General features: G+C 47.1%; 56 protein-coding genes and 1 tRNA gene (1 of these 57 cut by a window edge). 17 read left to right on the top strand and 40 right to left on the bottom strand.

The annotated features are described in order from the left end of the window. Window positions 1–166 precede the first annotated feature (166 nt). From ACQY33_RS00365 to ACQY33_RS00475, 23 genes are all read right to left on the bottom strand, one after another. A complete protein-coding gene (locus tag ACQY33_RS00365; RefSeq protein WP_428073137.1) occupies window positions 167–868 on the bottom strand; it encodes a hypothetical protein in 702 nt (233 codons plus the stop codon). Beyond that, window positions 858–2,096 (bottom strand): DUF262 domain-containing protein, encoded by a 1,239-nt coding sequence (locus ACQY33_RS00370; protein WP_428073139.1) that lies wholly within the window; start codon window positions 2,094–2,096, stop codon window positions 858–860. The genes ACQY33_RS00365 and ACQY33_RS00370 overlap by 11 nt, the downstream gene beginning before the upstream one ends. 789 nt (window positions 2,097–2,885) lie before the next feature. Then, entirely contained in the window at window positions 2,886–3,533 is a 648-nt protein-coding gene (locus ACQY33_RS00375) for a hypothetical protein (protein WP_428073141.1), read from the bottom strand. A 375-nt stretch (window positions 3,534–3,908) separates the two neighbouring features. Beyond that, window positions 3,909–3,999, bottom strand: a tRNA-Ser gene (locus tag ACQY33_RS00380). 59 nt (window positions 4,000–4,058) lie between these two features. Next, on the bottom strand, window positions 4,059–5,015 hold the full coding sequence (locus ACQY33_RS00385; RefSeq protein WP_428073143.1) for an NAD-dependent epimerase/dehydratase family protein: 957 nt from the start codon (window positions 5,013–5,015) through the stop codon (window positions 4,059–4,061). Window positions 5,016–5,020: 5 nt separating this feature from the next. Next, on the bottom strand, window positions 5,021–5,536 hold the full coding sequence (locus ACQY33_RS00390) for a hypothetical protein (protein ID WP_428073145.1): 516 nt from the start codon (window positions 5,534–5,536) through the stop codon (window positions 5,021–5,023). Between the two features lie 3 nt (window positions 5,537–5,539). Next, a complete protein-coding gene (locus ACQY33_RS00395) occupies window positions 5,540–6,259 on the bottom strand; it encodes a TonB family protein (protein WP_428073147.1) in 720 nt (239 codons plus the stop codon). Next, the gene (locus tag ACQY33_RS00400) at window positions 6,259–6,660 is read right to left on the bottom strand and encodes an ExbD/TolR family protein (RefSeq protein WP_428073149.1); all 402 of its coding nucleotides are present in this window, start codon (window positions 6,658–6,660) and stop codon (window positions 6,259–6,261) included. Before ACQY33_RS00400 ends, ACQY33_RS00395 begins: the two co-directional genes overlap by 1 nt. Next, the gene (locus ACQY33_RS00405) at window positions 6,660–7,301 is read right to left on the bottom strand and encodes a MotA/TolQ/ExbB proton channel family protein (RefSeq protein WP_428073151.1); all 642 of its coding nucleotides are present in this window, start codon (window positions 7,299–7,301) and stop codon (window positions 6,660–6,662) included. Before ACQY33_RS00405 ends, ACQY33_RS00400 begins: the two co-directional genes overlap by 1 nt. A gap of 19 nt (window positions 7,302–7,320) precedes the next feature. Further along, a complete protein-coding gene (locus tag ACQY33_RS00410) occupies window positions 7,321–7,803 on the bottom strand; it encodes a phosphatidylglycerophosphatase A family protein (RefSeq protein WP_428073153.1) in 483 nt (160 codons plus the stop codon). Continuing rightward, window positions 7,791–8,414 carry a CDP-diacylglycerol--glycerol-3-phosphate 3-phosphatidyltransferase gene (gene pgsA / locus ACQY33_RS00415; RefSeq protein WP_428073155.1) on the bottom strand — a complete coding sequence of 208 codons (624 nt, stop codon included), beginning with the start codon at window positions 8,412–8,414 and terminating at the stop codon, window positions 7,791–7,793. The genes ACQY33_RS00410 and pgsA overlap by 13 nt, the downstream gene beginning before the upstream one ends. Beyond that, window positions 8,411–9,103, bottom strand: a complete 693-nt coding sequence (locus ACQY33_RS00420) for a LolA family protein (protein ID WP_428073157.1) — start codon at window positions 9,101–9,103, stop codon at window positions 8,411–8,413. The genes pgsA and ACQY33_RS00420 overlap by 4 nt, the downstream gene beginning before the upstream one ends. Further along, complete coding sequence (locus ACQY33_RS00425; protein ID WP_428073159.1) at window positions 9,084–11,405, bottom strand: DNA translocase FtsK 4TM domain-containing protein; 2,322 nt, start codon at window positions 11,403–11,405, stop codon at window positions 9,084–9,086. The genes ACQY33_RS00420 and ACQY33_RS00425 overlap by 20 nt, the downstream gene beginning before the upstream one ends. Window positions 11,406–11,540: 135 nt before the next feature. After that, entirely contained in the window at window positions 11,541–11,789 is a 249-nt protein-coding gene (locus tag ACQY33_RS00430; RefSeq protein WP_428073161.1) for a winged helix-turn-helix domain-containing protein, read from the bottom strand. Window positions 11,790–11,791: 2 nt separating this feature from the next. Next, a complete protein-coding gene (locus ACQY33_RS00435) occupies window positions 11,792–12,292 on the bottom strand; it encodes an acetyl-CoA carboxylase biotin carboxyl carrier protein (protein WP_428073163.1) in 501 nt (166 codons plus the stop codon). 45 nt (window positions 12,293–12,337) lie between these two features. Then, window positions 12,338–13,660: a S1 family peptidase gene (locus ACQY33_RS00440; protein WP_428073165.1), complete on the bottom strand. Its 1,323-nt coding sequence runs from the start codon at window positions 13,658–13,660 to the stop codon at window positions 12,338–12,340. A 61-nt stretch (window positions 13,661–13,721) separates the two neighbouring features. Continuing rightward, the gene (locus ACQY33_RS00445) at window positions 13,722–15,248 is read right to left on the bottom strand and encodes a hypothetical protein (protein WP_428073167.1); all 1,527 of its coding nucleotides are present in this window, start codon (window positions 15,246–15,248) and stop codon (window positions 13,722–13,724) included. A 97-nt stretch (window positions 15,249–15,345) separates the two neighbouring features. Further along, a complete protein-coding gene (locus tag ACQY33_RS00450; protein ID WP_428073168.1) occupies window positions 15,346–16,071 on the bottom strand; it encodes a hypothetical protein in 726 nt (241 codons plus the stop codon). Window positions 16,072–16,165: 94 nt separating this feature from the next. Continuing rightward, a complete protein-coding gene (locus tag ACQY33_RS00455) occupies window positions 16,166–16,831 on the bottom strand; it encodes a nucleotidyltransferase family protein (RefSeq protein WP_428073170.1) in 666 nt (221 codons plus the stop codon). A 66-nt stretch (window positions 16,832–16,897) separates the two neighbouring features. Next, window positions 16,898–19,009 (bottom strand): polyribonucleotide nucleotidyltransferase, encoded by a 2,112-nt coding sequence (pnp, locus tag ACQY33_RS00460; RefSeq protein ID WP_428073172.1) that lies wholly within the window; start codon window positions 19,007–19,009, stop codon window positions 16,898–16,900. A 6-nt stretch (window positions 19,010–19,015) separates the two neighbouring features. Beyond that, window positions 19,016–19,285: a 30S ribosomal protein S15 gene (gene rpsO, locus ACQY33_RS00465; RefSeq protein WP_428073174.1), complete on the bottom strand. Its 270-nt coding sequence runs from the start codon at window positions 19,283–19,285 to the stop codon at window positions 19,016–19,018. Window positions 19,286–19,485: 200 nt separating this feature from the next. Beyond that, entirely contained in the window at window positions 19,486–20,184 is a 699-nt protein-coding gene (locus tag ACQY33_RS00470; RefSeq protein ID WP_428073176.1) for a hypothetical protein, read from the bottom strand. A 177-nt stretch (window positions 20,185–20,361) separates the two neighbouring features. Beyond that, on the bottom strand, window positions 20,362–20,532 hold the full coding sequence (locus tag ACQY33_RS00475) for a hypothetical protein (protein WP_428073178.1): 171 nt from the start codon (window positions 20,530–20,532) through the stop codon (window positions 20,362–20,364). Window positions 20,533–20,729: 197 nt separating this feature from the next. Between ACQY33_RS00475 and ACQY33_RS00480 the strand changes: the two genes are divergently transcribed. Continuing rightward, window positions 20,730–21,293: a flavoprotein gene (locus tag ACQY33_RS00480; RefSeq protein WP_428073180.1), complete on the top strand. Its 564-nt coding sequence runs from the start codon at window positions 20,730–20,732 to the stop codon at window positions 21,291–21,293. A gap of 12 nt (window positions 21,294–21,305) precedes the next feature. Further along, window positions 21,306–22,352, top strand: coding sequence for a [FeFe] hydrogenase H-cluster radical SAM maturase HydE (gene hydE, locus ACQY33_RS00485; RefSeq protein WP_428073182.1), 1,047 nt, complete (start codon window positions 21,306–21,308; stop codon window positions 22,350–22,352). A 42-nt stretch (window positions 22,353–22,394) separates the two neighbouring features. On the opposite strand, the gene ACQY33_RS00490 is transcribed toward hydE, so the two are convergent. Both ACQY33_RS00490 and ACQY33_RS00495 read right to left on the bottom strand, forming a co-directional pair. Next, window positions 22,395–22,910 carry a hypothetical protein gene (locus ACQY33_RS00490; protein ID WP_428073184.1) on the bottom strand — a complete coding sequence of 172 codons (516 nt, stop codon included), beginning with the start codon at window positions 22,908–22,910 and terminating at the stop codon, window positions 22,395–22,397. 2 nt (window positions 22,911–22,912) lie between these two features. Further along, window positions 22,913–23,509: a hypothetical protein gene (locus ACQY33_RS00495; protein ID WP_428073186.1), complete on the bottom strand. Its 597-nt coding sequence runs from the start codon at window positions 23,507–23,509 to the stop codon at window positions 22,913–22,915. Between the two features lie 160 nt (window positions 23,510–23,669). On the opposite strand from ACQY33_RS00495, the gene ppdK reads away from it, so the two are divergent. Continuing rightward, complete coding sequence (gene ppdK, locus ACQY33_RS00500) at window positions 23,670–26,468, top strand: pyruvate, phosphate dikinase (protein WP_428073188.1); 2,799 nt, start codon at window positions 23,670–23,672, stop codon at window positions 26,466–26,468. Between the two features lie 1,080 nt (window positions 26,469–27,548). On the opposite strand, the gene ACQY33_RS00505 is transcribed toward ppdK, so the two are convergent. Then, window positions 27,549–28,247 (bottom strand): hypothetical protein, encoded by a 699-nt coding sequence (locus ACQY33_RS00505; RefSeq protein ID WP_428073190.1) that lies wholly within the window; start codon window positions 28,245–28,247, stop codon window positions 27,549–27,551. 266 nt (window positions 28,248–28,513) lie between these two features. Here ACQY33_RS00505 and ACQY33_RS00510 point away from each other — a divergent pair, with 266 nt between their 5' ends. From ACQY33_RS00510 to ACQY33_RS00560, 11 genes are all read left to right on the top strand, one after another. Next, the gene (locus ACQY33_RS00510; RefSeq protein ID WP_428073192.1) at window positions 28,514–29,092 is read left to right on the top strand and encodes a hypothetical protein; all 579 of its coding nucleotides are present in this window, start codon (window positions 28,514–28,516) and stop codon (window positions 29,090–29,092) included. Window positions 29,093–29,210: 118 nt separating this feature from the next. After that, complete coding sequence (locus ACQY33_RS00515; protein ID WP_428073194.1) at window positions 29,211–29,864, top strand: hypothetical protein; 654 nt, start codon at window positions 29,211–29,213, stop codon at window positions 29,862–29,864. A 9-nt stretch (window positions 29,865–29,873) separates the two neighbouring features. Next, window positions 29,874–30,467 carry a guanylate kinase gene (gene gmk, locus ACQY33_RS00520; RefSeq protein ID WP_428073195.1) on the top strand — a complete coding sequence of 198 codons (594 nt, stop codon included), beginning with the start codon at window positions 29,874–29,876 and terminating at the stop codon, window positions 30,465–30,467. An 18-nt stretch (window positions 30,468–30,485) separates the two neighbouring features. Then, the gene (locus ACQY33_RS00525; protein ID WP_428073197.1) at window positions 30,486–30,782 is read left to right on the top strand and encodes a hypothetical protein; all 297 of its coding nucleotides are present in this window, start codon (window positions 30,486–30,488) and stop codon (window positions 30,780–30,782) included. Between the two features lie 8 nt (window positions 30,783–30,790). Next, window positions 30,791–31,801 carry a uracil-DNA glycosylase family protein gene (locus tag ACQY33_RS00530; RefSeq protein ID WP_428073199.1) on the top strand — a complete coding sequence of 337 codons (1,011 nt, stop codon included), beginning with the start codon at window positions 30,791–30,793 and terminating at the stop codon, window positions 31,799–31,801. 9 nt (window positions 31,802–31,810) lie between these two features. After that, window positions 31,811–33,781, top strand: a complete 1,971-nt coding sequence (gene priA, locus ACQY33_RS00535) for a replication restart helicase PriA (RefSeq protein ID WP_428073201.1) — start codon at window positions 31,811–31,813, stop codon at window positions 33,779–33,781. Window positions 33,782–33,830: 49 nt separating this feature from the next. Next, the gene (locus tag ACQY33_RS00540; RefSeq protein ID WP_428073202.1) at window positions 33,831–34,160 is read left to right on the top strand and encodes a DUF805 domain-containing protein; all 330 of its coding nucleotides are present in this window, start codon (window positions 33,831–33,833) and stop codon (window positions 34,158–34,160) included. A gap of 83 nt (window positions 34,161–34,243) precedes the next feature. After that, window positions 34,244–35,404 carry a tyrosine--tRNA ligase gene (gene tyrS / locus ACQY33_RS00545; protein WP_428073203.1) on the top strand — a complete coding sequence of 387 codons (1,161 nt, stop codon included), beginning with the start codon at window positions 34,244–34,246 and terminating at the stop codon, window positions 35,402–35,404. A 4-nt stretch (window positions 35,405–35,408) separates the two neighbouring features. After that, complete coding sequence (mltG, locus tag ACQY33_RS00550; RefSeq protein WP_428073204.1) at window positions 35,409–36,377, top strand: endolytic transglycosylase MltG; 969 nt, start codon at window positions 35,409–35,411, stop codon at window positions 36,375–36,377. 163 nt (window positions 36,378–36,540) lie between these two features. Continuing rightward, window positions 36,541–37,095, top strand: coding sequence for a hypothetical protein (locus ACQY33_RS00555; protein ID WP_428073205.1), 555 nt, complete (start codon window positions 36,541–36,543; stop codon window positions 37,093–37,095). A gap of 162 nt (window positions 37,096–37,257) precedes the next feature. Continuing rightward, window positions 37,258–38,196, top strand: a complete 939-nt coding sequence (locus ACQY33_RS00560) for a hypothetical protein (RefSeq protein ID WP_428073206.1) — start codon at window positions 37,258–37,260, stop codon at window positions 38,194–38,196. Window positions 38,197–38,230: 34 nt separating this feature from the next. Here the strand turns inward: ACQY33_RS00560 and ACQY33_RS00565 are convergent, their stop codons facing one another. Together ACQY33_RS00565 and ACQY33_RS00570 are read right to left on the bottom strand one after the other, a co-directional pair. Continuing rightward, the gene (locus ACQY33_RS00565) at window positions 38,231–40,153 is read right to left on the bottom strand and encodes a heavy metal translocating P-type ATPase (protein ID WP_428073207.1); all 1,923 of its coding nucleotides are present in this window, start codon (window positions 40,151–40,153) and stop codon (window positions 38,231–38,233) included. Then, a complete protein-coding gene (locus tag ACQY33_RS00570; RefSeq protein WP_428073208.1) occupies window positions 40,150–40,524 on the bottom strand; it encodes an ArsR/SmtB family transcription factor in 375 nt (124 codons plus the stop codon). The genes ACQY33_RS00565 and ACQY33_RS00570 overlap by 4 nt, the downstream gene beginning before the upstream one ends. A 153-nt stretch (window positions 40,525–40,677) precedes the next feature. Here ACQY33_RS00570 and ACQY33_RS00575 point away from each other — a divergent pair, with 153 nt between their 5' ends. After that, entirely contained in the window at window positions 40,678–41,148 is a 471-nt protein-coding gene (locus tag ACQY33_RS00575; RefSeq protein WP_428073209.1) for a type IV pilin protein, read from the top strand. Between the two features lie 170 nt (window positions 41,149–41,318). On the opposite strand, the gene ACQY33_RS00580 is transcribed toward ACQY33_RS00575, so the two are convergent. The 11 genes from ACQY33_RS00580 to mnmE all read right to left on the bottom strand — a co-directional run bounded on the left by ACQY33_RS00580 (window position 41,319) and on the right by mnmE (window position 53,897). Next, the gene (locus tag ACQY33_RS00580; RefSeq protein ID WP_428073210.1) at window positions 41,319–42,413 is read right to left on the bottom strand and encodes a UDP-N-acetylglucosamine--N-acetylmuramyl-(pentapeptide) pyrophosphoryl-undecaprenol N-acetylglucosamine transferase; all 1,095 of its coding nucleotides are present in this window, start codon (window positions 42,411–42,413) and stop codon (window positions 41,319–41,321) included. Next, the gene (locus ACQY33_RS00585; RefSeq protein WP_428073211.1) at window positions 42,414–43,523 is read right to left on the bottom strand and encodes an FtsW/RodA/SpoVE family cell cycle protein; all 1,110 of its coding nucleotides are present in this window, start codon (window positions 43,521–43,523) and stop codon (window positions 42,414–42,416) included. It abuts the gene before it with no gap. A 129-nt stretch (window positions 43,524–43,652) separates the two neighbouring features. Then, window positions 43,653–44,738, bottom strand: a complete 1,086-nt coding sequence (gene mraY, locus ACQY33_RS00590; RefSeq protein ID WP_428073212.1) for a phospho-N-acetylmuramoyl-pentapeptide-transferase — start codon at window positions 44,736–44,738, stop codon at window positions 43,653–43,655. Then, window positions 44,739–46,091 carry a UDP-N-acetylmuramoyl-tripeptide--D-alanyl-D-alanine ligase gene (locus tag ACQY33_RS00595; RefSeq protein WP_428073213.1) on the bottom strand — a complete coding sequence of 451 codons (1,353 nt, stop codon included), beginning with the start codon at window positions 46,089–46,091 and terminating at the stop codon, window positions 44,739–44,741. A 9-nt stretch (window positions 46,092–46,100) separates the two neighbouring features. Then, window positions 46,101–47,795 (bottom strand): peptidoglycan D,D-transpeptidase FtsI family protein, encoded by a 1,695-nt coding sequence (locus ACQY33_RS00600; protein ID WP_428073214.1) that lies wholly within the window; start codon window positions 47,793–47,795, stop codon window positions 46,101–46,103. A 2-nt stretch (window positions 47,796–47,797) separates the two neighbouring features. Continuing rightward, the gene (ftsL, locus tag ACQY33_RS00605) at window positions 47,798–48,052 is read right to left on the bottom strand and encodes a cell division protein FtsL (protein ID WP_428073215.1); all 255 of its coding nucleotides are present in this window, start codon (window positions 48,050–48,052) and stop codon (window positions 47,798–47,800) included. Continuing rightward, window positions 48,049–48,927 carry a 16S rRNA (cytosine(1402)-N(4))-methyltransferase RsmH gene (rsmH, locus tag ACQY33_RS00610; RefSeq protein WP_428073216.1) on the bottom strand — a complete coding sequence of 293 codons (879 nt, stop codon included), beginning with the start codon at window positions 48,925–48,927 and terminating at the stop codon, window positions 48,049–48,051. Before rsmH ends, ftsL begins: the two co-directional genes overlap by 4 nt. Before the next feature lie 14 nt (window positions 48,928–48,941). Beyond that, the gene (locus tag ACQY33_RS00615) at window positions 48,942–50,138 is read right to left on the bottom strand and encodes a peptidase MA family metallohydrolase (protein ID WP_428073217.1); all 1,197 of its coding nucleotides are present in this window, start codon (window positions 50,136–50,138) and stop codon (window positions 48,942–48,944) included. After that, window positions 50,135–50,776: a 16S rRNA (guanine(527)-N(7))-methyltransferase RsmG gene (rsmG, locus tag ACQY33_RS00620; RefSeq protein WP_428073218.1), complete on the bottom strand. Its 642-nt coding sequence runs from the start codon at window positions 50,774–50,776 to the stop codon at window positions 50,135–50,137. The genes ACQY33_RS00615 and rsmG overlap by 4 nt, the downstream gene beginning before the upstream one ends. Further along, complete coding sequence (mnmG, locus tag ACQY33_RS00625; RefSeq protein WP_428073219.1) at window positions 50,760–52,541, bottom strand: tRNA uridine-5-carboxymethylaminomethyl(34) synthesis enzyme MnmG; 1,782 nt, start codon at window positions 52,539–52,541, stop codon at window positions 50,760–50,762. Before mnmG ends, rsmG begins: the two co-directional genes overlap by 17 nt. Continuing rightward, on the bottom strand, window positions 52,542–53,897 hold the full coding sequence (gene mnmE / locus ACQY33_RS00630) for a tRNA uridine-5-carboxymethylaminomethyl(34) synthesis GTPase MnmE (protein WP_428073220.1): 1,356 nt from the start codon (window positions 53,895–53,897) through the stop codon (window positions 52,542–52,544). It lies immediately after the preceding gene. Window positions 53,898–53,977: 80 nt separating this feature from the next. On the opposite strand from mnmE, the gene ACQY33_RS00635 reads away from it, so the two are divergent. Next, window positions 53,978–54,514 (top strand): TlpA family protein disulfide reductase, encoded by a 537-nt coding sequence (locus tag ACQY33_RS00635; protein WP_428073221.1) that lies wholly within the window; start codon window positions 53,978–53,980, stop codon window positions 54,512–54,514. Beyond that, entirely contained in the window at window positions 54,511–55,062 is a 552-nt protein-coding gene (locus tag ACQY33_RS00640; RefSeq protein WP_428073222.1) for a flavodoxin family protein, read from the top strand. The genes ACQY33_RS00635 and ACQY33_RS00640 overlap by 4 nt, the downstream gene beginning before the upstream one ends. A gap of 340 nt (window positions 55,063–55,402) precedes the next feature. Here the strand turns inward: ACQY33_RS00640 and jag are convergent, their stop codons facing one another. Continuing rightward, on the bottom strand, window positions 55,403–56,410 hold the 3' portion of the coding sequence (gene jag, locus ACQY33_RS00645; protein WP_428073223.1) for an RNA-binding cell elongation regulator Jag/EloR. 336 nt of this gene lie beyond the right edge of the window; only the last 1,008 of its 1,344 coding nucleotides appear in the window; its start codon lies off the right edge, out of view; its stop codon occupies window positions 55,403–55,405.

A 56,410-nucleotide genomic window follows, 5' to 3' on the forward strand; every position in this document is an offset into this window, starting at 1 on the left:
ACTTTGTATCCACGGTAGGGATAAACGAAGAACAAATACGAAAATATATAGATATGCAGGGAAAAGAAGATTTGGGGCGAACAATGAAATTGTTCGTATAGAAAGAAACCCCGGGCGTAAGCCCGGGGAGTTTCATTGTTTGATGTTTATGTAAGCAAAATAAAAATTATTCTTCGTAGTATTCCAAATATTGCTTAAACAGCTCTATAAATATTTTATCCACTAATATGATGACAGAAAAACGAACGAAGTAATTCTCGTATTTATACTCTTTTTCTTGTAAACTTTTCAGTTCCGCCGTAATTACAAGCGGCGCCTTTGTATTATGGGCGATGGTATGCCTAAACCTAATGGTGCGTTCGTAAATATTTTGAACATGATTGGGTAAGAAGTTACTATTAGAAGGAATATATTCTTTTTTGCTCAGCTCTGTTATAAATTCTTGCCAAAAGAAGAAATCCCTTGCCGAAAAATCTTTTATTAGAGACTCTTCAAATAGTTGGGATATTAATTCTTTTGTGTCTTTAACATGCTGAGGGTAATTGAGCGTTATTTGATTTTCCCCCATTTTTCTTTTTACTTCTTGATATAGAGAGGTAAAAACCAGGTTTTTATTTTTGTAAGAGGAAAATTCGGTATGTTTATTCTTAAATAATTCCCAGCGTATTTCCGGGGAATTGGTTGCCATTTCCCAAAATATCAGTTTCATTTTTTGTTCCATAAACCCCGTCATCTTTAACAACACCGCTTGCAAAATATAATTATACACGGGCAAAGTGTTAAAATCGGCTGACAGGCGGGCCGTGGATAACTGCATTTCCTCCAATATGCTTTCAACAGGCTGTAGAATAAAATTTTTATTTTTCATATGCGGATTCTATTGCCTCTTGGTAGATTGTTAAAGAAGCATTTAGCCTTTTGTTAATATATTTTAAGGCGGAGGGGCGTTTCTTTTCTTTTTCATCCTGTTTGGAAATTTCAATTTCGTGTTTTATTTTATCGGCCAGGGCGGTTTTATCTATGCGTTTAAGATTTTCCGGCTTAAACAGCGTATAATAAATAAGCCCAAATAACCAGTAATCCGCGTCAATAATAGAGGGAAATGGGGAGGGAATATTTAATTCTTCTGTCAAACTGTTCACTGTATTAAGCCTGGAAAATATTTTTGTTGTTTCTCCCATTTCTTTGAGGGAAAGAAAACGCCCATTTTCTTCATTAACGATATGGTATATGTAGGATTCTAAATAAGCCTCCATAGATTTAGGGCCGGTTTTACTCCCAAAGCCTTGTGCCACCGGTTTTGTTTCGTGATGTAAGTTCAATTTGGCGCGCTCAGAAAGTAAAGCTAAGTAGCGCACCATATCCACTTGCCCCTTTGAAATAAGCAAATTTTTGTTCCACTCCGGCTCAAAATAAGCAGCCAAGTCTTCTTTTAACCAATACAAAGCGCGGCGGCTTTCTTGGTTGTTTAGTACCCGGCCGGAAGTATTAATGGAGCGGAATAATTTGGCAAAATATTTGGTTTGTTCTTTCCGCATACTCTCAGCAAGTTTGTTTGGCGTAATAAACGAGAAACCTAAAAAAGTATGCTCAAAAAAGGCTGTGTTTGGTCTTGCGTCTTTAAACAGAATGGAATAAGAAGTTTCTTCCCCGTTGGGAAATAATATGGTTTTTAACTCTTCGGAAGGGCGCAATTTACCAATCTTATTTTTTAACAGCGTGTTTATATTCCACTCCAAAAAGGTGTTTTCCTCCTCTTCCGGAGCATCATCATTGTCATCTGCCAGCTTGGGAATGGAGATTGGCGGGAAATTGTCTTTTTTAGGGAAAATATTTAGGTAGCACAATAAAATAGAAGTTAAGCGCTGTTGTCCGTCTAAAATATAGTTATGCCAAACACCTTCGTATTGGTATGCGCCAATTATCACGGGAGGGACAAACACTTCTTCTTGAAATGATTTGATAAGGCTTTTGGTATTCTCTTCCGACCATACAAAGCTTCTTTGGTAGTTAGGAAGTTCTATTTCTTTGTTTAATAATAATTTTATCCAATGATTTAAAGTGTATTCACCATGGTATACTGTGTATTTGTTCATATTTTAACTTCCTTAATAAATATAAATAATTATAAATAATATAGCTATATTGTATTATTAAATAAAACTGAAAGCAATCTGTTAAAAAAGGGTAAACAGTGGGAAAAAATTTATGTTCTGCCAACAGCTAAAAAGCAGACTGAATGAAAAGAAATATAAAAAACGGCTGGCCTCAACTGGGTTATAAAAAATTTTGTTTATTCCCCTATCCGCAGGCCTGATTCTTGGAAACGGCGAAAATGGGGAAATGTTATTAGCGCCTAAAGTATATTGGGGCCATTTTTTGCGCTCATTTCAATAGCGTATAACAAGCGTAAACATCTAAGTGCTGGAACATATAGGCGTATTGTGTCATATTTACGTTTGGTATTTCATCAAAATTCAACCCCTCCGCCTTGGGGTTTGGTTTTAAGAAGCAAGCTATTCCCCTCTGGTTTACGGCCCATTCGGACAGATTTTATTTGTCTATTTTGTGAATAGACTTTGCACACAACGCGTAGAAAATAATAAAAACCGCGTTAGAAGAGCTCTAAGCGTGGTATGGAGCAACACAAGAAGTAAGATAAACACAAAGAAGGCAACCATGAATACCGAAGCTATTTGTGCGGAAAAGATTTCCTGTTTTGTTTGCAGGTATTTATTAGCCTTCCTTGTATAAGGGAATAGACTGTAAACGGGTTTTGTAATTTTGGGGCATATATAAAATATCTCCGGATTTTTAGGCCGGAGATATTTTACATGCCGTGAAATTGTAGATACAGGCAGTCAGATTCGTATGAATAACTGTGTTTATTTAGCTACGGGATAATCATTCGTAAATTTCATAAGCATATCCAACATCTGTTTATCATGTTGGGATACTTCAACCGCGCTCAAAAGTATCTGTTGAGTCTTATCCGGGAAGCGCCCCTCTTTCTTCAAGTAAGGAGTAAAAGAGGAATAGAAGGCTGTTAAGGCGCTTTTAATGCCAAATACTTTGATGGTAGAAGAAGAATAAACAACAGTTGCTGCATTTTTTTGGAACAGTAAAGGCTCCGTATTGATTGTTCTGCCAAGATTCATCAGCGCATTTAAATTTTTGCTATAAGGTAAATAATTGGCTTTAGTTAAGTTTTGTTCCGCTTCATATTTATATGCTGAAGCCGTATTTGCGCTTTGTGGAAAAGAATCAATATTATTGACAAGCAGTTTGATTTCGGCTTGAGAGAGCGGTTCTCCAGTAGATAAGCGGGGAACCAGCGCCAATACTAATAAATCCATAACCCCTAAGTTAGAGGATTCTGGATATTTTTCATATATAGTTCCTTCAAAAATTTTTTTGATTAAAGAGGCATTTACATGAGGAATACTATATGTCGCCACTTTTTTACTTATTTTTTGCTCTAAAGATTTGGTTTGGCTGTTTTGTGGAAAAATTTCGGCAAAACTTGAAGACACCAATACAGTTAATAGCAACAAGCCTACTAGTGTTTTTTCATATATTTCTCTCCTTTTATAATGCTTGGGTACTACACTTCAATTCTAACAGATTATAAAATTCGTTTTAGTGATATTTGGTCCTATCTGGATTGTGGAACAAAAGGCCTATTGTACCCTTAATTTATAAATTTTATATATCCCCCCAATAGTACTGATATTTTGTTAACTCCCCAACTTTTATTTAAGTTTATGTCCCCCATTTTTGCCCCCCACTTTTAACAGGAAATAACTTGAAACACCTTGAAAACCCTTGAAACAAATTTATGCATTTCCCTTCGTAAAAAAGGCAAAAAAGAACCCGTTTCGTCTAAGAAACGGGTTCTCGTCTAAATACGGAGAGGGAGGGATTCGAACCCTCGATACGGGAATTAACCCGTATAACGGTTTAGCAAACCGCCGCTTTCGGCCTCTCAGCCACCTCTCCAAAATTCATTTATTTTGTTACTGTCTCTTCAGCAACAACATAAATATTATAACAAAATTTTAGAAACTTTTCTTAAGGCCTTCATCTAAGCTGGTGAAAGTTTGCCCGGTCAGTTCCGTCCATTTTTTATTGCTGCAAATCCAATGGCCGGGGATGATAGCTTCTGTTACTTTGTCATAATTTAAAGCGGGCTCTATACCGCTCACGCGGGCAACGCTTTCATACAAAAAAGCGGCCGCGCGCATAAGCCATACGGGGGCTTTGGGCATAAAAGGTTTATGCACGCGCATGGCCGCCGCCATACGGCTTATAAAATCCGGCCAGCTGTATACGGCGCTCTCGCACACGAAATAGGTTTGGTGTGCCGTATCCGGGCGTTTATAGGCCGTAACCAAGGCCGAGACCAAATCGTCCACATGTACAAAGCTGAAATATCCGTTTCCGGAGGTATTCACCATTAACCCCCTTTTTACCCACGCGGCAATTTTAGATACTCCGGAATCATTTTTCCCGTATACGATGGGCGGGCGGACGACAGTCCACTTAATGCCGTTTTTTAAGGTGTGTACGGCCAGTTCCCCCCCCAGTTTGGTGCGTCCGTAATCGGAAACGGGGGCCGGGGCGTCTTCTTCCGTGCGCGGGTGTTCCAAATCCGCCGCGTAGCCGCTGGCCGCCAGGCTGGATACATGCACAAAAGTTTCCAACCCCGGGGTTTGGTTTGCCGCGGCTACTACGTTTTGGGTGGCGGTTACGTTGGCGCGCTCAAAATCGGACCGGTTGAAGCCAAAAATGGCGGCCGCCAAGTGAAACACCCCCTGACATCCTTCCATGGCTTGTTTTAAACTGTCCACATTATCATAATCTACCCGCACTATTTTTACGGCAGGGTTAGCCGGTTGGTGTTTGGGCGCGCGGCGGGAAGTAACCCGCACGTTAAACCCTTCCAAGAGCAGCAAGTCCGTCAATTTGCGGCCTATAAAGCCGTTTCCGCCGGTAATAAGCACGGTAGGTTTCATGGTGTTTACTCTACCTCAATTTCCAACGTTTGCTCTATTTTTTTGGCGGCTTGTTTTTTGGCTTTTTCAGCCGCTTCTTTAATGGCTTGGTTGGTTTCATTAATCTTTTCTTTATTGTCTTCCAACTCTTGGTTAATAAAGTTTTCCGGGCGGGTGGCGCGGCGGCGGACGAAATCAAAATTAAAGGTAAAACGGTTTACGCCGCGTTTAATATCCTGCATGGTGGGAAACTCTCCGTATTTTAACTTATTGATAGGGGTTACGTTATCTTTTTGCGGGAAATACCACAATAAGGAAAATAACACCGCCGCAATAAAAACAAGCGTGATAAACCGGCAAAAATTAGGGAAGTTATACAACCCCAATATATTGTTTATGACGGCTAAAACCAAAATAACCCCCGTCCACATCATTAGGGTGATGCCGGCAAAATAAAACCCGGCTGCATCATAATCGGGGAACAATACCATTACCCCAAAATAACATAACAACATAAGGCCGAAACGTTGCCAACCTGTCATAAGCTATTTCTCCTGTTTGAACTCTACCACCACGGTCAGTTCATCTTTTTCATAATACATGGGCAGGGGCGCGAAGGGCCCTGCGTTAATTACTGCGGAAGTAGCCGCAAAATCAAAGGTATCATCGCCGGAAGAACGCTGTACTTCCACGTCTTTTAATTTTCCGTCCCGCACGATGGAAAATGATACCAACGCGGAAAGTACGTTTCCGGCGGGGCGGCGTTTTTCCCATTCAATCCACATGGCGTTGCGTACTTGGGTAATATACCAAGGGTAAGGAAAATTTGCAAAATCCGTTTGAATGTTTCCGCCTTGGAATTCCCCCTCTTTGCTGGCTTGCAGGGCATCGTCTTTTTGGGTGTTTTCCCCTTCGTCTAACACGCTGGGCGCCGCCAGCGGGGCTTGGGCTTGCTTCTTGGCGGTTTGTTTTTTTGTGGTAATCTCACTTTTAGCCGTGTAAGCTTTTTTAGCGGGTTTGGCCGCTGGTTTTGGCTCCGCTTCTGGCTTGGCAACGGGCTGGGCTTTTACTTCCGGCGCTTTAGGGGCCTGGGTTTTCACCGGGGACTGCGCCTCCTGCCCGGTAGTGGCTACTACTTTGCCGCTGCCTATAAAATCAATCGTATACGTGGCGGAAATCTGCTTCCCGGCGGGTAACATTACCAGGAAAAGCAGTAGAAACAATAAGGCGTGCACTCCGCCGGAATACGCAAGATAGCGGTTCATTAGCTTTTAGATAAAACCCCAATCCCCAATTTGGCCGCGCCTAATTTTTTAGCCACGTCAAACACGTCCACCACGTTTTGTATGGGAACTTCTTTATCCGCCTGTACCAAAATGGTTTTTTTGTTGGCTTTGCCCATACGCAAAATGAGTTCTTTTTCCAGCGCGGCGGCGGAAATTTTCTTTTCAGCCACAATAATGGCCCCGTTTTTGAGCACTTCCACGCGGATGACATCGTCCTCCGCCGTGGTATTAATGGCTTTGGCGCGGGGCAAATCCACGCTAAGCTGCATTTGCACCAAAAGCGGGCTCATAACCATAAAAATGATTAGCAATATCAGCGTGATATCAATAAACGGCACCATATTAATATCCGCCATGACGGTTCTTTGTTTATGAGCCATTATTCTTGTACCTGGTTAAAGATAATTTCGTCGGCGATATTTTCCAACTCTTTGGCAAAATAATTGGTTTTGCTTAGGAAATAGTTATACGCGATAACCGCCGGAATAGCCACAAACAGCCCGGCGGCCGTATTAATAAGGGCTTCGGCAATACCCGCCGCCACTACCGAGGCTCCCGCCGCGGCCGCGGAAGAGGACGCCAAATCTTTAAACGCGTGCATAACCCCAATTACGGTACCAAAAAGCCCGATAAACGGAGTGATGCTTCCCAGCGTGCCCAGTACGGTTAAGCGGCTTTGCAGGCGGGTGACTTCCCAGTCAATCACGGAAGCGGCAATTTCTTTTTGTTCCGCTTTTGAGCGGGTTTTTTCCTGCAGTAAACGCAAAATTAGGTTGGAGGCAGGGGTGTCGTGGGTAATATCCTTGCGGCAGGCGTCTTCTACTTTAGGAAAGTTATACGAGCGTAAAGGATGGCGGCAATAGGCAATTAACTTGCGGGATATGCCTATGGAACGGCGGAATTTGACCCACCGCTCAAAAATGACGGACAAAGAGTAAATGGACAGCAAAATCAGCAAAATAAGTACCGGCCCGCCGGCGGAAAAAATCTCTCGCAGATTGGTCATATTGGAAAGTTCCATGTAATTTAATCTCCTTCAATTAGGCTTTAACAACAAATATAATAAAAAGCTGTATTAAAATATTGGCCATCAGCCCGGCGGCCACGTCGTCAAACACCACCCCAAAAGCGTTTTCCATGCGGTCAAATGTTTTTACGGCCCAGGGTTTTAACGAGTCAAACGTTCTAAACAATACAAACGCCGCCAACAAATACGGCCATTGGCGGGGTAAAAAAAGCACCGCCGTAAAGTAACCGGCCATTTCATCTATTACTATTTTTGGGTTATCATGCCCGGTGTATCCCTTAAATTGTACTTTTTTACAGATATATACCGCAAATGCCCAAAAAGCCAGCAGAAAGATAAGATACAGCATATAATCCGCCGGCAGGATAAAAACAAACGGAACAGCCACTAACGTGCCTAAAAAACCGGCGCCAGTGTTTTTCTTAAACTTAAAAACCAAAGGCGGCAGGTAGCTTATAAAAAAGCCGGTAGCCAGCATACGTATTAGCGTTTGCATGCGTCCATACCCCAAGATTTTTCCAGCAGTTCCCAGTTATTTTTTAAGTAGGAAATGGCGCTTATCCACGTAATAACGGCCGCAATGGCGGTAATGCCGTAAGGAATGGTTTTTAACGTGTAAAACGTAATTTCAAACACGTAGCGTGTGGCGCCGCGGGTCATTAACATCAGGTGGTATACGTCCAGCACAAAAAAGATGGTTCCCACCGCCGTCATTTGAATAACGGTTTTGAACTTTCCCCAGCGTTCCGCCGCCATTACTTTTCCTTCCAGCGCGGCAATTACGCGCAGGGTGGAAATCATCAACTCCCTAAGCATAATAAAAAATACCGCCCAAATAGGCACATCCAATTCTTTAATGCCTACAAAAGCAAACAAGGCCGCGCACACTAAAATTTTGTCTACAAACGGGTCCACAATGGCCCCAAACGGGGTAATGGTATTGGTCTGCCGGGCGATTTTGCCGTCCACCCAGTCCGTAGAGGCGGCTACTATAAAAATAAGGGTGGCGATAAAGCGGGCCCAATAGAAAGGCATTAAAATAAACAAAAACATCAGTATGGATAAGCCCGCTCGGCTTAACGTAATTTTATTGGCAAGGGTCATCATTTGGCTAGAACCTCTTTAAATAAATTTTGAGAAACGGATTTGTTTTTTACCGTGTTTTTTAAATCCGCTTTGGTTTGCATCAAATCGGCCTCAATAATAATGGTTTGAGGGAAATATTCCTTTGGGTCTAACAATAAATATAATTTATAATCGCTCCCGTCTTTAGGGGTGAGAAGCAAAATAACGCGCTGTGCGCTGGAGGAAAACACCGTGGCGCGGTGCGCGTCTAACAAGGCGGAGTAATTGCCAAAATCAAACAAAGCTTTGTTGGGCTGTCCGTTCACCCAGTCCGCCCACGCGCCGGAGGTAATCACTTTGCCTTTAGCGTCCAATACTTTTAATACTTTTTTGTCTGTCACGGCGGACTGGTCCGTCTTTTGTTCATCATCCAACGTGTCCAGCCGCAGCAGATTGCCTGCTTTTTTATAATACAGCTTGCCGTGGGAACGGCTGATAACCACTCCATCATAGGAGGAGGTCTGCTCAAAAGCCGTTTCCAAGGTGTTTAATTTGGCGTCCCAGTCACGCAGCCGCTGTACGGGGTCTTTGGCTGTGGTCGTTTGGGCCTGGGTTTCTTTTTTGGGTGGCTGGACGGCGGGCTCGGCCGTCTTTTCTTTGGCCTGTACGCTGCAGGCCGCACATAAAACGCATATGGCCAACAGGCAGGCTTTATTTATAAACGGTTTCATAGGTTTCTTCCTGGTAGTTATGGTCATAAGGCGGGTTTTTAAGCTCTTCTATACCCGCGTCTATCATTTCATAGTGTATTTCCCAGCGGTTGGAACCTTCCGGTTTGGAAATATAGCCTTTCATTTCCAACACGCTTAAAATGTTGGTGGCGCGCGCGCTGGAGCCAAAGTTGGCTTTCAGCAAATCCTGCGATACGCGGCGGCGTTCTTTAATCAGCTCCAGCGCCTGCAAAATTTCTTCCCCGCTGGCGCCTAAACCGTCCGCTGGGCGGCCGCCGGGCTGTTGTTCCGCCACAATTTGCACCGGGTAATCCGGCGCGCCTTGGGCGCGTAAAAAGTCCGCCACGGCGTTGATTTCTTTTTCAGAAACATAGGCGCCCTGTATACGCAAGGGGGTTTTGTCTGACGTGCTTTGGTACAGCATGTCCCCCCGCCCTAGCAGGTCTTCCGCGCCGGTGCTGTCTAAAATAACTTTAGAGTCTATGGACGAAGCCACCTGTAAAGCGATGCGGGAAGGCAAGTTGGCCTTAATAACCCCCGTAATCACTTTTACGGAAGGGCGCTGGGTGCACAATATCAGGTGTATGCCTAACGCACGGCCCATTTGGGCTAAACGTTGGACGGAATCTTCTATGGAGGCTTTGGTTTGAAGCATAAGGTCCGCCATTTCGTCAATAATGACAAAAATGTAGAACATTTTCTCTTCGCCGTTGGCTTCGGCCCATTTATTGTAGCCTTCCATATTTTTTACTTTGGCCAGCTGCATAATTTTAAGACGCTTTTCCATTACTTTTACCAGCATTTGCAAAGACTTAGCCGCACCTTGCGCGTCGGTCACTACGTCTACATCATCGCAAGAGGTTTTAGGGTCGTATAAATAGGGAATGCCCTCATACAGGGTTAATTCCACGCGTTTGGGGTCGATCATCAAGAATTTGGCCTCATCGGGGCGCAATTTATAGATGATAGACATGATAATGGAATGCAGACAAATAGACTTACCGCTGTTGGTGGCGCCGGCTATCAAAATATGGGGCCATTTTTCCGCCACGGAGCCGGCGGGTTCCCCGTCCGCGTAACGCCCTAAAGCAATGGGAATGGCGGCTTTAGAGTTGGCGTATACGGGGGACTGCAGAATTTCTTTCATGGTAACCATGACGGGGCGCTCGTTAGGGATTTCAAACCCAACGGCGTTTTTGCCCGGTATAGGTGCCTGCACGCGGATGGCGCGGGCTTCCATACTGGCTTGTATATCCTGCGTTCGCGCGGTAATGGAGGCGATGGTGACGCCCGGGTCCGGCTTGATTTCATAACGGGTGACCACCGGCCCCGGTGATACGCCGGTTACACTGGCTTTAATATCAAAGTTTTTTAAGGTTTGTTCCAAGCGTTTAGTGGCTTGGGCGATTTCATCATCCGTAGGGCCCACAATGCCGTTGTTTACCGGATCATTAAGTAAATCTAAAGAAGGCAAACGGAAGGTTTTAGGGTCAAATTTAGGGCGTTCCCCGTCTTGCTGGCCGGCGGGGTTTTCTTCCAAGGCGGGTTGGGAGGCGTTTTCCGCGCGCAGCTGTTCCGGCCGGGGCAGTTTAATCATTTGGGCCACCGGGCGGCGTATTTCCGGTTTGGAGCGGGGCGCCTCATCCTCTTCGGACGTTTTTCCCTCTTGCAGCAGGGCGGATTTCTTTTCTTGCTTGGCGTTTTCTTTAATGGCTTCTTTGCCGCTGGAAACTTTTTCTTTTAGTTCCGCGCGCGCGTCCATCCATTCATTAAAGTCATAACGTATAAATTCCCCCGTTTTTTGTACAATTACGGCCCAGGGAATGGCAAACAGCATATGCAGCCCCACCAAGATGAGCGCCACAGAGAATAACCCCGCCCCAAAAGAGCCCACTATGCCTTGAAACCAATAAAAAATGCTTTGGCCCACCTGCCCGCCGGAAATTTGGGAATCCGTTAAAATGAGTTTTAATAAAGTTAAAAAGCTGGCGCAGGCGCATAAAGTAACGCAAGAGCCCAGTAAAAAGAATAAAAACGCCGCGCTTTTTTGGCGTATGCTTTGCAGCAGCCAATAGGCCAGAAACAAGGGGATTAAAGCCGCGCTTTGCCCTAATATTTGGTACAGCTCACGGGATATATTTTCCCCCACGGCGCCGCGCCCTACGTTAAACCATAAAATACAAAACAGCCATACGCAGGCCGCCGCTCCTAAAATAAACAGGGCGGTGGGTACCCAGCGGGTAGAAGTTTTCTTTTTCGTTTTTTTCTTGGATTTTTTATACGTATAATAATATCTGGCCATACCTGTATATTTTACATTTTTTTAATGGGTTTGTAATTGGACGTGTACGTCTGGGTTCAACCCATTTGCGCGGGTTGACAAAAAACAAAAGCCCGGCAAGGTAAATAGGCCGGGCTTTGGGTGTAAAAGTGGGCTTTAAGCCGCCTGCTGCCCAGGGGCTGTTTCCTGCGCCTGGGGCTGGGCTAAAGACACATTATAGTTTAGCTCGTCCGCTTCCAGCTTAATTTTGCCTTCCGCGTACAAAACGCCCAATGCCATATATAATACGGAACTGGACAGACGGATATTGATTTTAAGCTTCCAGGAAGAAGCGGTTTTGTTTTCCGCCAAGTATTCCATAATCCGCGCCGCGGCGGTTTGAATGGTTTCTTGCAAAGGATTCATAATTAAGCCCGCTCAATGGCAAACAAAGCGTCGCCCTGTTTAATGGGTTTGCCGTTTTCCACCAATACTTTTTTGATGACGCAGGGAAACTCTGCGCGTACTTCGTTAAATACTTTCATGGCTTCAATCAGGCAAATCACGTCGCCCTTTTCCACCTTAGCGCCTTCTTTTACAAACGGCGGCGCCGAAGGAGTGGACCCACGGAAGAAAATACCCATTAACGGGGATTTGATTACTTCTTTATATTGTTCCTGCGCGGCGGCCGGATGAGCACCGCCCTGTACAGGAGCCGCACCGCCCACATTAACGGGCACGGGCATTATAGCCGGTTTGGCTTTTACCAAGCGCAGGTACAGGCCTTTTTGGTTATATTCAATGGTATCTAAAGAATTTTCCTGCATGAATCCGTAAAGCTGTTTCACGTCTTTTAATATAGGGGATTCTTTTACCGCCGTTTTTTTGGCAGGGGCAGAAAGCTTCTTCTTGGCTGCTGTTTTTTTCATAAAGAAAATAACCTCGGTTATAAATTTACAAAAATTTGCTTCCCTTTATTTTACATAATTTTTAGCTTCGGGGTGTATAAAAGAGGCGTTAGAAGTGCTTTTTGGAAAAATTTCCTTTATAATTTGAGGGAAAATTTTCTCTAGTTCAAATACGCTGACCGCTTGGCTTAAAGCCGGCTGCAGCGGGCCGGTGTTTACCCCCAGTACGCTTGCGCCGTCCGCTTTTAGCAAAGGGCCCCCGGTGTGAGTGGCTACAAAAGCCGTATCCGCCAGCAGGTAGCGGGTGCCGTTTATTCGGCTTACCCCGCTTAAAATGCCTTGCGTAAGCGGGCTGGGGCCTGTTCCTAAAGAAACCACCTCTTCCCCTTTAAAGGCATGCGGGTTTTGGGTTTCCAGCGGGAGTGGGATATAATTTTCCCCCTTTACTTTTAATAAGGCAATGCCGCGGGCGGTGTTGCGCATTTGTACATAGGCGCGCAGCGGTTTATCCGCGGAGGCGGGCGTAATTTCGGCCCAGGGGGTGTTTTTTACCAGGCTGGAAGCGGTTAATAAATAGCCGTTCTTGGTAATAAAAAAGGCGGAGCCTTCTTCTCCCCCGGCGGGATTTTTTAAACGGGCCACGCTTTGAGATAATTGACGGTATTTCCCAACCGGGGCCGGTTCTTCTTTTTCCGGTGAGTAAGCGGAGGCGTTAAAAGAGGGTTTGTCTTCTTTAATGGAAGAAATTATTTTAGCAAGCAATGTTTGCAGGGCTTGTTGCAGTTGGGAAGAGAGATTATTTCCCATCTTTTGCATTTGGATAGGGGTGAAAATTCCAAAAGTAAAAGGCGCGGCGGCGCTTAATACCCGGGAAGACAAAGAAAATTGCGGGGTAATGGGCAGGCTTTCTTCGTACTGGGCGATAGCCGCCCCGTTGGAAGCGCGGTACAAGGTTACGCGCAAGTGGGCGTCAAAAGAGGGATGCCCGGCAATTTCATGGTAACGGGAAGTTGTTTTGCAATTTTGTTCTTTGGAAAAAGTAGGAAAAAACTCCGCCCGCACCGTGTATGTATAAAAAGAATGGTTGCTTTCTTCCTGCGCTGTGGCGGCGGGAATACCAGCAGATAGAAGGCCGTCTCTCAAAGCGTGTGAAAGGGTGGGATCCAAGGCCAGCTCAAACCCCTGGTATGCCGCGCAGCATGGGGAGGCGCACGTAAAAAATAAGCGGGACGAGGCGGCGTTTAGCACCAGTAAGGAAACAGAACTGTCTTTGGGTATGGCGGAAGCGGCTGGTTGGGGAACAGATAAAGTTTTACGGTAAACGCAGCCGTTTAATAAGCCAGCCGCCAGCATAAAACATACAATAAATTTACTTATTTTTCCCCGCATAAATATATTATACAAAAGCAACCCCGCTGGGTGGGCGGGGTTGCCGGTATTAGATTAGAAACTAGAATCTGAGGTTTCCTTCTTTTAATATTTGGTTATATTCATTTACCAGCGGTTTGAACCCTTCCGGAATATCTTGCGGGTAAGAATAAGTGGCCCACTGGCGGATAATATTTATTTGGTCTTTGTGCTGTTTTTCAAACGCTTGGACGCGCGCCAAGGCGGCTTTTCCCTGCGGGGTTTGCAAATATTGATAACTGTCCGTTAGCGTTTTGTATACATGCGCTTTTGAGTTTAACAGAGGGTCACTGCTTTCCGCACCGGATGTAGCCAAGGTTTCTATCATAAGCATATCTTGTTTGTTATCGCGTTTAAATTGAGTAATCATCTTCTTAGAAACAATCCGGTAGCTTTTTTGGACAGGAGTTGCACCGTGCGGCGTGTTTGCCTCCACAGGCTGCTGGGACACGGCAACGCCTTCGTTTTGGACAGGGTTCTCAGCCTCAACCGTGGTGTTCCCCGCCTCAACAGAAACGTTTTCAACGGGGAAAGCGGGTTTATGCACAGGGGCGGCAGGGGTCATTTCATCCGGATGGAGGACTTTTTTCTGGCGCTTGCTGGGCTTGGCAGAAAAGTTTATTCTCACGGGATAAGCCTCTTGCTGCGCAAACTGTGAATTTGAGGCATTATAACCCTGGCGCAATGCTTCAAAGCGGGTTAATATTTCTCTGTCTTTTGCGGAAAGTTCTTTCCCCTCCCGCTGTTTAAAAGCCGCTCTGTTTAAAGCCTGCGCGTTTTGGGAAATAAAAGCGTCCATTTCCTTTTTGCTTACCGTAGCCGGAGCCGTTTGCGTGGCAGCGGCGGGGATTGAAATCTTTTTCAATTTGCTTAAGGCGTTGTTTTTAGCCTGTTGGCTTAAATAGGCGGAAGTTGCCGTTAACGAGCGCGGCTCATCGCTAAATGCGGTTATGCCTAAAAGTTCCTGCAGTTGATGGGATTGGCTGTCAAAACGGGCTTGGGCTTTGCAGTCCGCATGGGCATAATGCTTTTTGCCGTTTTCATCAGAAAATGTGGCAATCGCTCCGCAGCGGCCATCTATGGGTTTGCCGCATACGGGGCAAATATGCATATCAACCGGAGAGGGATTGTTTTTAAGCTGTTTTTCACATTGCAGGCGTTTTTGGTGTTGTTGAATAAAAGACAAATCCTGTTGTTTCTTCCAGCTTAAATAATATTCTTTTGCGCAGGGTGAGGATTTTTGTATATACCAATCTCTTCCCTTGTATACGGAAATCAGACTGTCATTTTTATCTACCCATTCCCCGCAGATGGTGCGCACCTGTTCTTTTTTAGCGGGGAGCTCCGCCTGCTGTTTTTGTTTATTGGCAGAGCGAATAACGGGCAGGAAAGGGGTCTTTTTCTCCATCTTTATGGGAAATAATTCATTCAGGGACAGGTCAGACATTGCTAACGGCATTTTGGTGTTTAGCACAAAGCCTCCGCCTAACGGAATTTGCTTTTGAGGCTGCGCCTGTAATGAAGCGGCCGCTATAACCGCGGTCAACAGCGCTGTTAAAAAATGTTTCATAAAAACTCCTTATAAAATATTTATTTTTAGTATATAAGGTTACTTTGTAAAAAACAAGGTTTGTGTATAAAGACAAAGCCCTTTATATAGACAAAACTTAATTTAACGTGGGGTTTATAGTTAAATTATAATTTTGGATTTTTTGGTTTTCCAATTCTCTTTTAGGGGCTTGCGCTTCATACTGGGCGCGTTGTTCCCGCTCTTCTTTAGAGAAAGACACTCCTAAGCGCCTTAAAGCGGCGCGGGGCATTCCCTTTCCCTGCCAGGCCAATTTCTCATCTTGGTGGGATACTTGGGCCCGCATTTGCTCAAATTGAAACCAAGTTGCCAATTCTTCATTGGAAAGGTTCTGATGGCCTTTGCGTTTTTGTCTGATTTTTTTAAATGTTTTGGCGTGCCGTTTGGCAAAACGGCTTACATCTTTTAATGTCAATTCTTTTTTACCTTTTCCCTTATATTCACTATAAAAATTTTGATTTTCCAGCGGTATGGGCTGTATATCGCCAGGGTTTAATTGCTGTAAAACTTGGCGTTTTGCATGAGAAGCCAATATGTTGGAAGCCGCAGCCCTCTCCGACGCGTTTGCCGATGACCCATTTCCAGCGGTTTGTTTGGGTAAAGGCTTAGGCAAATGCAAATCTTCCACGGGCAGCAGGTTTTCTGCGGGGCGGGCAGGCGGCACCATTTTCCAATCCGAGTTTTGATATGTTTTGGTATTTAACACAAATCCACCGCCTAAATGGATTTGTTTTTGAGATTGGGCGTGTATTATGCCAGGAACTAACATTACGGAAATAGATAATAATAATAATTTTTGATTCATATATCCCCCTTGTAACTATATATAGTATAGGTTTTGATATATGACGACACAAGAGACTAAAGACCTATGCCAAGCATAGGTCTTTGGATGCTTTTTATAGAAGAGAGGAATCCCTTAATATGTGTCCGCTCCAGCTTAACAAGTGCTCAAACAGTTCTTGGGGATTATTTATTTCCCCCCCATTTAAACAAACTTGAATAAACCCTTGTTCTTTACTGGATAACAGCGGCAGGAGTTTTGCCTTAGTTGGAACATAAAGCCCGGTTTTTAAATAATATTGGGCCTGTAAAACAAAAAAAGCGGTTTTGCATACGCCCGGCAGCGCTTCTTTTATATTTCCGTGTAAATAGGAATGACATAAAATATGGTATATGGCGCCAGCCCCGGTCTGCATGGCATAAAAAGCCTCTTGCCGGGTAATTTCCGGCAGGAGCGGTTCTAACTGGCCATATATATCCAGCGTATCGTTTTTGAATTGGAAAAGTTCCTGCTTGGGCCAGTTTTTCAGTTCTTCCGCCCCGCTGATAAAACCGCATGCTTTGTCTTGCAGTGGCATTTGGTTTAGAATATTTTTATAAGTTTGCAAATCCTCTAATGTAAGCGCGTCCAGCACCACTACGGCGTCTATATCGCTTTGCGGGGTATGTTCCCCCCGCGCCCGGCTGCCTTGCAGGCCAACAAACAACAGCCTTTTGCCAAAGGCTTCCTGTAATTTTTGGCTTAGCTGTTTTATCCAAGAAAGATCATTTGACGAGGGCATAAAAACTCCTTGATAAAAAGAACAAAGGCCCCGCCTTTGAGGCGGAGCCTTTGCAACTGTTTACGGCTATTTTAACAAGACTTTGCGGGACAGGCGCACTTTGCCGTTATTGTCAATTTCCACGCATTTTACTTCTACAATATCGCCAAGGTGGAGAACGTCTTCCACTTTGTTAATGCGTTTTTTGTCAATTTCGGAAATGTGCAAGAGTCCGTCTTTCCCGGGCAGGATTTCCACAAACGCCCCAAACGGCTGTATGGAAACCACTTTGCCTTTATAGATTTTGTTGAGTTCCGGTTCGGCGGTCATCGCTTCCACTTCAGCTTTGGCTTGGTCTAAGCGGTCGCTGTTGGCGGCGGCGATGGTAACCGTACCGTCTTCTTCAATATCAATTTTGGCCTGGGTGGCGTCGGTAATGCGTTTGATGTTCTTGCCGCCGGGGCCAATTAACGCGCCGATTTTATCCACGGGGATTTTCATCTTAAAGATGATAGGCGCAAAGCGGGAAATGCTGGGTTTGGGAGCCGCGATGGTTTTTTCCATGTGGTCCATAATGTGCATACGCCCGCGGGTGGCTTGGGCGATAGCCTGGGTTAAAACGTCCAGCGGAATACCGGTTTTAAGTTTCACGTCCATCTGGAACGCGGTAATCCCTTTGCGCGAACCGGTAAGTTTAAAGTCCATATCGCCCAGGTGGTCTTCCAGGCCCATGATGTCGGACAGCACGACGAATTTGCCGTCCCCGCTGATGCAGCCCATGGCAATGCCGGAGCAGGCGGCTTTCATCGGTACGCCGGCGTCAAACAAAGCCAAGGAGCCGCCGCATACGCTGGCCATGGAAGAAGAACCGTTGGATTCCATAATATCGGATACGACGCGAATCGTATACGGGAATTCTTCTTCAGACGGGATTAACGGCATTAAAGCGCGGCGGGCAAGTTCCCCGTGGCCGATTTCGCGGCGGCCCGGAGAGCGGTCCGGCTTGCATTCACCCGTGGCAAAACCCGGGAAGTTGTAATGCAGCATAAAGCGTTCATAAGTGGTGTCGTCCAACCCTTCCACCATTTGTTTATCGTCCGGCGTTCCCAGCGTGGCTACCGCTAAGGACTGGGTCTGCCCGCGGGTAAACAAAGCGGAACCGTGCGCGCGGGGCAACAGCCCCACCATGGAGCTCAGCGGGCGGATTTCGTCCGGTTTGCGGCCGTCTACGCGCACCCCTTCGTGCAGTACCATGGCGCGGGATTCTTCATACATAATGTTTTCCAGCGCAATGCCGGCATACACGGCGGCGTTATCGCCATAGTTGGCGGCCAGCTCTTCGGTAAAAGAAGCTTTTAACTGGGCAACCTGCGTGTCGCGGGTTTGCTTGTCGGAAAAAGCGTGCAGGATTTGTTTAGCCGTTTCACGGAATTTGCCGTTGGCCAAATCAGCCACTTCCTGCGGCAGCTTTTCCACTACGTATTCAAATTTCGGTTTGCCGGCCAGTTCGCGCAGTTTAAGCTGTACGGCGCACATTTTGTCAATTTCCGGCTTAGCGGCTTCCATGGCTTGGATAATGGCGCTTTCTTCCACTTCTTTGGCGCCGCCTTCCACCATCAGCAAGCCTTGGGCGGAACCGGCTATCACCAGGTCCATATCGCAGGATTCTTCTTGCTCTTTGGTGGGGTTAATGATAAATTGCCCGTCAATGCGGCCTACGCGCACAGCGGCAACAGGTTCATTGAACGGAATGGAAGAGATGACCAGCGCGGCGGAGGAAGCCAATACGGAAAGTACATCGGCGTCGTGTTTGTCGTCGCTGGAGATGACCATGGCCGTAACGTTGGTTTCACAGGCGAAACCTTCCGGGAAAATCGGACGGATGGTACGGTCAATAATACGGGAGGAAAGAGTTTCCTTTTTGCTGGCGCGGCCTTCGCGTTTAAAAAAACCGCCAGGGATTTTTCCGGCGGCATAGGTTCTTTCCTTGTAGTTGACGGTAAGGGGAGTAAAATCGGAAATACCGGGTTTTTGCTCCTTAGTGGAAACGGCGGTGGCCAATACCATGGTATCGCCCAACGTGGCCACTACGGCCCCGTCGGACTGTTTGGCAATCAGCCCCGTTTGCAAAGTAATTTTTTGCCCGCCTACTTCCACATCTACGGTTTGGATGTCAAAGTTATGGTTAAAATTTTGCATAAGCGGTTATTTTCTCAATTTCAATTCTTTGGTGACTTGGGTGTATTTTTCAAAGTCAGTTCTTTTCAAATAAGCCAACAAGCGTTTGCGCTGGCCTACTAATTTGTTGAGGCCTCTTTCGCCGGCAAAGTCTTTCGGGTTGGCTTTGAGGTGTTTGGAAATGTACTGAATTCTTTCGGTAATCAACGCAATCTGGACGGCAGCGGAACCGGTGTCGTTGGCGCTGGTCTGGAATTTGCTGATGATGTCTTTTCTGTCTTGCATGGAAAGTACCATAATTTTTTTACACTTAGATTGAAACCTGCCGACCAAGCATCTCTTATCCCAAGGGATACCGAGCCGGAGACCAATCTTCTCCTATTTTTTAATTTTATTTTATACTTACAAAAGTACAGTTTAATTATACCAAATAAAAAGGATAAAGAACATATGTTGTGTTCTTTATCCCGTATTCTGTTTAACAGTATAGCAAATTTTTAATACGGCAGCGCATCAATGCCTTCCCAGTCAATACCCTCTCCGCTTTCTAGCATATTTTGCACATTTTTGCGCTTCCATTGTTTGTATTCTTCATGGCTCATGGCGGAAGGGGGTGTATAATTTTTAAGCTGTCTCAGCTCTGTATATACCCTGTATTCTATGTTTTGTAATTCAAACGCCGGTTCTATATCCAGTTTCACCACACCGTATTTAACGGGAATGTTAGTTATTCCCTGTTTGACGGCGGCCGCGTATTTGGCTACTTCCGCCCGGCCGGCAAATACAATATTTTCCCCGTTTACCAGCCATTCTTTAGAAGGTGCTGCGGTAGTTTTTTCAAAACGGAAAAAGGTGGTTTGAAACGCTTCCTTGGGAACAAAATGGCGTATTTGGTAAGCGGCGCGGTATTGGGCCTCTATATTCCAGGGAGATTTATGGAAGGAGGCTTCTTCTTCCAACAGTTGCTTGGCTGCCGGTGACGCCGCGGCCTGTGTGGTGCCGGCAGCCGCTCTTTGCTCTAGCGTTTGGGCGGCGGCTGTTTCGGCTTCTTTAATTGCCGGCGCAGATTTTTTGAACAGGGAGGCTTTTGCGTCATTTACTTTTTTAGCCAAACGCTCCAACATGGCTTTTTGCCCATAGGATGCGGGCAAACAGCAAATCATAAATAAAAATATAATGGTTAATTTTTTTAGCATAAAAAGCCCTGTTTGTTAAAATTTTCTGTATCTTACTAAAAAATAACAAATAAAAGAAAAATTTCCCAGGGTCTTTGGACCCAAAATAATTTTGGGTCCTCATATAATTGGGAAGCCCGCCGGAAGGGTTGGCCGGCGGGCTTTGGGTGTTACTTGTAGGAGGATTACTTCAAATAGTTAAAATTGACAGCCTAAATGCAGGGCCGCGTATTTTTCCGCGTTATAGATTTCTATGTCAGACAAGGTATGAAAATCTCTAAACTCGCGGCTGATCCAGGCGAATTCTCTGTCTAACTTGCGTTTTTTGGTTATTTGCGTAAACAGTACGCTTTCTTTATTGGTGATCATAACTTTCACCTCTGCCTTGGGCTGTTGCTTATTACTAAGATAGTTTTTTAGACGTAAAATAAACAGGGTCATTGGGCCCAAAGCGGGGCCTAATTTGGGCCTAGGCCCTCCAATTGGCCGGACCTAGTAAAAAATAGGTCTATTTTCCTATTTTTTTGCTATACTAACAATATCGGTATATTTCAAGGAGGCTTTTTATGTGGGACAATGAAAAAGTTGTTTTGGGCGTATGCGGCTGTTTATACGCGTATAAAGCGGCGGATTTAGCGGCCTTGTTACTGCGGCATGGTTTTGACGTGTACCCTGTCATGACGCCCAGTGCCTCTTCAATTATTGCTCCCGCCACCTTGGAAGACATTACCAACAACCCCTGCCCGGTAGAAATGTTTAAAGAAGGCCCAAACCAGCCTTATAAAACATTGGCTACGGGCGCCAAAGTGTTGCTTATTGCGCCGGCCAGCGCCAATATGCTGGCTAAAATAGCCCACGGCATGGCGGACGATTTAATCAGCTGTACGGCTTTAGCGTGCGACTGTATTAAACTGGTGGCCCCGTCCATGCTGCAAAATATGCATAATAACCCGGCTGTACAAAAGAATTTAGCCTGTTTGCGGGAACTGGGCTATAAGATTATCCCCGCCGGGCCGGATGGGCACATGGCTCCGCCGGAAACGGTGGTGGAGTATTTATTAAATGAACTTACTCCCCAGCCTCCCGCCGCGCCTGTTCCTCCGCCTCCCCCGCCGCCTGTTGGCTATTAAAGGGGCGCGGCCGTGAAGCAGCTAATTCAACGGGCCGAAGAATCCCATCAGCTGACCAAAGAAGAAATTATCCTTTTATTGCAAGATAAGGAGGCCGCTTCTTTATTGTTCCAAGCGGCGGACCGCGTACGCAAAAAATACGTGGGGGACGAAGTTTATCTGCGCGCCTTAATAGAATTTTCCAACTATTGCAAAAATAATTGCTGTTATTGTGGTTTGCGCCGGGACAACCGCCATGCGCTCCGCTACCGCCTTACCCCGCGGCAAATCCTAAATACGGCACGCCAAGCCGCCCAAATAGGGTATAAAACCGTGGTTTTGCAATCCGGGGAAGACACATGGTTTTCCCCCGCTATCATGGCGGAAATTATCCGGGAAATAAAAAAGCTGGGCCTGGCAATTACCTTAAGCATTGGGGAAAAAAACCGCGAAGAATACGCCGCTTACCGCCAAGCGGGGGCGGACCGGTATTTGCTTCGCATAGAAACCACCGACAAAGCCCTCTATGCCAAATGGGACCCGGGCATGAGTTGGCAAAACCGCGCCCGCTGCCTGCGGGATTTAAAAGAGTTGGGGTATGAAGTGGGTTCCGGCTCTTTAGTGGGGTTGCCGGGGCAGACGCTGGAAAGTTTGGCCGATGATTTGCTGTTTTTTAAATCCTTGCCGGTGGACATGGCGGGCATTGGTCCGTTTATCCCCCACCCGCAAACGCCTTTGGCGCAGGCTGCGGTGGAAGGACATTTTGAGTTATCCCTTAAAGTAATGGCTGTTATGCGGTTACTCTTGCCAGATATTAATATCCCCGCCACCACCGCCATGGAAAGCCTGCACCCGCGGGGGCGGCTGCTTGCCCTGCAAAGCGGAGCCAATGTAATTATGCCCAACGTAACGGATGAATTGTGCCAGGAGCGTTATGATTTATACCCCGGCAAAATGCACACCGGCCCCAACGCCGAGCAATACGTGCGGGATTTGACCCGTAAACTGGCCGCTATAGGCCGAACGGTGCGTTTTTCAACCGGGTTTCACGGGGAGTATTTAAAAAATAATCCAGCCTGACGCGCCATAAAAAATCCGCCTGTTGCAAGGCGGATTTTTTATTTACCAGTTTTGGTATTTTTTTAAAAACGCGGCCAGGTAGCTGGGGTCCTGTTGGGAGAGGGCGGCTATTTCTTTTGTTTGGGGATTGATAATACAGGCCGCTTGTTTTCCGCAGGTTTCTATTAACAGTTGTTTGGCGCTGTCATACTTCCAAACAGCCACGGACGAACGTATATTGTAAATTCTGCGTTGATACGCTTCTTTATTTTCCGGCGTTCTAAGCAGGTTTTTAAAGTCTTTAATCAGGTTGGCGTTATGCCCGTTCCAGTTGATGATGAGCGCCGTCTTTTTATCTCCGTACAACGGGGCCACCCAAGGGTTGCTGGACTTGGGGGAGTTGCGGTAAAATTTTTCATCTATTTTAACGGGAGAAGGCAAAGAAGCCATTTCTTCTTGTGTTAATTCCCTCACGGTCACGGGCCGGGGCGGGAGTAAATCCTCCAACCCCCATCCCGAATATTGGTTGATTAATACCAGCAATATCACAATACCTATGAAGCCGATTAGCAGTTTCATCTTTACCAATCTTTATATTTTTCCAGCAAGGGGGCCACGTCTTCTTCGTTAATAACGAGGGCGGACACCACGCGGCGGGTGGACGGATTAATAATGCACACCTGGCCCATGCAATAGCGCGCCAGCCATGCGCTGGGGCAGTTGAAGTAATCGCCCTTGCAGGACATGGTTTGCTCGTTTATCGGGAAATCCACAATGTTTTTAGTATACACCGCCTGCATATCCGGCGCGGCTAGGGCGGTATCTATGGCGTTGGCAATTTTTTGCAGGTAAGTGGCTTGAGAACTGGTAAGCATTAATATATGTTTTTGGTTGCCAAACAGATATTCCTGGTAAGCGGGGTTTTGCGGAATGCTGTCATACACTTCCTGCGGGATAGCAATTTCTTTTTCTGTTTGTCCCAAAGCGGACGGCAACTGTGCGCCACCTTGCTCTTTCATTTGCTTGGCCATTTGGGCGGCCATCTTATTCATATCCATACCCGGTATATTCCCCCCCAGCGGAAAGGGCACCGTATCCGGAAATATAATAAACGCCGCAATGGCCAGCACAATTAAAAATACAAAATATTGAAAGAAAGAAGTTCCTTTATTATTCATACCTGTTCCCCTTATAAAGATTGGATATATTCTAGCAAAAAAAACTTTAAATAAACATTTTAAAGAAAAAATTTTTCTTTTTTTAGGAAATGTAATACAATATAGGGGATTAAAACGGGTCCTCGCGCCCGTTTGATGATATTTTATATGGAGATACGCAATGGTAAAAAAGACCGTCAAAAAAGCCGCTAAACCTGCGGCTAAAAAGACTGTAAAAAAAGCCACGAAACACGTTTACTCCTTCGGGGCTGGAAAAGCCGAAGGCAACGGCAGTATGAAAGAACTTTTGGGCGGAAAAGGCGCCAACCTGGCGGAAATGGCCGGTTTGCTTAAACTGCCCGTTCCCCCCGGATTTACGATTACCACCGAAGTCTGCACCTACTACTGGAACAACAAACGCACGTACCCCAAAACCTTAAAAGCGGACGTGGAAGCCAACCTGAAAAAAATTGAACGCGAAACCAAAAAGCAATTCGGCTCTGAAAAGAACCCGCTTTTGGTGTCTGTTCGTTCCGGTGCCCGCGCTTCCATGCCGGGTATGATGGAAACCATTTTAAACATTGGTTTAACCGAAAAGACCATCCCCGGTATGATTGCCAAAACGGGTGACGCCCGCTTTGTGTATGACGCTTACCGCCGCTTGATTATGATGTATTCCGACGTGGTGATGGAAAAAGCTGCCGGCATTGAACCCAAAGACGGCGAAGGCATACGTAAAATTTTAGACGGCAAACTGGAAGCCTTAAAAGAAAAACTGGGCGTGAAAGACGATACCCACATCCCGGCGGAAGAATTAAAAGCGTTATGCGCGGATTTTAAAGCCACGGTGAAAAAAGTGCTGGGGAGCGAATTTCCCGATGACCCCATGAAACAGCTTTGGGGCGCCATTGGCGCGGTATTTGCCTCTTGGAACGGCAAACGCGCCATTGCGTACCGCAATATTGAAAACATCCCGCATGACTGGGGCACCGCCGTTAACGTGCAAACCATGGTGTTTGGCAACATGGGCGAAACCAGCGCCACCGGCGTGGCGTTTACCCGCAACCCGGGCAATGGGGATTCCCACTTCTACGGCGAATATTTAATCAACGCCCAGGGTGAAGACGTGGTGGCCGGTATCCGCACCCCCTCCCCCATGAACAAATGGTCTGCCAATGCCCATTCCGCCCATTTGCCCACCTTGGAAAAAGTAATGCCCAAGGTATATAAAGAATTGGACGCCATCCAGAAAAAGCTGGAAAAACATTTCCACGATATGCTGGATATTGAATTTACCATTGAAGACCAAAAACTGTGGATGTTGCAGTGCCGCGTAGGCAAAAGAAACGGTACCGCCGCCGTGCAGATGGCGTTGGACATGGTAAAAGAACGCTTGATTTCCAAAGAAGAAGCCGTGCTGCGCGTTACCCCGGCCCAGCTTGGGGAACTGTTGCTGCCCGCTATTGACCCCAAGGCGGAAGCCCAGTCTAAACCCATTGCCAAAGGTTTGCCGGCCGGCCCGGGCGGCGCGTGCGGGGCGATTGTATTTAACTCCGCAGACGCTATTAAATTGCAGGAAGCCGGTAAAAACGCTATTTTAGTGCGCGAAGAAACCAACCCGGAAGACATTGAAGGCATGCGCGCCGCCGCCGGTATTTTGACCCAACGCGGGGGCATGACCTCCCACGCGGCGCTGGTAGCGCGCGGCTGGGGCAAATGCTGCATTGTAGGCTGCGGCGAACTGGAAATAAACCTGGAAGCCAAAACCGTTTCCATGGGAGGCAAAACCTTTAAAGAGGGCGACTCCTTAACCTTAAACGGCACCAAAGGCTGGGTATATGACGGCGCTTTAAAAATGTTGGAAGCCGGCGAAGGTAACAAAAACCTGGCCAAATTCCTGGATTTGTGCGATAAAGTGCGCGTATTGAAAGTGCGCGCCAACGCCGATACGGAAGACGACGCCAAAAACGCCCGCAAATTCGGCGCGGAAGGGATTGGGTTGTTCCGTATTGAACATATGTTCTACGGCAAAAATTCCGAAAAACCGCTCTTTATCCTGCGCAAGATGATTTTGTCCGGCAGCGAGGAAGAACGCAAGAAAGCGGTAAACGAGCTTTTCCCGTACATGAAGAAAGAAATCAAAGCCACCATGAAAGCCATGGCCGGCTTTGGGGTAACCGTCCGCTTGATGGACCCGCCCTTGCATGAATTTGTGCCCACCTTGCCTGAAAAACAGGCGGAACTGGCCAAAGCGCTGGGTATTTCTATGGACGTGTTCAAAGAACGCGCCGCCGGTTTGCATGAAGTAAACCCCATGATGGGGCACCGCGGTATCCGCTTAGGGGTAACCTATCCGGAAATTACGCTCATGCAGTCCAAGGCTATTTTTGAATCCGCCGCCGAACTGTTAAAAGAAGGCGTAAAAGCCGCCCCGGAAGTGATGATTCCCTTAACCTGCGATGTAAACGAAATCATCACCCAAAAGAAACTCATCCGCCAAGCCTATGACGAAGTATGCGCCGCTTTTAAAACCAAGAAGCTGCAGTTCTCCGTCGGCACGATGATTGAAATCCCCCGCGCTGCCGTATTAGCCTATGAGGTAGCCCAAGAGGCGGATTTCTTCTCCTTCGGCACGAACGACTTGACGCAGATGACCTTTGGTTTCTCCCGCGACGATATCGGTTCCTTCCTGCCCGAATATTTAAAACAGGGTATCTTGGAGGCGGACCCGTTCCAAACCTTAGACCAACGCGGCGTGGGTATGCTTATTGAGCACGCCGTAGTGGAAGGGCGCGACGCCAAACCCAACTTAAAAGTGGGTATCTGCGGTGAACACGGGGGCGACCCGGAAAGCGTGGAATTCTGCCACCGGGAAGGATTCACTTATGTTTCCTGCTCTGCCTTCCGCGTGCCGATAGCCCGCTTAGCCGCCGCCCAGGCCGCCGCTAAGGATGTATTGGCTAAAAAGAAACACAAATAATTGGTTTGTAGTTTAGAAACAATAATTTCCCGCATTGTATTACGCAATGCGGGAAATTTTTTATAAATACCGCGCTTACCATAAAGCCTCTGTAAAAGGTAAAAGCGTGGGCTTTTCGTCCCTCCCCGCATAGGGCTAAAAGACTGGCGGCACAGGCAATTTTATATAAAATGAGCTTGTATGAAAGGCAAGGGAAGCGGTTTGCTATGTTTCCAAACATTTATGACGGGTATTATTCCCCGGCCTCGCCAGTGGTTTTTACTGTGGGCGTAATCACACTGCCTGCATGCTCCCGCCCAAGGCGTTAAACCCGGGGTTAAATATTTGATGTAGTTTTCATAACCCGTATTTTCTTAAAGAAGCGGGCAACGCTTGGCGGAAATAACAGGACGGCTTCCCCAAGACCCAGTGTGCTAAGGATAAGGCGCTTTCTTACTTCTATTGTTCTTATATTCTGTTTTTACGGCTTTGCCGTTTCCGGGAATTGGGTCTTTCTGTTTTAGGGATAGCCGCGCCATATTTAATATTCTTTGCAGCGTTTCATACCTTCAGGAACGCTTTTATTTGCATTTAGGGGTATATCTAATGCAGGGCAAAACGTATTTTAAGCCTTTTATAAATAGTGAAAAAGCTCTTTTTATAGTTTTTAACCTTTATATCCAGTATAGATTTTTTATAGTTCCAAAAATCTTCAAACTATAATTTCAAATACCTAAGGAACATAGCTAACCGCTTTATTTAAAATCTATTAGCCCAATAAGTACTAATTTTCTTTTTTGTCTTTTAAATTATAAAATTAAAGATAAAAATATTTTAATTAAAATAATATGTAATTTTAAAAATACTTATAATTTAAGTATTTTTAAAATTAGTCATAAATTTAAATTATTATGATATTATGTTGAAAATTCTAAAAAGTATTTGTATTTTAATGACTTTTATTTTTGTATGTTATTTTATTTTTAATTTCTAGCAAAAGCAGATATATTTTATGTTAGCTGGCGGAGCAGACAAACTATAAATACGTTCTAAAATAAAAAAGCCCGGCAGTTAAGCCGGGCTTTTTATGGAAAAATGAAACTACCGGGCAACGGTTTCCGCTGCCGGTGTTGCTGGGGCACCAGCTTGAGCAGAAGAGGCTTCCTCCTGGGGTTGCGCGCCCGTTTCCACGGCGGCTGGTTCTTCTTCTACATAAAGAGAGGGATCTATGGAATAATCCTGTTCATATATTTTAGGGATACGCATATCGTCTACTTTTTTCACCCATTCTTGGCGGTTTTCCAAGTAAGAGGTGGCAAAATTGCGGGCGTTTTCCAAGGCGCCGTCCCCACGGGAAGCGTACCAGCGCGCCACAAACTGCAGGGATTTCATGTTCTCCCCCTCTTTTACATATTTAAATACATTGTATTCCGCCATTGTTGCTCCTGGTGAAAATACCAAAAAATCAATAATGGCGGCATTTTTGTCTTTAGATTCATGGGTTTCGTATGAGGCCATTGAATTGCTGGATACCATATAAGCGGAAAGCAGTTTTATAGCCTCTTGCGGGGTTTTATCTTTAAGTGTGGGGAAGGTGTAAACCCCTATCATTTTGGAATATCTTTCCAAGTCTTCTCCGGGGAGAAGGTATTCGTTAATCCGGCCGGCCGGCTCTTGGGTAGAAAAAGCCAACTGGTAGGTTTGACCGGAAAAATTAAGCTTGGGCAATCTTTCTTGCCCGCATGCGGCCGATAAAAGGCCCGCCGTTACGCATATAAATAAAAAAGTAAATCTTTTCATATTATCCATTATACATAGTTTTGGGTGGGGGCCTAGGGCTTTTTTCCCTTTGCATATAGGCCAAAAGGCCCTGGCTTTCTTCGTTTTAAGCCTTATAAAATAATAATATATCGGAGGAATTCTACCTATGCAACTAAATGAAACCCAAACCCTTATGTTAAGCCTGGAGTTTAAAGTATTTATCCCAGTCGTAAAATAATATTGCCCCAATAACAAAAAATGTTTATAATATAAATGAAATTTATATATTTCTATTCTATATTCTTATGAAAAAATTATTTCTACTCTTAGCAGTTTTATCGTGCAGCGCTTTATTGCGGGCAGGGGTGCAGGATGCCCTGTCCCATGCGGCTCTTACCGCTAAAAGAAACCAAGTGCAGCAGCAATTCCAGCAAGCCTATGATAATGCGCTTGCCTGCCGCCAAGCCGTGCAAAGCGGCCGTTGGAACGCGGCCATACAAGCCGGGACCAAGGCTCAGCAATATCATCGGCAAGCCATCGCTTTGGCTGAGGAAAACAACATCAAAATATATCATGCTGTTATTGCGCCGGATAATTTGCTTACGGACCCTTTTGTCTTCTTGGCGGACGTGTATGAGAACGTTTTATTTTCACAAGTAATAAGCGGGAAAATTTCCATGCAAGAGGCTGTGCAGCAAGGTCAGCGTCTAGCTAAAAACGAGGGCCTTTTAGGCGCCATTTTAGGCGAAAACGAAAAAGTCAACGCCGCTTATATAGACATTTCTGAAGCCTTCCGTTCTTGGAAAGACTGTCCCCGCGCCATTGAATCCTTGGGCCAACAGGCGAAAGTAAACGCTAAAGACTTTTGCCAGCCGGAATTTTAATCAAACCGGCTCGTTTTAAAAAGCCCGGTCTTATGTGCGGCCGGGCTTTTGCATCAAACCGGAATTTGCTTAAATAGTTTCAAGCCGTACCACCCAGCGTGCCCCACGGAGGCCACATATGAAACGCAAAAAACTGTTTGCCGTCTATGAAAGCATATGGGAAAGGATTTTCCTTTTCTATTCCGGTTGCTGCGTTGTTTTATTGGCTCTGGGTACCGCCCTCTGGCTGGGGGCAAGCACCAATTTATTGCAATTCTATGTAGTGGCGGCGTTATGTTTGGCGGTTTTATGTTGGGTGGGGCATTACGCTTTTAAAGCGCGGGTTGTTATTTATACCGATGGTATACAGGTTATAGGCTATCCGTTTTTTGAATGGAGGCATTTGCGGCAGGCCCGGTTTGTATTTTTGTCTTCCGCCAGGGCGGCTTTATCGCCGGACGAAGAACTGGAAATAGTGCCCGTCAAAAAATTTAAATGGCGGGTTTTCTGGTGGCGGCGCTGGTTTTTAAAGGAAGATTTTTGCAAGCGCATAATTGTGCCCTTTTGGTCTTTGCCAGAGCCGGCGCGCACAAAGCTTTTGCAAGAATTGGGAAACTATATGCCCGTGCATCAGGCTCCCACCCTGCGCGCGGATGAACACACACGCCTGTTTTTGCGCCGTTTATTTTTTATGATTGTAGACGCAATGGGTTTAATTATTCTTGTTTTAATAGGCTATTTTGTCTTTTTATGTTTTGGGGACGCGCTTTACCTGGCAGGCAATATTTACTAAAATATAACAATGAAAGCTTTCCCTATTATCGTATCTTCCCCGTCGGGTGCGGGCAAAACCACTATTGTAGACGCGGTGCTTAAGCGCAATAAAACCGTGTCTCGCGTGGTTACTGCCACCACCCGTGCCCCGCGCACAGGGGAGAAAAACGGTGTAGATTACCATTTTTGGACTATCAAACAATTTGAGCAAGCCATTAAAAAAGGCCAAATGTTGGAGTGGGCGCAAGTGCACACCCATTATTACGGTATTCCAAAAAAATCGGTGGAAGATTTACTGAAAAAAGGGATTTGCCCCATTTTGGTAATTGACGTACAAGGCGCGCGCACCATGTTAAAAGAATACCCGGACGCCGCCACCGTGTTTATTGTTCCCCCCAGCTTAAAAGAATTAAAAAAGCGCATTTTGGGGCGCAACGATAACACCCAGGATATAGAAATCCGCTTGGAAACGGCCAAGAAAGAAATGTTAGAGCTGGAACATTACAACTACGCTTTGTTAAATGATGATTTGGACGAAGCCGTGGATAAAATGGCCGGTATTATAGCGGCGGAACAATGCCGCGTTAGCCGCCAGGATACCAAAATTACAGATTTGAAGTAATGTTAAGGGAGTGAACAAATGTCTATAAAACAAGATAAGGAATTTGACGCTAAACTGATGAACTTTGACGGGGACCGCTATGACGTGGTGGTTTTGGCGTCTATCTGGGCCAAAGAATTAAAAAAGAAAGACGAATATAAAAACCAGCCCAACGCCGTGGTGATTAAAGTGGCGTTGGATGACATCATTTCCGGGAAAGTTTCCAAAGAAGAAGTGCTTAAAATCAGCAAAGAAAATTTAGAAGCTGAATTAAGAGCGCAGGAAGAAGCCCGCAGAGAAGCCGAACGCAAAGCCAAAGAGCCGATGAAGTTATAAACCGCATTATGGCAGATAAATCCGTACGCGTTTTAGCGGCTGAATTAAAAAATTTTCTTTCAGCCCATGAAGAGGAAGACTTTGTATCGGCGGCCGCCCAACCAGCGGCCGCCGGGTTTTCGCGCGTAACGGGGCAGGAAGATAATACCCCTGCACAGTCCCAAACATCCCCTGCCGCTCCGGTTTTACATCAGGAAGTTTCTCCCTCCCCCAAGCGGCCTTCCCGGCAAATGGGTGAGGTTTCCCAGCCGCCGCAAGACACGTTAACTGTGTTTTTTGGTCAGGCGGCGCCGCAGCATCCGCAGCCCATCACGGTGGAAAAACCCCAGCCGGTTGTTTCCGCCCCGGTTTGCCCGCCGATCCAAGCCCCTGTTGGAGGAGTCATGACAACGGAAGAAAAAACCGCCGCGCTGGCTGAACTGGCCGACACCATTAAAAATTGTTCCCGCTGCCCCCTTGGGGATACGCGCTTAAACGCCGTACCCGGGGAAGGCAATGTAAACGCCCGTTTAATGTTTGTGGGGGAAGGCCCGGGATATGACGAAGACCGCCAAGGCCGCCCGTTTGTGGGCCGTGCCGGGCAGCTGTTGGATAAAATGATTGCCGCCATGGGTTTAAAACGGGAAGAAGTTTTTATAGCCAATATTGCCAAATGCCACCCTATGGTAGACCCCCAACACCCGGAAAAACACGGCAATGACCGCGCCCCCAACGCGCAGGAAATCGCCTGCTGCCGCAAATATCTGGAAAAACAGATTTCCATCATCATGCCGGAAATAGTGGTGGCTTTGGGAGGCGTATCGGCCAAAGCGTTGATTGCGGACGCCAAATCTTTAGGGGCGTTGCGCGGGAAATTTTATACATTAAGCTTGGACAATGTTTCTCTTCCCCGCCCCGTTAAAATATTGGCCACTTTCCACCCCGCCGCTTTGCTTCGTAACCCGGGTTGGAAAAAAGACGCCTGGGCCGATTTGCAAATGGTCATGGCGCATATGGGCTTAAAAGCCCCTTCCAAATAAGGTCCTTTTATGTTTTGCAAGGTTGTGTTTGACGTCCCGCTGGACCGTGACTTTGACTACCATATCCCCCCTGAACTGGAACCTTTGGTTAGGCCGGGCGTGCGTGTTACGGCTCCGTTCGGCCCGCGGCTTACGGCGGGGCTGGTGTTGCAGGTTACTCCTTGCTGTGAATTAAATAATATTAAAATTAAAGACATCGCCTGCGTGGTGGACAGCCGCCCCGTATTTGGCAGTGATTTGTTTGAGCTGGCCTCTTTTATGAAAAAAAACTGGGGCGGGGCCATTGGCCAAATCTTATTTTCTTTGGTTCCTCCCCAGCCTTATTTTAAATTGCAGGAAAGTGCCGCCCCGGCGCCGTTTGTCCCCCAATCGGCATGCGTCTTGCACACTCCCCAACAGCAGACGGTGTTTCAGGAGCTTGCCTCTTCCCCGGCCTATGAGTATTACCCGGTTTTACTAAGCGGACCGGCAGGAACCGGCAAAACTGCGCTTTGTTTGAAATTGGCCGAAAAAGCCCTGCAAAATTTTGGGCAGACGCTTATTACCGTGCCTGACATTGTGGCCGCCAAAGATTTTATTTCCCTCGCCAAAAAACAATTTGGGGAAGAATACGTTTTTTGCTGGCACAGCAAAACCCCGCTGGCTCAAAAGAAAAAATACTTTTCCGCCGTGGCAAACGGAGTGCCGTGTGTGGTAATTGCCATGCGCTCGGGCATATTGCTTCCTTTTAAAAACCTGCGTTTGGCTGTGGTTTTGCAGGAAGAAGATGAAAACTATAAGCAGGAAGAAAACAAACCGTACTATCACGTGCGGGATTTAGCCCTTTTTCGCGGGCAAATGCACTCCGCCATGGTGGCGTTTGTTTCCCAAACACCCAGTTTGGAGATGATGCGTCTTGTGCAAGAAGGGCGGGTGAGCCATTACCAATTAAGCCAAAAACTACCCGGAACGGACTATTCCCCCCAAGTAAAAATTACGCAAAAACGCGGGGAACATTCCAAATATATTTCTGATTTTTTAGCGCAGGAAATACGCCAAAATTTAACCCGCAAAGAACCGGTTTTATTATTGCTTAACCGCCGGGGTTATTCTAACGCCTATTATTGCTTAAACTGCGGGGAATACGCCCGGTGTAAAAAATGCGGGGCCATTCTCTCGCGCGAAAACACGCCCGAACACGGGGATTTTTTATTATGCAAAAAATGCGGCGCGCATGAACCGTTGGAGCAAAAATGCCCCAAATGCGCCAATTTGATTTTTAAATCCCGCGGCGGCGGAACGCAAAAAATAGTAACGGAAGTGCAAAAGCTCTTTCCGCAGGCGCGCATTTTGCGTTTGGATTCGGACACGTTAAAAACCAAATCCGGCCAAGGGCATGAGGCCGCCCAAGCCATTTCCAGCGGGCAGGCGGATATTTTAATAGGCACCCGCCTGGCCGCCAGCGCCGCAAATGGGCGCAAAATTACGCTTTTTGGCGTATTGGACGCGGATTTGGAACTGGACAGCCCGGACTTCCGCGCCAGTGAAAAATTCGGCCAGCTTTTGTTTCATTTGCGTTACTGCGCCGGCTGTACAGCGGGCGGCAGGCTGGTTGTGCAGGCTTCCGGGCCGGATATTTATCCTTTTGCGTTTGTGGAAAACGGGGATTGGGAAGCCTCTTTCCAACAAGAACTGGCTTTGCGGGAAGCTTTTCAATATCCCCCCTTTGTGCGTTTGATGCGCGTTACGCTAAAAAATAAAGAATATAAAGAGCTGGAAAAGCAATCCGCCCGTTTAAAAGCCTTGTTTAAGGGCTGCGCGCTGGAGGTTGCCGGCCCCGTTTCCTGCGGCAAAAAAACGGATAAATTAAAAAAGCAATACCTGTTGTTTAAATTAACGCAGGAGCAATACTTCCCCGCCGTGGCGGCGTTGGACCGTTTGTCCGCTCAAGAGAAAAAGTATCCGTTTAAACTTTCGGCAGACCCGTATGACTTTTACTAATTCACGTATTTTTTGTACCATAAACTAAATAGAGTAGACAGGGGGTTTTATGTTTCCTTTGCAAGGACGTTTAAACAGAAAAGAATTTATTGTACGCATGCTGATTGCTTTGGTGATTTACGCTGCGGGGTCTTTGTTTGTCAGCTTGGCCCATTTTAGAGGTGGGTTGGATTTGCTTTTAGTGCCTTTTATGTTTATTGGCAGCGGGCTTTTGCTGTTGTTTTTGTTATACTCCTGCAGCGCCATTGTACGCCGCTTGCATGATATTAATTTTTGCGCCTGGTGGACCATACTGGTTTATCTGCTGCCCATTTGCATATTGATATTGTGTTTTTGGCCGGGCACGCCCGGTTCCAACCGGTACGGATACGCAAAATAAACATTTTTACCGCCTGCCAAAGCAGGCGGTTTTAGTTTGTATATGGTAAAATATTAGTAATACCCGTTTTGGAGATTATTTAAATGACTATTGACGAACAAATTAATTTTTTAACGCGCGGCTGCGTGGATGTCGTATCCAAGGCTGATCTAGCCAAAAAATTGGAAAGCGGCAAAACCTTAACCATTAAACTGGGCTGTGATCCCACCAGTGCGGACCTGCACCTAGGCCACAGCGTAGTGCTTTCTTTACTGCGCCGTTTTCAGGATTTAGGGCATAAAGCCGTTTTGGTGATAGGTGACTTTACGGCCGCCGTGGGGGACCCGTCCGGCCGCGATTCCACCCGCCCCGTCCTTCCCCGTGAGAAAATTTTAGAAAACGCCAAAACCTATACGGACCAAGCTTTTAAAGTTTTGGATCCTGCCAAAACCGAAGTGCGCTTTAACAGCGAATGGCTGGACCCGTTTGTTTCCGGCAAAAGCCTGATGCAAACCTTGCAAAAAGTAACCGTGGCGCAGGTATTGGAGCGCGAAGATTTCAAAAAACGCATGGCGGACGGAAACCCCATCAGCCTGTTGGAAGTGCTTTACAGCTTGTTCCAAGGGCAGGATTCCGTAGCCTTAAAGGCGGACGTGGAACTGGGCGGAACGGACCAAATATTTAACTTGTTGGTAGGGCGCCAGCTGCAAAAAAACAACGGACAGGAACCCCAGGTGGCCATTACGGTGCCGTTACTGGTGGGTATAGACGGAGTGAAAAAAATGTCCAAATCTTACGGCAATTATGTAGGGTTGAACGACCAGCCTAACGATATGTTTGGCAAAATTATGTCTATATCCGACGAATTGATGATTTCTTATTACGAGCTGTTAACCTCCGCCGATATGGCCCAAGTAAAAGCCATGCACCCCATGGAAGCCAAAAAACAGCTGGCGGGGTTGCTTACCAGCCGTTTCCACGGGGAAGAAGCCGCCCAATCCGCCCGGGCCAATTTTGAGCAGGTCTTCTCCAAGAAGCAAAACCCGGACGAAATGCCTGAATTTAAACCGCAGGAAGGGGCTCTGTTGTCTGCCGTTATTTTTGCCGCGGGAGCGGCCCAGAGCAAAAACAAAGCCCGCGCGTTAATTGAACAGGGCGCTGTGCGTTTAAACGGAGTAAAGGCGGAGCAAGACGCCCCCCTCTCGTTTGAAAACGGGGCCGTGCTGCAAATTGGGCGGCGTACTTTCTTAAAATTGGTGAAATAGACGGATGAAACGGCTTCTTATATTCTTTTTAATCTGCTTTCTTTTTCTGATAAGCGTGCTGTGGCTGGTAAAGATGTTCTCTTGGGATAAAGGAGAACTGATTACGTTTACCATACGCCCCGGGCAGAGCGGGGCGGAGGTCGCGCAGGAGTTAAAAGAAGCCGGAATAATTAAAAACCCGCTGGCGTTTAGAATATTGCTGCGCCTTACTTCTTCCGCCAAAGATTTAAAGGCCGGCAAGTTTGACCTGCGCAAAAACACCCCCAGCTTTGAAGTAATCAACTGCATTAAAAGCGGGCGTTGCACCCACTATGAACGCCTGACCGTGCTGGAAGGCTGGCGGAGCGAAGAAATTGCCGAAGCCCTTTCCGAAAAAGGCATAACGGACGGAAATGAGTTCTTATCCATAGTGCGGGAACGGAATTTGGAAGGCAAATTATATCCTTCCACCTATTTATTTTCAGAAGACACCCCCGCGCAAAAAGTGGTGGCGGAAATGACCGCCCAGTATGAACAGCGCATTTTGCCGTTGTTTTTGAAGTATCCGTCTAAACTTTCGGAAAAAGAAATACTCACCCTGGCTTCTATTGTGGAGCGGGAAGCCATCCACCATGACGAGCGCCCCAAAATCGCCGCCGTGTATTTAAACCGTTTGAAAATAGGCAAACGCTTGGAGGCGGACCCTACCGTCCAGTACGCGCTGGGTTTTAACACCAAAGAAAACCGCTACTGGAAAAAAGCCCTTACGTATAAGGATTTAAAAACCAAATCCCCTTATAACACATACCGCAATGCGGGGCTTCCTCCCGGGCCTATTTGCAACCCCAGTTATGAGTCTATTTTGGGGGTGCTAAACCCGGAACCTAATTTTGACAACCTGTATTTTGTGGCGGATAATACCGGCCGGCATGTTTTCAGCCCCACCTTTGACCAGCACAAACGCAATATACGCCGCATACGCGGGCTGGAATAGAACGCTGCGTTTTACACACATACCCGGAGTAAATGAACCCCGGGTATTTTATTTAAACGGGATCGGTTCAATATAGGACTAAAAAATAACAGATTTAGGACCAAAGACCCATGCCCGCCCAAAAACAGATTTATATAATAAACGTATTCTAGGATAATTTACTATGCATAAAATATATTTAATTGTAGGTTTGGTTTTCCTGTCTTTTTCACTTCAGGCGCAAGGACTGGCAAGAAAAGCGGTCAAAGCAGTTCAGGGCAGTGGGAGCAAAATAGAGCTTTTCAACACGCTGTTAAATAGCAAAAAGTATTCCAAATTACTAAAAACTTTAAATAGAAAAACGGCTAACGCTTTTTTAAATCAACAAGCCCAAGGGTTGTTTTTGGAAAATAATATTCTAAAATTAGCGCTTCCTAGCCAAATAAATGAAACTCAGCTTTATCCGTTGGCAGAAGCGGCGGCCAAGTTGCTAAACCCCAAAGACAAATTCGCCCGGGCCTTGACGGAAAAATGGTTAAAAAAGAATGCCTGCTACGCCCAAAGATATGCCCAAAAAATAAACGGCACCCCCAATGATATGACCTCTTACTATGTGGCTTGGCTGTACGCGAACTGCCTGCTGCATAAAGCCTCTTCCCCGTCTTACCAGTGCTTGGAAAAAACGCTGGAAACCAAATACGGTTTTTTAAACTATAAAGAGTTATATCACCTGCTGTAACAGATAAATCCGCGTATTTATCTATTTTTATTCCCCGGCTGCCGCTTGGCCGGGGATGTTTTATAGGTCTAAAGCCCTATCCTAAAAGGGGCCAAAGAACCCATGTATTCTTATAAATCTTCTTATAAAATATACATAGACATCATGCTTTAAGGGGGAGTTATGTTCTACCGTAAATTACAAGCTTGCTTGGTTTGTGTATGCATTAGCCTGCCTTTGGGACTTTGCCGCGCGCAAGGAATTATAAAAAGAGGCGGGCAAAAGATTATCCCCTCTTTGCCGGAATCTTCGGCTAAAGTTTCCATTTTGCAAAAAAAACTTTTAATACGTTTGGAACGGGTTTCCCGCCCCCAGCAAAAAGTTTTGTCTTTAATTTCCAAAGAACAATTAAATTTTAAGCCTGTTACGGCAGGAGGGAAACAATATTTTGTTTCTCCGGCGGGTATCAAATTATCTTCCCAGAGTGATGTTTCCGCCTTTATTTACGCCGTTAAAAACAATTATTACAGCGTGGTGGTTAAGTCTTTTAGCGTGCATGGTTTTTGCCCGGTAAAAGACGTTTGTTTAAAATCTCTTTGGCAGGCGCAGGAATATGTGCAGGCGGCAAAACAAGGTTATCAGGTAGAAATTAAACAAGGCTGTATAACGGGTATTTCCCCCAAAGAGGGGGTATGGTTAAAAACAATGTCCTCCGCCGATATGTACGCACAAGCCAGCAAGGAAGGTTTAAACCCTCAGGTAAAAGATGGAAAAATTGTTTCTTATGTTCCAGATCTTGAAGTACAATTTCATTCCGTTATTGCTGCCAGGGATTATTGCCGTGCCCGCCGGTTAGGTTACAAGGTGCGTATCCAAGAAAATAAAATAACCGGTTTTTCCCCCGCGCCGGATATGTGGTTCTATCATTTATCGGACGCTAAAGCCTATGCTTTGGCTCTTAAAGAAAATCCGCTCCAACAAGCAGAAAACGGCATTTTGACGGTAAGAAGCTCTAAACCGCTTTACTTCCGTTTTGAGCCCAAACATAACGCATACTTTTTGTTTGAGCCGCAGTATAACTCCCCCTCTCGGCCTTTTATTATTGACTGGCCCCGTTTATAAGCCTGTATTCCCCGCTTAACGGCGGGGTTTTATTTTATACGCGCGGTTTGTATTTCAACGGCCTAAATGAATTTAAAACGGCGGCTACCGATACCCCCACATCGGCAAATACGGCTTCCCACAAATTAGCATGCCCGGTCAGCCCCAGTAACAAAATCACCGTTTTAATTCCCAGGGCTATCCAAATATTTTGCCTGACGACATGTAAAGTAAACCGGGCGCAAGCAACAGCTTGGGGAATTTTGATGGGCTCATCGCTCATTAACACCACGTCGGCGGCTTCCACGGCGGCGTCGCTTCCCAAGGCGCCCATGGCAATTCCCACGTCCGCCCGGGCTAAAACGGGGGCGTCATTAATTCCGTCCCCCGCAAAAGCTAAGGTCTTTTGGGGCGGCAAAGCCTCTTTAAGCTTTTCTACCAGCCTTACTTTATCCGCGGGAAGCAATTCCGCGTAAAAAGAATCCAGCCCTGTTTCCTGGGCCGTTTTTTGGGCTGATAAGAAATTATCCCCAGTTAACATCACTATTTGGGTTAAGCCTTGCTTTTTTAAAGCAAAAACAGCCTGCTTCGCTCCGTTTTTTAATTTGTCCTCTATGGTTATGGAGCCTGCCAAGCGGCCGTTTATGGCGCAATATAGCGCGTTTGGAGCTGAAATTACGTTCTGCACCCCATGGGATTGTAAAAAAGAAAGTTTTCCGATGAGCACGTTTTGCCCGTCCACTTGGGCGCTGATTCCCAACCCCGCCGTTTCTTGTATACGGCTCACGCGGGAAACATCTAATTCTTTTCCCCAGGCGCACAGCAACGCTTTGGCAACAGGGTGGGAAGAGGCGTGTTCCGCCAGCGCGCAGATTTCCAGCAATTTTTCTTGCGGCAAACCGTTTGTTTTAACGGAAGACACTTCAAACACGCCTTGGGTAAGCGTACCGGTTTTATCGGTGGCCAACACCCCTAAGCGCGATAATGCTTCCACATAGTTTCCCCCTTTTACCAATATGCCGTTTTTTGCCATACCGCCAATCCCGCCGAAAAACCCTAAAGGAACCGACAAGACCAACGCGCATGGGCAGGAAATCACCAAAAATACCAAGGCCCGGTATAACCACACTTTGTATTGCGCCTCCTGCAAAAATAAAGGAGGAAGCAACGCCACCGCCAAAGCCGCCCCCACCACCAAAGGCGTGTACCAGCGGGCAAAGCGGGATATAAAATTTTCCGTCTTGGCTTTTTTAGAAGCGGCGTGTTCTACCAGTTGAAGTATTTTCGCGCCGGCGCTTTCGTTGTAAGGCCGCAGAACTTGTATAATCAGTTTTCCGTCTTTGCAAATAAACCCTCCTAAAGCATGCCTGCCCGCACACAAACGGCGGGGGACGGGTTCTCCCGTCAGGGCGGAGGTATCAACGTAGGCTTCCCCCTCTATGACCGTGCCGTCCAGCGGGATTTTTTCCCCGCTGTAAACGGCTATTAAACTGCCGGGAAGCACTTTTTTCGGGTTTACTTTATGCCATTTTCCTCCTTGCTGAATCCGGGCAAAAGGAGGACGCATGTCTAAAAGGGCTTTAATGGAACGGCGGGCGCTGCTGGAGGCGTATTCTTGAAACGTTTCCCCCACTTGGTAAAAAATCATTACGGCGGCCGCTTCCGGGTATTGCCCCAAAACAAAAGCACCTATTGTTGCAATAGCCATTAAAAAATTTTCATCTAAAACTTTCCCTTTTTTTAAATTTGCGCCCGCATGTAAAATAACTTCTTTCCCGGCCAAAACCCAAGCTGAAAAACACAAGGCAAATTGTACGGTTTTTATTTCATTAAAAAAGAAGGAAACAACAAACAGCACGGCGGCCGCCAGCAAAGGGTATTTTTCAGCCGCCAGCTGTCTAAAATGATAATTTTTCGGCATTGCACACGGGGCGCCCGCCGTGCAGCAACCGCAGCCGTATTGATGAGAATGGCTCATTTTTCCCTCACGTGTTCCAAACCCAGGGTAAACACTTTTTTAACGTGTTCATCCGCTAGACAATAAATTATGCTTTGGCCTTGGCGGCTGCTTTTAACCAGTCTGCTTTGTTTTAGCAGGCGCAGTTGGTGGGATACGGCGGACTGGGTCATTTTTAACGCGTCTGCCAAATCGCACACGCAAAATTCCGAAGCGCTAAGCGCCCATAAAATTTTAATTCTGGAAGAATCCGCAAAAGCTTTAAACAAGTCCGCCAGGTCGTACAGTTCTTCTTCCTGCGGAGGATTTTTTTTAAGGGCGTTGGCCGCCGTTTTATGCGCCTGCGGCTTGGCGCAGACGGCAAAACCCGCCTGTTTTTTAAGATTTGCCATAACAAATAACCTCAAATATATGAATATATGTTCATATATTATTATATCTTTTTTTATAGGTTTGTCAATAATATTTTTGGGCTTGCCTTGTTAAAGCTTTTTATTATACTATACAGTGTAAGCTGATTTTTATATATAGTAAGGAGATTTGCCATGCAAAACACAAAAGGTTTTACCTTAATTGAATTGTTGGTGGTGGTATTGATTATCGGCATTTTGTCTTCTGTGGCTCTTCCGCAGTATACCATTTCGGTGGAAAAAGCCCGCTTAACGGAAGGTTTTTTAAATGCCAAAGCCATGACGGACTCTATCCAGCGTTACCGCCAGGCTAACCCCACATTGGGCTGCCCCACGGACAATACGGCTTTAGACGCGGACTTGCAGGGCGGCCGCTGGGATAACCCTAACGGCGGAACGGTATTTTCCACCAAAAATTTTACATTTACCTTAAGAAATAACTGCACGGTGGATGTTTGCAGAAGAGATGAAGGCACCGCTACTTGCATTGTCAGTTGGACGCAAATTATCCCGGACCAGGACAGCAGCTCCAACTACCGTATTAATATTACAAGCGACGGTACTACCGACGGACAAAAACTGGCAGAGTTTGTAGGAGCTTTATAAGACGGACTGTTCTTTTTAAAACCCCGTTTCAAACGGGGTTTTTTTATGTGTAATATATGCTTCCGTGAAAGCGCAAAATATCCGCTTTTATTAGTGCCGTCTTTTGGTTTCAAGCAAATAAAAACAGCCTTGATTTCTCAAGGCTGTTACACGAAAACTAACGCCACGCTCTAGATCTTTTTTAAAATCTCGGCTATATTATCCGCCGCGTGCAAGGGGTTGGGTATATCCAGCTTGGCGTAATTTTCCGCCATGGTACGAAGCATGGCGTCATTTTGCACAAGAAGCGCGCGGTTTAAAAACTGGTAAATTTCCTGTTCCAACCGTTCCCTCTCCAACGCAATCACAGCACAGCCGACGGATTGCAATATTTTGGCGTTATAATATTGGTGGTTGGCGGCGGCGTACGGATAGGGCACCAAAAGCGCCGGTTTGCGGCAATAAATCAGCTCCGCCAGCGTGCTGGCGCCGCTGCGGCATATAGCCAAATCACACGCTTGCAAAAGCTCATAAATCTCATTGGAATATGGCAGCACGCATACATTAAGCGTGCGCCCGTATTGGTTTTTTATGGTTTGGTACCAGCGTTCCCCGCTGATATGGATAAAGTGGACATCTTGGTTTTCCGCCACAACGCGTTTTACCGCTTGAATGACCGCCGCGTTTAAGCCTTTGGCTCCTTGGCTGCCGCCAAAGATAAGGACGGTTTTTTGTTGGGGGTTTAGCTCCAGCTCTTTTAATATTTTTTTGCGGTCCACGGGAATAGCAAATTCACTGCGAATAGGGGTGCTGGTTAAAACGGTGTTTTTTATTTTTTCATTGGTAGGAAGCCCCAATAAGAATAAATCCGCAAAGCGAGCGCAAACTTTGTTGGCCAGGCCGATTTTTGTGTTAGAGTCATGCACCGCCGTTTTTATACCCATGCGGTGGGCCTGAAAAATAAGCGGGAAAGAAATATACCCCCCTGTTCCCAGGCAGACGTCTGGTTTAAAATCTTGGATTACCTGCCTCATTTGGAGCAAAGCTACCCACAGTTTAGCGATAAATTTAAAATAGGGCAGCGGATTAATCCCCCGGGAAAAACCCATAAAGTCCACTTCGCGGAATTTTAACTTATTATCCTGCAAGATTTGGATAGCCGGGTCATTCTTGCGCACCACAAACAGTACGCTCATGCCTTGGCTGTTTAATAGTCTGCCCAAAGCGAAACCGGGGTAAAAATGCCCGCCCGTTCCGCCGGAAGCGATAATAAAACGTTTATTCATTTATCTGTTCCTCGTTTTATAGTGAGTAAAGTCTTCCCGCAAAGGGGTTTTAGGGGCCGAGTCCGACGCGGCCATATTAAGCAAAATTCCCATCATTACCAGCGTCATAATCACCGAAGATCCCCCATAAGAAAAAAACGGCAGGGCAATCCCTTTAGTGGGCATAAGGCCTATGGCCATAGCCATATTGATAAACGCTTGGACGCAAATGGTAATAGTCAACCCAAAAATAAGCAGGCTGTTAAAGTTATTGCGCGCTACCCTCGCCAAACTGATCCCCCGCACTAACAGCCAGCAAAAAAACGCCAATAATACAGCCGCCCCAAAAAGGCCCACTTCTTCACACATAATAGAAAAAATAAAATCCGTATGGGCGGCCGGCAAATATTCCAATTTTAATTCGCTGTTTCCTAACCCTTTTCCAAACCAACCGCCCGACCCCACCGCCATAAAAGATTGGGTTAGTTGATAGCCAATGCCTCCGGGGTCCGCCTCCGGGTTTAAAAAGGAAAATAAACGTTCCCGGCGGTAAGGTACAAACAACAGTTGTTGTACGGCTACCGGTAAGGCAATTAATACCGGCACCGCCAAATGTTTTATTTTTGCGCCCGCCGCAAACAACATAGCGCCTATCACTACCGTCATTAAGGCGGGGGTTCCAAAGTCCCGCGCGATTAAAATAAGCCCCAGCGTAATGGCTGTTACCACTAGGGGTTTTATCATCAGCATCCAATTTTTAGACAGCTTTCCCTGCACCGTGCTTAAGTAATCCGCCACATAGATAACCAGCGTTACTTTGGCGATTTCGGAAGGTTGCAAATTAAACACCCCTAAATCAATCCAGCGGTGCACATTGGCAATGGGTTTGGTAAAAAGCACTATCGTAAGCAACAGCCAAGTCACATACATTAAATGGATGGGTTTAAAAATCCACAGTTTTTGCAATTTATCGTAAAATTGCCATAAAAATAAGGCGGAGGCTATGCCCAGTATGTCAAACAAGACTTGCCGCTGAAAGTAAGAGATAGAATCAAACGCGCTGGAAGAATAGGTAAAAATCAGCCCAAACAGCACAAAAGCGAAAGTGATAAAAGCCAACGGTTTATCCATTGGCAATGGGCGCCATGTTCCCTGTACCGGCAAAGGGTTATGCACCGCTCCCCACGGGCGGGGCTGTGGCTTTTTTTTAATAAAATTATTTTTTTTGCCGGAACGGGTGAACAATTTTGGCATAATAGATTACCTTATTTTAAGTGAGGCCAGCGCCAGCAACATCAGCATGGCGCCCACAATCCAAAAGCGCACAATTACTTTTGGTTCGGCTATACCCATTAGTTCAAAATGGTGGTGTATAGGAGTCATTTTAAAAAGGCGTTTGCCGTGGGTTAATTTAAAATACCCCATTTGAAGCATAACAGACAGCGTTTCCAATACAAAAATACCGCCCGCGATGGGAAGCAGCAGCTCTTGCTTTACACACAATGCCGCCGTACCGATAACCCCCCCTAAAAAGAGCGAGCTGGTATCTCCCATAAACACCTGGGCCGGGTAGGCGTTAAACCATAAAAACCCTATGCATGCCCCTGCCAACGCCCCCATAAAAACGGTTATTTCCCCCGCGCCGGGAACGTAAATAATTTTTAAATAATCGGCAAAGTGTATATTCCCCGCTAGGTAGGCCACCACCCCGTAAGCGGCCGCCGTAAATACCATGCATCCGGCGGCTAAACCGTCCAGCCCGTCCGTCAGATTGGTGGCGTTGGAGGAGCCCACTATCACCAGCATGGAAAAAGCAAAATAGAAAACGGATAAATCCACAAACATTTTGCTCATATACGGTATCATCACCGAGGTAGCGTAATTGCCGTTGGGCGGATTGGCCCCCAAGTATCCCACCACTACCAAAGCGGTAAAAAGCTGTATGGCAAATTTGACGGAAGATTTCATTCCTTCCGGGTTCTTTTTAACCAACTTGGTGTAATCGTCCATAATCCCGGCGCTGGCCAGGGCTACGGTGGTAAAAATCATCAGCCAAATATACGGGTTGTCCAAACGGGCCCATAACAGCACGCTGGCTAATAAACTGACTAAAATCAGCAGCCCGCCCATCGTAGGCGTACCGCTTTTGGACAGATGGGACGCCGGCCCGTATTCCCTTTCTATTTGCTGTATTTTATAGGAGCGCAGCTTGGCCACCACCGCCGGCCCAATAAGCAAGCTGATGAAAAAAGACGTAAACACCGCCGCGCCGGTGCGAAAGGTAATGTAATTGAAAATATTAAGGAAAGTAAATTCATCCTTAAATTGGGTAAGATAATATAACACTTAAATCTCCTTAAAAATATTTTCAAAATTCATGGAGCGCGAAGCTTTTACCAAGCAGGTGCCGCTCTTCTTTTTTAACAATTTTTTAAGCTCGCCTGTCCAGTCCGCCGGGGTTTTGCCGTAAATGGCGTGAACACCGCCGGATTTTCGCAACACTTCATAGGCGTAGTGCATTTGTTCCCCAGCCAGGAAAGCATAATCCACCTGGTTATCTAAAAGCTGGCGGGCTATCAAGCGGTGATAATCTTTGGAGAAAGGCCCCAGTTCTTTCATATCCCCCAGCACGGCAATGCGCGGGGTGGAGACTTCTTTGCCTAAAATATCCAGGGCGGCTTTCATGCTGGCCGGGTTGGCGTTGTAGCAATCCAAAATAAAATGCACCCCGTTCTTTTCCACCCGTTCCAAACGCATGGGCATGGGCGTAAAAGCCAAAAGGCCTTTTTTAATTTCGTCCATATATATCCCCAGCGCGATAGCGGCCGCCGCGGCCGCCGCGGCGTTGTATTTGTCATGCGGGTGCAGGTTAATATCCAGCACGTAGGCTTCCCCTTTGTAGGTGAAAGAGAATTTATCCTGCGTGTCCAAAATACGCAAGGCGGCGGAAGGGCTGTATCCAAAAGGAATGGTTTTGCCTTTAAATTCCGTCTGCAAGCGCGAGAGCATGGGATCATCGGTATTATAAACCAGCGTGCCGCCAAAATTTAAATGTTTGGCAATTTCCGTTTTGGTTTTATAGACGGTTTCCAAATCTTTAAAATATTCCAAATGGGCGGCTGAAATATTGGTGATAACGGCCACGTCCGGCACGGCGATGGCGGCCAGCTCGTCAATGTCGCCGGGGTGGGAGGCGCCCAGTTCAAAAATGCCGTATTTATGTTTGGGCTGTATTTCCAACAAAGAAAAAGGCGTGCCAAACTGATTGTTGAAATTGCCCATATTGGCTACCGTTTCGCCTGCTTGTTCACAAATGGCTTTAAGCATTTGCTTGGTGGTGCTTTTACCGTTGGAGCCGGTAACCGCCGCCACTTTTAAGGTGCTGTTTAAACGGTGGTATTTGGCTAAATCCTGCAAGGCCCGTAATGTGTTTTTTACATAAATAACGGAAACGTTTTCATCGGTTATTTTAGGGCAGTTGGCTTTTTCAGCCACGATTAAAGAAGCCCCTTTTTTGATTACCTGGCTGATAAATTGATGCGCGTCATGTTTTAACCCTTTTAACGCGATAAAAGCGTCCCCCTTGGTTACTACGCGGCTGTCCGTAATAAAACTGGTAATCTTGGCGGAAGGCGTATTGCTTTTAAGCTCTCCTTTCATGATTTCCGCGGTTTTAGCAAACGTCAAGTTTAATTTCATAGAGTCTCCTTAATTAATAAAATCCACTTGGTCAGGCGCTATGCCTTTTAAAGTAAGTAAATTTTCGGCAATTTGTTTAAAGGCCGGGGCGGCCGCCGTTCCGCCAAAGGTGTATTTGGATGGGTTATCCAACACTACCAAAATGGTAAACTGCGGGTTGCTTGCCGGCACAAACCCGCAAAAGGAAACGATGTGGTTCCTTTTCCCATATCCCCCCTCTTTGCTTAATTTCTCCGCCGTACCCGTTTTACCCGCTACGGTATAACCTTTTATTTGGGCGCGTTTGCCGCTGCCCGCTTCCACCACGCTTTGAAGCACTTTTGTCATAATTTTAGCGGTTTCTGGTTTTATGACCCGGCGGATTTTAACCGGTTTGGATTTTTTATCCACGCGTCCGTCCGCATATTCTATGCGGTCCACCAAATGCGGCTGCATCAGCGTGCCGCCGTTGGCGATGGCGGAATAGGCGTTAATAAGCTGTATAGGCGTAAGAGAAATACCGTAACCATAGCCTTTGGTGGCCAAGTCCACCTTGGTCCATTTGTTATAAGGGGGCACGTTGCCTTTGGCTTCCCCGTTAAAATTGATGTCCGTCTTGGTGCCAAACCCAAACGCCTTTAAATAATAAAATAAGTTTTTGGCTCCCAGATCCACCGCTATTTTCCCGGCGCCGATATTGGAAGAAAGCTGCATAATCTCCGGTATAGAAAGGAAGTCTTTGTCATGCTGGTTGTCCCGTATGGTAAAGCCGCGGGCCACTTCCCATTTGCGTCCGTCCATGTCAATAGAATCCGTAACCGTAACGGTGCCCGCGTCCAACGCCGAAGAAATGGCAATGGTTTTAAATGTGGACCCCGGCTCATACGTAAATTGAAAACCTAAAGACTGCCCGTCTTTTACCGGGTAAGAAGCCGCCGCCAATATTTTACCGGTGGACGGTTCCTGCACCAGCGCAATACCGTGTTCCGCCCCGTATTCTTCCACCGATTTTTTAAGCGCTTCTTCCGCAAAAAACTGGGCTTGCAAATCTATGGTTAAATACACGTCTCCCACGGAGCGGTGCTCCTTTAAATTGCGGTCATAAATCACTTCCCCCCTCCGGGCGCGTTTTGCGCGTTTTTTGCTGATGTCCTGGCTTAGTTCCCGGTTGTACATTTGCTCTATGCCGGACAGACCGTAATTTTTGGAGTTGGACGCCCCTAATAAGTCAATGGCCGTTTCCCCATACGGATGGATGCGCTCGTATTCCGGCGTTAAATCCAGCCCCTGCCCCAAAGAGGTGCGCAGCGTAGGCACAATTTGCATGTATACGTCCGGCTTTATTTTTTTGGCTACAAAGAAGAAGTTGCGGTTTCTTCTCCATTTTTCCAAAATACGCTCTTTGGGTATGCCCAAGGTCTTGGCTAAAAAAGAAATGGTTTTGTTTCTATCTTTTACGTAGCGCTTGGATATGCCGCAGGAATGGGTGCGCACGGACTGGGCCAAAAAATTACCGTTGACGTCCAAAATTTTCCCTCTTAAGCGGTCTTCCGCCAAATAGTTATAAATGGCGCGTTCCGCTTTGGTGGTAAATTTATCATGCTGGAAAGTTTGCATATAAAACAAACGCAGCGCAATAGCCAGCGGCGCGATTAAACACAAAAGCCCGCATATTTTCATGCGGTTTTTAACGTCATAAATAAACGGGCTGGAGCGTTTAAACATAGTTAATCTTCCAATACCACCACATTATGCGGTTTGGTAAATTGCATGCCTAATTTTTCCTGCGCCAGCGCGGAAACATGTGCCGGGCTTTCCAGGCGGGCAATTTCCAGCTGCACATATTGGTTGCGCGCTTCCTGCACTTCCACATGGTTTTGCAGTTTGCTTATTTCCCGGCCGGAGCGGTTAATTTCCATACGCATAACCACTACGCCCATGGCAAAAACGCTGATTAAAAATAAAACGGCGAATATTTTCATAGTCTTTCAATCACTCTCAATTTGGCGCTGCGCGCCCGGCGGTTTTGGCAAATTTCCCGGTAAGAAGGAACTATCACTTTTTTATTTACCAATTTCCATTCCCCTTGTGCCGCCAGCTCTTTAAAGCGGTTCTTTACCAAACGGTCTTCCAGCGAATGAAACGTAAGCACCGCCGCCCGCCCGCCCCGCGCGATAATTTGGGGCAAAGAGGCCAGCAGGGCTTCCACGGAGCCCAGCTCATCGTTTACCGCAATACGCAAAGCTTGAAAAGTTTGCGTGGCGGGGTGCGTTTTGCCTCTGAAACCGTAAACGCGTTCTACAATTTGTTTTAAATCTTCGGTGGTTTGAATAGGCGCGCTTCTGCGCGCGTTTAATATAGCCAAAGCGATTTGGGAAGCCTTTCGCTCTTCCCCGTAATTGGTCAGAATACGCGTTAAATCGTCCAGCCCCCATGTGTTTACAATGACTTGCGCCGTTAACGGGGAGGCCAAATCAAACCGCATATCTAAAGGGCCGTTATTTATTATACTAAACCCGCGGGCGGGGTTATCCAACTGATAAGAGCTTAACCCCAAATCAAACAAAGCGCCTTTTACCCCCGGTATTTGCAGTTTTTCCAGCTCTTGCGGCAAACAGACGTAACTTTCATTAAAAGTGATTAAACGCGGGTCATTTACGCGTTCTTTGGCCATTTGCAAAGCTTGGGCGTCTTTATCAAAACCCAAAATACGCGCCTTAGGGGATAAACGCCCCAAAAACAGCGCCGTATGGCCGCCCAGCCCCAAGGTGCCGTCAGCATATACGCCGTCTGGGTCCGTTAACAGCAGGTCGGCAATTTCAGCGGCTAATATGGGGATATGGGTCCATTGGCTCATAAAATGTAAAGCTCCTATTGTTTTTTGGCGGGAGGCAAGGTCCCCGCCGCTTTGCGTATATCGTGCAGCCAAACGTTTTCCAATACGGACACCTTGGTAAAAGGCATGCCGTACGCTTTATATAACGCTTGGTGCAAAGGCGTTTTTTGTTTTAACTCATTGCACAGCTGGTAAAACTCGTCGCGCGTGCGCTGGTTAAGCAAATAATCCACCAAGCTGTATGCCTGCGTGTACCACAGTTCCGCCTCTTTGGTGGACAGATCGCTTAGGTCTTCCGTCTCGGTCATTTTTTCAAGCGGGATAATATCTCCCTTTAAAATGCGTTTCATGGCAGGTTCCACCCACGAGGGTTTTTGCTTGCTGGCGTGTATTTGCATATACACCGCCATCCCTTCCGAAAGCCACAGCGGGGAAATAACCGGCAAAAAATAACCGTCAAAATACAAATGGGTCAACTCGTGCACGGAAAGCGGATAAAAACCGTTGCCTTCCTGCACGTACATGGTATCGGCCTTTAAGTCTGACGACGCGCCGGACCACGGCGGCCGCTTGGTAAAATTCATATAACTGTTTTTGTTTCCAAACAACATCACCAAAATGCGGTTGGGTTTAATCACCAGCGTAAAAGGGGATAAATCCAACATTAAATTGCCGTGTATGGTGTCTAGCACGGTGGAAATGCTTTGGGTAACCGGGTGGGTTTCCCGGTATATTAAATAGTTGAATGTTTCCGCCGTCATAAACCCCGGTGGCGGCGGCACCCAGCGGGACTTTTCCTGCGAGTTTTTCGGCCTGTACGCCTGCGTGGAAAAACCGGGAATGCTGGTAGTGGGCAAATCGGAAGCGATGGATCCAATCTCTTCCAGCCCGGCTATCATTTCTTTAAACTCTTTTTCTTCCCGGGTGCTGTAATCCACCGGCTCGCTGGAAGCGGGGGCAGGTTCTTCCTCAACGGCGTTACGCGCGGAAGCGTCCGCAAATAAATTGCTTATTTCTTTTTCGTCTATTTCTTTATGCTGGGGCTGCGGCTGGGCTTCTTTTTTCGTTTGCTGCTCAGCCCAGCCCGTTTCCAAATTTTCAGCAAAGTTTTCCGCTTCCTGCTGCAGTTGTTTTAAAGCGGCGGACGGCTCATAACCGAAATGTTTCATTATCGGTCCGGCCAACAGCACAAACGCCGCAACAAGCAGCAGAAATTGGATAAACCTTGTCATTTATTTTCCTTTTTGAATACAGCCAAAAAACGTTTCTTACCGTCCCCTAAACTGTAAGGGGTTAAAGGCAAAGCCTGCACCGCGCATTTTTCAAGCATAGCCACTGGGACTTCATCCGGCTGTTCCCCCTGGTATGCAATAAACAAGCCGCCCGGCGCCACCGCCGGCGCGCAGAGAGGCAGAATATCGGCTAATTTACCCATGGCGCGCTCGGTCAAGAAATCAAAAGAGAAGTTTCCCCCCTGCCCCAGCCTTTTGTTTGCCACTTTTACGTTTTTTAACCCTAACATCATAACGGCCCAATTTAAAAACGCGCAGCGGCGCTGTAAACTTTCCACCAGGGTAACCGTACAACCCGGCAAAGCCACGGCGCAGGTAATGCCAATATAGCCGGCCCCGCTGCCTGCGTCCGCCACTTGGGCCGGGGTATTGCCTGTACGGGCGTATATATAGGCCGCGGCTTGGAGCCCGTCGCAAATATGGCGGGTAAAAATTTCCCGCATGTCGGCCACGCTGGTTAAATTAAGCGTTTCTTTCTTTTGCCACACCAACCCGGCGTAGCGTTCCAGCAAGTCTATTTGCCGGGCGCAAAGCGGCAGGTGCAAATTTTCCGCGCACGCGCTAATTATTGGGTTCACGGTGCAACCTCCGGTAGCGCTCTATGTGTACGGCCAAAAGCTGTATATCCGCCGGAGTAACCCCCGGTATGCGGGAAGCCTGCCCCAGCGTAAGCGGTTTAACGGATTTTAATTTTTGGCTGCTTTCAAACAACAGCCCCCGCACGGAAGACGGGTCAAACCCGGCGGGAATTTTAATGCTGTCCGCCTGGGCCAGTTTTTCGGCGTCTTTTTTATTGCGCTCGTAATACCCGGCGTATTTTTGGTGTATGTCGGCGTGGGTGAGCACTTTTTCAGGCGTCCAAGGATACAAATCCGTATCATCCACCGGGCAGCCGGGGTGCCGGAGCTGTTTTTGCACTTCTTCTTGGTAACGCTCAAACGGGCGGCGGTATTTTTCTTCTATGGTGCCGTATTTAAAAGCGTAGGGCATAAGGCGCAGGTCCGCATTATCGTTGCGAAGCAAAATGCGGTATTCCGCGCGGGAAGTAAACATGCGGTACGGTTCGTTAACGCCTTTGTTTACCAAATCGTCAATCAGTACGCCTATATACGCTTCATCGCGCCGAAGGATCAGCGGCTCTTTGCCCTGTACTTTCATGGAGGCGTTTATCCCCGCCACCAAGCCTTGCCCGCCGGCTTCTTCGTAACCGGTGGTGCCGTTTATCTGCCCGGCGCAAAAGAGGCCGGGTATTAATTTGCTTTCCAAAGTGGGGTAGAGGTCTTTCGGGTCAGAAAAATCATACTCCACCGCGTAGCCCGCGCGCGTAATGGGAGTATTTTCCAGCCCGGGCACGGTTTTTAACAAAGCGCGCTGTACGTCTTCAGGCATACTGGTGGAAAAGCCTTGTATATAATATTCTTCCGTATTAAAACCTTCCGGCTCCAAAAAAAGCGGGTGGCTGGTAATTTCCGGAAATTTTTTAATTTTGTCTTCTACCGACGGACAATACCGCGGCCCCATGCCGTGGATACTGCCGCTGTACATGGCGGAGCGGTGGGCGTTGGCGCGCAGGATTTTATCCGTTTCCAAATTGGTGCGGGTAATGTAGCACTGCAAGAATTTGCGTTTGGATTGTTCCCGCGCGTCCGTAAAGTGGGAAATGGGCTGCAGCGGGTTATCGGACGGCTGCAGGCGGAATTTGCTCACGTCCATTTGCCGCGCGTTAATGCGCATGGGCGTACCGGTTTTAAAACGCAGGGTATGCAGGCCGATTTCTTTTAAATTTTTAGCCAGCAAGTTGCTGGGCATGTCGTTATAACGCCCGCCGGGATAATTGACCGTGCCAATGTGTATGGTGCCCGCCAAAAACGTGCCCGTGGTTAAAATGACGGTTTTGGCGCGGTAGAACGTATCGCGCAGGGTAAGCACGCCGGTAATTTTGTTGTCATCCGTCGTTAATTGGACGGCTTCATCCTGCATAATATCTAAACCCGGCTGCAGTTCCAGCAAGTGCTTAAAAGTAAACTGATAGGTTTTTTTATCACACTGTACGCGCGGGGAGTGTACGGCCGGGCCTTTGCCGGTGTTAAGCATATGGTAGTGCAGGGCGGAAGCGTCCGTCACTTTGCCCATGGCGCCGCCCAGGGCGTCAATTTCGCGCACAATTTGCCCTTTGGCAATCCCGCCTATAGACGGGTTGCAAGACATTTGGGCAATGGTATCCAAACTTTGCGTAAGCAGCAGGGTTTTGGCGCCGGTTTTGGCGGCTATTAAGGCGGCCTCGCACCCGGCGTGCCCGCCGCCGATTACTGCCACATCATACACTTCATCACACGTAAACATTTATTTCCCCATACAAAAAGTGGAAAATATAACGTCCAGCACATCGTCTGGCGTTACTTCCCCGATTAAATCTTTTAAACTAAGCAAAGCCGCGCGGATATGTTCGGCATAAATTTCACCGCCGGCCCCATGCGTTACACGGCGTGCGGCCATTTCCAGTTCCGTCTGCGCCCTTAATACGGCTTCATACTGGCGCAGGTTGGAAAGCATCACCCCGTCCTGCGCGGCGGAGGCAGTTAAATCCCGCGTGAGGGTTTGTTTTAACTCTTCCACTCCCTCCCCCGTTTTGCAGGAAAGACGCACCAGGGCGTAATCCCCTTCCCCGGGGTTCCAAGTAAAATCTTTTTGGCGGGCGTCTTGCTTGTTTAAAGCCAAAAGGGTGCGTTTCTTTTCCGCCAGCACGTCTTGCCATAAGGCTCGTTCCTGCGGGGTGGGCTTGCGTGAAGCGTCCATCACCATAATCACAGCGTCCGCGGCTTTTAACGCTTTTAAACTGCGTTTCATGCCTTCTTGCTCGGCCGGGTCCAGGGCGTGGTCCCGTATGCCGGCGGTGTCGGTCAAAATAATTTTGCGGCCGTTAACGTCCAGCGTTTCTTCTATCGTGTCGCGCGTGGTACCGCTGGCTGCGGACACAATGGCCCGGTCAAACCCCACCAACGCGTTTAACAGGCTGCTCTTGCCGGCGTTTGGCGCGCCCACTATGGCTACTTTCAGCCCTTCTTTAATAAATTTACCCACGGAGAACGTATCCGCCAGTTTAGCAAGCGTATCTATGGCCTGGGTGAGCGGGGCGGAAATTTGTTCGTCAGAAAGCGGGGTCATTTCTTCGTCCACGTCGTCCAGCCGCACTTCTATTTGGGCGAGCAAATCCGTAAGGCTTTTTTTAATTCCTTCCAGACGGGAGGAAAGCCGCCCGTCCAAAGAGATCATGGCAATGGTATGCGCCTCTTTATTGCCGGCGGAAATTAAATCGCACAAGCCTTGGGCCTCCAGCAAATCCATCTTGTTGTTTAAAAAAGCCCGGTAAGAAAATTCCCCCCGCCGCGCGGGTACTGCCCCCAAGCGGCATAAAATTTCCAACAACCGCCCGCGGATATAGGGCGAGCCGTGCACAGAAAATTCCACCACGTCTTCCCCGGTAAAACTGTTAGGCGCCTGGAAATACGTAACCAAAGCTTTGTCCAATACGGTTTGCCCGTCCATTAACGCGCAAAAAACCTGCTTCCTTGGCGGAAACTCTACCCCTGAAGCGGTTATTTTACGCGTCAAAGCCAAGGCTTCCGGGCCGGAAAGGCGTATCACGGAAACGGCGCATTTTCCTTCCCCTGTTACGGGGGCGCAGATAGTGGTTTGCATAATTAGATATATTTTATCAATTTTTGGGGTATTTATGAGGCTTATTTGCCGTACGCGCGCGAAAAAGCTATACTGGCTTTATGAAAAAGATACTTTTAGTGACACTTTGTGTATTAGCGGGCTTAAACGCCCAGGCTAAACCCGCCGCCAAGGCCAAAAGTCCGGCGGCTAAACCTGCCCAGCCGGTATTAAGTTTTTCTCTTCCGCAAGTAAAAACGGATAGGCTGCTTACGTCTGAAAGTCTTTCCGGCACGCCCGTATTGATTGCGGTGGTAAGTTCCGGCTGCGGATATTGCCAGCGCACGCTGCCCCAGCTGGAAGCCGCGCGCCGCGCCTTGCCGGACGTGCAAATCATAGCCGCGTTTGTAGACTCAACCCCTAAACGCCCTTTAGCTTTATTAAACAAAAACAATTTGCGCTTGGACGCGGTATACAATGCCATGCCCTTGGCCAAAAGTTTAAAAGTGGACGGCGTACCCATGCTGTTTTTATTTGACGCCCAACACAAATTAATAAAAACTTTTGACGGGTATGACGAAAACCGCACTGAAGAAATAAAACAGGCCGCCAAAGGCTTGGAAAAAGAAGTGCGTATGATTTCTGTGGAGGCAAAATGAAAAATATTCTGGTAATTACCGGCAGTCCCCGGCAGTTGGGAAACACGGCCATTTTAGCGGACTCTTTTATCCAAGGAGCCAAAGCCGCCGGGCATAAAACGGAAATTTTTGATACGCCTTTCCACCCGGTACAGCCCTGTTTGGCCTGCAACCAGTGCTGGGAAAAAGACTCCCCCTGCGTATTTAAAGACGGCTTAGAGCTGCTTGCCCCTAAATTGGAAAATGCCGACGTATTGGTTTTATGCACGCCGCTTTACTGGTTTAATATGTCCGCCCAGTTAAAGGCGGTGGTGGATAAATTATATGCGTATATGTCACCCAAAGCCAAACACAAATTAAAAATTAAAGAGGCTGTACTTTTAGCCTGCGCCGAAGGGAAAGAAGAAGACGGTGATTACGACGGATTAAAAGCCACCTATAAAAGCATTTGCGATTATCTGGGCTGGCAAGACCGCGGCCGTTTATTGGCCGGGAGCTGCGGGGAAAAGGGCTCTATTATTAACACCCCCTACCTAAAACAAGCCGTAGAGTTGGGAAAATCAATATAAAAAATTTCCCCGCTTTTTACCCCGCTTTTGGGCGGGGTTTTTTATTTCTTAAAACAAAAGAAAGGCCGGGGGCTTTCTCCCCCAACAGAAGCGCTGGGAGAAAGCTTTTTAAGCTTTTCCACCCTTCCAAACATACATTTTCCGCTATACCCGGAAAGGTTTTTATACCTCGGATTAAGCATGTACAAACTTAAGACAATATGGAAAACAAACATCGGTTTAAATCCCAATCTTTTATATCCTTAGCCTACGCAAGATAGAAAAGCGAATGTTTTATAAACCGTGTTCGTAAAAAGAAAAACCCCGGTTTCCCGGGGTTTTAATAGGGTTAAAACAGCTTTTATTTAGGCTGTTCTTCTTCAGACGGGGCCGCGGCAAACAGCGGGCCGCAGGAAGAATCCGCCTTTTTCTGGGCGGGTTGCTGAGGCTGTTCAGCCGCAGATTGAGACAGTTCTTCTCTTACGCAAGCGGCAGCGGGCTGGGCCGCGTCTTGCTTGGAGGGTACTTCAGCAGAGGCTGGCTCCGTAGATACTTGCAGCGTTGTCTGCGTATACGTAACCGTTTGCACCACGGCTTGTTCCGCGCAAACGGGCTGTTCAGCCTGATAAGGCTGCTGGGCAGAGGCCGCTTGCTGGGGTTGGGCGCAGCAGCAATCCTGCCCGCAGGAACAGGAAGATTCTTCCCCCGCGCAGCAAGAGGAACTTTCCGCATAAGACTGTAAATTTTGTTCTTCTTGGGCTTCTTGTAAGGTTTGCGCTGCCGCCGCAGAAGACGCCGCCGCTTGGGACGCTTCTTCCTGCGTTTTGCGGCGCAAAGTTACTTTACGCCATTTGCCTTCCCCTTCCGAAGAGGTAGCCACCGTGGCGTGCCCTTCCAGCGCGCGGTGTATATAGCGGCGCAGTTGGGCGCTCATGGGACGGAAGCGGTAAATGGAGTTGCCCGCCTCTATAAACCCAATGCCGCGTTCAATTTCCGCATTGATTTTGTCTTCGGCCTTTCTCCAATAATTTTGCGTATCGGTAATAACGGAGATAGGCTTATCAAAATGGCGGCTTAAAGAAAGCGTGCAAAGGTATTGTATGGCTTCCAAGGTTTTGCCTTCTTTGCCAATGACGATGGCCGGGTGGTCACAGTCAAACGTTAACAAAATGCGTTGTTGCTGTTCATCCCACCATACGTTTAAGTTTTCAGCCGTAACGCCCATGTGGGTAAGGATGTCATTTAAATATTGTTTGGCTTCCTGCATGGGGGCTTTTAAATTTTCCGGTATTACGGCGTTTTGAATGCGTTCACAAGGGAGGAGCTGGGGCTCGTTGGCTTTGGGGGGTTTCTCCCTAAATTCAGCCTG

This window comes from Candidatus Avelusimicrobium aviculae (genome assembly GCF_949292495.1).
Classification (GTDB): domain Bacteria; phylum Elusimicrobiota; class Elusimicrobia; order Elusimicrobiales; family Elusimicrobiaceae; genus Avelusimicrobium; species Avelusimicrobium aviculae.

What these genes read in the sequence shown, in the direction of transcription:
- ACQY33_RS00365 (WP_428073137.1), bottom strand. Translation starts at nt 868, where the DNA reads ATGAAAAATAAAAATTTTATTCTACAGCCTGTTGAAAGCATATTGGAG.
- ACQY33_RS00370 (WP_428073139.1), bottom strand. Translation starts at nt 2,096, where the DNA reads ATGAACAAATACACAGTATACCATGGTGAATACACTTTAAATCATTGG.
- ACQY33_RS00385 (WP_428073143.1), bottom strand. Translation starts at nt 5,015, where the DNA reads ATGAAACCTACCGTGCTTATTACCGGCGGAAACGGCTTTATAGGCCGC.
- ACQY33_RS00390 (WP_428073145.1), bottom strand. Translation starts at nt 5,536, where the DNA reads ATGACAGGTTGGCAACGTTTCGGCCTTATGTTGTTATGTTATTTTGGG.
- ACQY33_RS00395 (WP_428073147.1), bottom strand. Translation starts at nt 6,259, where the DNA reads ATGAACCGCTATCTTGCGTATTCCGGCGGAGTGCACGCCTTATTGTTT.
- ACQY33_RS00400 (WP_428073149.1), bottom strand. Translation starts at nt 6,660, where the DNA reads ATGGCTCATAAACAAAGAACCGTCATGGCGGATATTAATATGGTGCCG.
- ACQY33_RS00405 (WP_428073151.1), bottom strand. Translation starts at nt 7,301, where the DNA reads ATGGAACTTTCCAATATGACCAATCTGCGAGAGATTTTTTCCGCCGGC.
- ACQY33_RS00410 (WP_428073153.1), bottom strand. Translation starts at nt 7,803, where the DNA reads ATGCAAACGCTAATACGTATGCTGGCTACCGGCTTTTTTATAAGCTAC.
- pgsA (WP_428073155.1), bottom strand. Translation starts at nt 8,414, where the DNA reads ATGATGACCCTTGCCAATAAAATTACGTTAAGCCGAGCGGGCTTATCC.
- ACQY33_RS00420 (WP_428073157.1), bottom strand. Translation starts at nt 9,103, where the DNA reads ATGAAACCGTTTATAAATAAAGCCTGCCTGTTGGCCATATGCGTTTTA.
- ACQY33_RS00425 (WP_428073159.1), bottom strand. Translation starts at nt 11,405, where the DNA reads ATGGCCAGATATTATTATACGTATAAAAAATCCAAGAAAAAAACGAAA.
- ACQY33_RS00430 (WP_428073161.1), bottom strand. Translation starts at nt 11,789, where the DNA reads ATGAATCCTTTGCAAGAAACCATTCAAACCGCCGCGGCGCGGATTATG.
- ACQY33_RS00435 (WP_428073163.1), bottom strand. Translation starts at nt 12,292, where the DNA reads ATGAAAAAAACAGCAGCCAAGAAGAAGCTTTCTGCCCCTGCCAAAAAA.
- ACQY33_RS00440 (WP_428073165.1), bottom strand. Translation starts at nt 13,660, where the DNA reads ATGCGGGGAAAAATAAGTAAATTTATTGTATGTTTTATGCTGGCGGCT.
- ACQY33_RS00445 (WP_428073167.1), bottom strand. Translation starts at nt 15,248, where the DNA reads ATGAAACATTTTTTAACAGCGCTGTTGACCGCGGTTATAGCGGCCGCT.
- ACQY33_RS00450 (WP_428073168.1), bottom strand. Translation starts at nt 16,071, where the DNA reads ATGAATCAAAAATTATTATTATTATCTATTTCCGTAATGTTAGTTCCT.
- ACQY33_RS00455 (WP_428073170.1), bottom strand. Translation starts at nt 16,831, where the DNA reads ATGCCCTCGTCAAATGATCTTTCTTGGATAAAACAGCTAAGCCAAAAA.
- pnp (WP_428073172.1), bottom strand. Translation starts at nt 19,009, where the DNA reads ATGCAAAATTTTAACCATAACTTTGACATCCAAACCGTAGATGTGGAA.
- rpsO (WP_428073174.1), bottom strand. Translation starts at nt 19,285, where the DNA reads ATGGTACTTTCCATGCAAGACAGAAAAGACATCATCAGCAAATTCCAG.
- ACQY33_RS00470 (WP_428073176.1), bottom strand. Translation starts at nt 20,184, where the DNA reads ATGCTAAAAAAATTAACCATTATATTTTTATTTATGATTTGCTGTTTG.
- ACQY33_RS00475 (WP_428073178.1), bottom strand. Translation starts at nt 20,532, where the DNA reads ATGATCACCAATAAAGAAAGCGTACTGTTTACGCAAATAACCAAAAAA.
- ACQY33_RS00480 (WP_428073180.1), top strand. Translation starts at nt 20,730, where the DNA reads ATGTGGGACAATGAAAAAGTTGTTTTGGGCGTATGCGGCTGTTTATAC.
- ACQY33_RS00490 (WP_428073184.1), bottom strand. Translation starts at nt 22,910, where the DNA reads ATGAAACTGCTAATCGGCTTCATAGGTATTGTGATATTGCTGGTATTA.
- ACQY33_RS00495 (WP_428073186.1), bottom strand. Translation starts at nt 23,509, where the DNA reads ATGAATAATAAAGGAACTTCTTTCTTTCAATATTTTGTATTTTTAATT.
- ppdK (WP_428073188.1), top strand. Translation starts at nt 23,670, where the DNA reads ATGGTAAAAAAGACCGTCAAAAAAGCCGCTAAACCTGCGGCTAAAAAG.
- ACQY33_RS00505 (WP_428073190.1), bottom strand. Translation starts at nt 28,247, where the DNA reads ATGAAAAGATTTACTTTTTTATTTATATGCGTAACGGCGGGCCTTTTA.
- ACQY33_RS00510 (WP_428073192.1), top strand. Translation starts at nt 28,514, where the DNA reads ATGAAAAAATTATTTCTACTCTTAGCAGTTTTATCGTGCAGCGCTTTA.
- ACQY33_RS00515 (WP_428073194.1), top strand. Translation starts at nt 29,211, where the DNA reads ATGAAACGCAAAAAACTGTTTGCCGTCTATGAAAGCATATGGGAAAGG.
- gmk (WP_428073195.1), top strand. Translation starts at nt 29,874, where the DNA reads ATGAAAGCTTTCCCTATTATCGTATCTTCCCCGTCGGGTGCGGGCAAA.
- ACQY33_RS00525 (WP_428073197.1), top strand. Translation starts at nt 30,486, where the DNA reads ATGTCTATAAAACAAGATAAGGAATTTGACGCTAAACTGATGAACTTT.
- ACQY33_RS00530 (WP_428073199.1), top strand. Translation starts at nt 30,791, where the DNA reads ATGGCAGATAAATCCGTACGCGTTTTAGCGGCTGAATTAAAAAATTTT.
- priA (WP_428073201.1), top strand. Translation starts at nt 31,811, where the DNA reads ATGTTTTGCAAGGTTGTGTTTGACGTCCCGCTGGACCGTGACTTTGAC.
- ACQY33_RS00540 (WP_428073202.1), top strand. Translation starts at nt 33,831, where the DNA reads ATGTTTCCTTTGCAAGGACGTTTAAACAGAAAAGAATTTATTGTACGC.
- tyrS (WP_428073203.1), top strand. Translation starts at nt 34,244, where the DNA reads ATGACTATTGACGAACAAATTAATTTTTTAACGCGCGGCTGCGTGGAT.
- mltG (WP_428073204.1), top strand. Translation starts at nt 35,409, where the DNA reads ATGAAACGGCTTCTTATATTCTTTTTAATCTGCTTTCTTTTTCTGATA.
- ACQY33_RS00555 (WP_428073205.1), top strand. Translation starts at nt 36,541, where the DNA reads ATGCATAAAATATATTTAATTGTAGGTTTGGTTTTCCTGTCTTTTTCA.
- ACQY33_RS00560 (WP_428073206.1), top strand. Translation starts at nt 37,258, where the DNA reads ATGTTCTACCGTAAATTACAAGCTTGCTTGGTTTGTGTATGCATTAGC.
- ACQY33_RS00565 (WP_428073207.1), bottom strand. Translation starts at nt 40,153, where the DNA reads ATGAGCCATTCTCATCAATACGGCTGCGGTTGCTGCACGGCGGGCGCC.
- ACQY33_RS00570 (WP_428073208.1), bottom strand. Translation starts at nt 40,524, where the DNA reads ATGGCAAATCTTAAAAAACAGGCGGGTTTTGCCGTCTGCGCCAAGCCG.
- ACQY33_RS00575 (WP_428073209.1), top strand. Translation starts at nt 40,678, where the DNA reads ATGCAAAACACAAAAGGTTTTACCTTAATTGAATTGTTGGTGGTGGTA.
- ACQY33_RS00580 (WP_428073210.1), bottom strand. Translation starts at nt 42,413, where the DNA reads ATGAATAAACGTTTTATTATCGCTTCCGGCGGAACGGGCGGGCATTTT.
- ACQY33_RS00585 (WP_428073211.1), bottom strand. Translation starts at nt 43,523, where the DNA reads ATGGATAAACCGTTGGCTTTTATCACTTTCGCTTTTGTGCTGTTTGGG.
- ACQY33_RS00595 (WP_428073213.1), bottom strand. Translation starts at nt 46,091, where the DNA reads ATGAAATTAAACTTGACGTTTGCTAAAACCGCGGAAATCATGAAAGGA.
- ACQY33_RS00600 (WP_428073214.1), bottom strand. Translation starts at nt 47,795, where the DNA reads ATGTTTAAACGCTCCAGCCCGTTTATTTATGACGTTAAAAACCGCATG.
- ftsL (WP_428073215.1), bottom strand. Translation starts at nt 48,052, where the DNA reads ATGAAAATATTCGCCGTTTTATTTTTAATCAGCGTTTTTGCCATGGGC.
- rsmH (WP_428073216.1), bottom strand. Translation starts at nt 48,927, where the DNA reads ATGAGCCAATGGACCCATATCCCCATATTAGCCGCTGAAATTGCCGAC.
- ACQY33_RS00615 (WP_428073217.1), bottom strand. Translation starts at nt 50,138, where the DNA reads ATGACAAGGTTTATCCAATTTCTGCTGCTTGTTGCGGCGTTTGTGCTG.
- mnmG (WP_428073219.1), bottom strand. Translation starts at nt 52,541, where the DNA reads ATGTTTACGTGTGATGAAGTGTATGATGTGGCAGTAATCGGCGGCGGG.
- mnmE (WP_428073220.1), bottom strand. Translation starts at nt 53,897, where the DNA reads ATGCAAACCACTATCTGCGCCCCCGTAACAGGGGAAGGAAAATGCGCC.
- ACQY33_RS00635 (WP_428073221.1), top strand. Translation starts at nt 53,978, where the DNA reads ATGAAAAAGATACTTTTAGTGACACTTTGTGTATTAGCGGGCTTAAAC.
- ACQY33_RS00640 (WP_428073222.1), top strand. Translation starts at nt 54,511, where the DNA reads ATGAAAAATATTCTGGTAATTACCGGCAGTCCCCGGCAGTTGGGAAAC.